We start from the raw sequence: 57,671 nt of genomic DNA, 5'->3' as shown, positions 1-57,671 counted from the left end.
GGTGCGCGGCTCGCTCAACACCAAGACGCAGTTGATGGCCGATTTCCCCGAAGACGTCGCCGACGTCGTCATGCACCAGATGATGGCGTGGCGTTCCATGCACAGCCAGGGTCGCGGGCTGTTCTCGGTGCAGATGCGTCACCTGGGCGACGACCGGCTGAACTCCTACACGCTGCGTGAGGCGGAGTTCGCGTGCAACTCGCTCGTCGCCTTCAACTTCGGTGACGGACACCTGCACGACACCCGGATGATCGAGGCGCTCCAGCGTCGCTGCCAGTTCGAGCCCGGCGAGTTCACCGTGGTCTGGGTCGAATCGCAGCCGATTCATCGCGGCACGCAGGACTACCTGATCATGGACGCCGCACTCGGCGTCGTGGAGCGCGGCCGCTGGAACGTCCGCGAGGCGGTCGACACCCAGCCGTGGCTGCCCGACGGGCCCATCTCGATCGACGTCACCTGGCGCCGCGACTTCGGCAACGGTCGGTCGGGCATTGACGCCTACACCGCGGTGGACCAGGCTGACAGCGTGAGAACGACAGCTCCCCGCACCGGTGATTTCACCGTCGGGGTGCCGGCCACCGCGGAAGCCGGCGAGTAAATGACGACGGCAGTCGTGGTCGGCGGCGGGCCCAACGGGCTCGCCGCCGCCCTGCACCTGGCACGCAGCGGCGTCGACGTGGAGATCCTCGAGGCCGCCGACGAGATCGGTGGCGGCGCTCGGTCGGCCGAGCTCCTGGAACCCGGTGTGGTGCATGATCTCTGCTCCGCGTTCCATCCGATGGGCGTCGGTTCGCCGTTCTGGGCCGACGTCGACCTGGCGAGCTACGGCCTCACCTGGAAGTGGCCGGAGATCGACTGCGCCCACCCGCTCGATTCGGGCGAGGTCGGGGTGCTCCACCAGTCGATCGACACCACGGTGGCCGGCCTCGGCGTCGACGGCGCCCGATGGCGCGGGCTGTTCGGCGACCTCGCTCGCAACTTCGACGACCTCGGGCACGACCTGCTGCGGCCGATCGTCAACGTCCCCGCGCACCCGATCAAGCTCGCCGCCTTCGGCCCGCGCGCGCTGCTTCCGGTCTCGGTACTGGCCAAAGTCTTTCGCACACCGGCGGCGCGCGCCCTCTACGCGGGCGTCGCAGCGCACGTCTACACCGACTTCGACCGTCCGCTGACGGCCTCGCTGGGACTGATGATCGCCGCGAGCGGACATCGGTACGGCTGGCCCGTCGCCGAGGGCGGTTCGGGCGCGATCACCGCGGCCGTCGGACGTGCAGTCGCGGCGCACGGCGGCACCATCACCACCGGCGTTCCGGTCACCTCGCGTCGGCAGATCCCCGACGCTGACATCGTACTCCTGGACCTGTCGCCCGCTCAGGCGGTCACGCTGTACGGGGATCTGATGCCGTCGCGCATCCGGCGGTCGTACGAGCGGTACCGCGTCGGGTCGGCGGCCTTCAAGGTCGACTTCGCGGTCCGCGGCGACATCCCGTGGCGCAATCCCGAATGCGCTCGCGCCGGGACCGTGCACCTCGGCGGGACGTTCGAGGAGATCCGTCGGTCGGAGAAGCTCCGCGCCCGGGGCGTCATGTCGACGAATCCGTTCGTGCTCGTCGGGCAGCAGTATCTGGCCGACCCGACCCGGAGCACAGGCGGGATCAATCCGATCTGGTCGTACGCGCACGCACCCGCCGGGTACCGGGGCGATGCGACCGACACCGTGATCCGACAGATCGAGCGGTTCGCGCCCGGCTTCCGCGACATCATCGTCGGCACGCGGACCACCACCGTTCCGCAGATGGCGAACTACAACCTGAATTACGCCGCGGGCGACATCATGGGCGGCGGCAACGACGGTCTGCAACTCCTCCTGCGCCCACGTACCGCTGTGGACCCGTATTTCACCGGCGTCGACGGGGTGTATCTGTGCTCGCAGTCGGCGCCGCCCGGCCCGGGCGTTCACGGCCTGTGCGGATACCACGCGGCCGAGTCCGCGCTCCGTCGCCTTCGGAAGTCAGGCGGTGCGGCACGGTGAGCGATGAGTTGCGTGCCCGCGCGGGCGTCGTCGGGCGTCGACTGCGCGAGGACGTCGTCGGTCTCTCCGACGATGTGACGACCACACTGGCGCGAGGCATCCACCAACTCGACGGCGATCCGGCGCTGCTCGACATGCTCTCCGCCAGTGTGCGCGGCAACGTCACGAACATCATCGATCTGCTGTCGAACGACATTCCGCTGAGCAACCTGCAGGCACCGACCGGCGCCATCGAGTACGCGCTCCGCCTGGCCCAGCGCGACATCCCGTCGAACTCCCTCGTTCGGGCGTACCACATGGGGCAGAACGTAGTGCTGCAGGTGATCTACAGCGAGGTCGCCGACATGGGTCTGGACGTCCCCGAGAGCACCGAGCTCACCAAGTACCTCGCAGCGACCGTGTACTCGTACATCGACTGGATCACCGGGGTGGTCTTCGAGGCGTACGAGAAGGAGCGGCAACGCTGGGCGGGCGTCCACGGCACCGCGCTGACCACCACCGTCCACAGCCTGCTCGCCGCGTCCGACGCGTCGGCCGGACAATTCGAAGGCGCCACCGGTTACTGGCTCGACCGAACGCACATCTCGGCGGTGCTCTGGCTCGACGACGACTCGCACAGCGAACTCGGCGAACTGGACCGGGTCGCGCGCCGGAGTGCGGTCGCGGCGGTGTCGGACGGTCCGCCGCTGGTGGTTCCGGTCGACAGGCTGACGGTCTGGGCCTGGGTGCCGTTTCGCGGCGAGGTCCCCGCGGCCGCACACGCCATGTTCGGCGATCTGCCTGCCGGCGTCCGCGCCGCCGTGGGCCAGGCGATCCCCGGAATTCACGGCTTCCGTCGCAGTCACGATCAAGCGCTGGCCGCGTTCACCATCGCCTCGACGCCCAGGAGTCCGACGGGAGCGCGGGTCCGGTACGACGACCGCGGTGTGGCCGTCGCCTCTCTGCTCGCCCACGATCTCGACGCGACGGCGACCTGGGTCCGCGAGGTCCTCGGCGATCTCGCCGCCGACTCCCCCGCCATGGCGCCGCTCCGCGAGACGCTCGCCGTCTACCTCGCGACCGGCGACAGCCATCTCCGCACCGCGGAGCACCTCAACCTGCACCGCAACACCGTCAAGTATCGAATCGACAAGGCGCTCACCACGATCGGCGCTCATCGCGACCGCCTCGACCTCAGTCTTGCGCTGACCGCGTGCGAGTTCCTCTGCGCACACCTTCGGCAGCGCTGACCTCAGAATGGACGGGATGTCGCTCCTGACCATGGGATTCGCCGCCGAGTGGGCCGACGACGGCATCGCCTGCAACTGCCTGTGGCCCGAGACGACGATTGCGACCGCCGCCGCGGTCCTGGCGGCGCGGCCCACCGACGTCACCGGGCAGTGCTTCATCGATGCCAACCTGGTGCGGTTGGCAGGCGTCGACGACCTGTCGCCGTACGGCGGGACGGATCCGCTGGAGTACGACTTCTTCCTCGACCCGCCGGATCACGTCGCGACTACCCCGCTTGGGTAGAGGGACCCGGGGCGATCTCGTCTTTCAGCGGCGCGAGGGTGGCGCCGATCTGACCGATGACGTGCTCGGGCACACCGAGCGAGGCGAGGGTGTCGACGAGATGTCCCACTACCAGGTCGAAGTGCGACGGGACGATGTTCAGTCGCGCATGCGCCTGCGCCATCGACTTGCCGACGTACTTCTCGGGACCACCGATCGCCGCGGCGATGAAGGTGCGCTGGTGGGACTTCAGCTTCCTCATGTCGGTGCCCTCGAAATAGCCGGCGAGTTCCGGATCTGAGGTGACGCGAACGTAGAAGTCGTCGACGGCTGCTGCGACGGCGGGGGCTCCGCCGATGGTGTCATAAATTGTCATGGGCCTAGACTGCACGGACCGTGTAACAGGCGACGGCGTCGGGCTTCAACAGTGGATGAAACCAACCTCACGGCCGTCGACGACACCGTGTGAGAAGTGGGGGTGGCGGGAAGGACGGCATGGACATCGACGAGGTGGCCGACGAACTGTACGGTCTGGATCCCGCAGATTTCGTGGCCGTCCGCTCCGAGCGGGTCGCGCAGGCACGGGCCGACGGCGATCGGGAGCTGGCGCGCGAGATCGGTCTCTTGCGCAAGCCGACGATGGTCGGGTGGGCGGTGAACGTGCTGGCCCGGGAATCGGCCGACGACCTGGCGGCGCTGCTGGAGGTCGGGGACGCGCTCCGGGAGGCCCAACGCGCACTGTCCGCCGACCAGCTGCGCAGCCTCGATAAACAACGTCAACAGGTGGTGCGCGGTCTGACCAGACGTGCCGCGGCGCTCGCCGCCGACCACGGGCGGACGCTGAGCGAGAACTCCTCGCGGGAAGTTGGCCAGACCCTGGGCGCGGCGATGGCCGATCCGCAGTTCGGTGAGCAAGTGCGGTTGGGGCGGGTCATCAGCGCCGTGCAGCATGCGGGCTTCGGCGGCAGCGAGGAGGCCGTCGGCCGGGCAGGCCTGCGGGTGATCGACGGCGGGGCCTCAACGGAGCGCGCACCCGGCACCGTCGAACAGCAACGCCTGCTCCGCGCGGCGCTCGACGACGCGCAGGCACTCCTCGACGAGGCCGAGAACCACGTCGCACAGACACAGGACTCGCTCCATCAGGCCAGGAGCGACCGACTGGCCGGGGAGGAACGCGTCGACCGATTGCAGGCTGAGCTCGCCGAAGCACAGGCGCACCTGCAGGACCTGCGTCACGCCGAAGACGACGCGAAGACGACGCGGGCGCACGCGGATCGGACACGACAGGCGGCCCAGTCCGCCGTCGACCGGGCGCGAGCTGCCCTGGACGAGTGATTCGGTGGCGGTGCTGGCTTTCTTCTCACACGTTGGTCGAGTGCCGCCTGCGAGCTGCGGCGCCACGCTGATCGAGTGCCGCCTGCGAGCTGCGATGCCCACCTTCTCACGCTGATCGAGTGCCACCCGCGAGCGCGCCCCTCCACGCTGGTCGAGTGCCGCCCGCGAGCGCAGCGAGCCGGCGGTGTATCGAGACCGCCGCGAGTTCCGCTGGGTCGCTCGCAGTCGGTCAGCACGATGCGCAATCGGTTGCGTTCCAGCGTCGGTCACGGCGATCTCGATACGACACTTGCTCGCTCCGCTCGCAGGTGCCACTCGATCAGCGTGAAGGGGCACGCCAGCAGGTGCCACTCGATCAGCGTGGAGGGGCACGCCCGCAGATGCCACTCGACCAACGTGAAGGGACGCGCTCGCAGATGCCACTCGATCAGCGTGAAGGGGCACGCCCGCAGGTGACGCGGCACTTCTTTCCCGACCGGCCGTCGCGCACCACCGCGCTGTGACACGGTAGGCACATGAGTGCCGACCTGCATCCGCCCAAGCGCGAGGTCTTCGACGTCCCGGCCATGACGAACACCGACCCGAAGGGATTCGTCCGGGCAGTGGACGAATACCGCGTCGCCGATTACGGGCTGTACATGTCGCGGACGGCGGATCACCCACGGTTCACCCATCTGGAGACGTGGCTGCTGCCTGCGCTCGGTCTGCGCGCAAACATCTTCCACTTCATTCCCGGCTACCGCGAGTCGCAGCGGCTGTACCTCGACGTCGGCGAGTTCACCGGCGCCGACGAGGAGGGCCGCTGGCATGCGGTGGACTGGTATCTCGACCTCGTCGACTCGGCCGGCGAGCCGCTCCAACTCATCGACATCGACGAACTCTTCGAAGCCCATGCGGCGCAGTTCATCTCGACGGCGGATTGCGAGGAAGCGGTCCGAATCGCGGTGTCGGCGATGGCCGGCGCCGCGCAGTCGCGCGGCGTACAGGCATGGCTCGACGCACAGGTCGGCGAGCCGCTGCGGTGGCTGAATTCGTGATGTCGATCAAGTAGACGACGCTGTGCGTTCAGGCTCCTCTCAGGTGTGGAAAACTATCGAACGATCTCGCTCCGACTCACCGGAAAGTTCTTTCGACTATGACGACGCCTCCCCCTCCCGGCCAGCCGGGGAATCCGTTCGGACAGCAGCCGACCGGCGGGCAACCCGACTACACCGGGCAGCCGACCGGCGGGCAACCCGACTACACCGGGCAGCCGACTGGCGGGCAGCCGCCCGCCTACGGTCAGCCTCCTGTCGGCGCGCAACCACCTGCCGGTGGCCAACCTCCCGCCGGCGGCCAAGCCCCTTTCGGCGGCCAACCTCCCTTCGGCGGCTATGCGCCGGTGGCCGGGACCCCGCCGTACACTCCGCCGACTCCCCCGTCGCAGAACCCGCTGAAGCGGATTCTGCGCATCGCCGTGCCGATCATCGCGGTCGCGGTCATCGCCGTGATCGTCTCGGTGGTCTTCCGCGACAAGGACAGCGGCAAGAACATCGATGCGACACCGGTGGGCTCGTGCATCGCCGTCGCCTCGGGCAGCGGCTTCAACGTCGAGACAAAGGCCGTCGACTGCGACGACGACACGACGCCCAGCTTCATCGTCGGTGCGAAACTGGAGAACTCCAGTGCCTGCGACAAAGCGGGCTACGACGGCTACGTCTACGAATCGGGCCGCGGCGCCGCCGACGAGACCCTCTGCCTGACCTCCAACTACCAAGTCGGCAAGTGCTACGAGGACACCCGCATGGCGGTCAGCCTGAAACTCGAGCCGGTCGCATGCTCGAAGAGCTCGACATCGATCAGCACCGCCTTCAAGATCACCGAGCGCACCGACTCCAAGAATGTCCCGAACTGCACCGGTCCCACCAAGAAGGTGCTCACCTCCGACATCAAGTCCGATCCGGCTCGCAGCGTCGGTTTCTGCGCTGAGATCCTCGGCGACGGCTACGTCTGGGAATAGTCCGACAGCGGCGGGTGACCTCGCCACCCCTCCACCGATGACTCATCGACGGCCGACGAGGCCGTCGATGAGTCGTTTCAGGCCGAATTCATATGCGTGGTCGGCATTTCCGGGACCGGCGAACAGTTCGCCGACCGTCGACCCGACACGGCTGGAGACCGGGTAGTCGGCTGCAGGCATGGCGTCGGCCAACAGCGGGCCGGCGATCTCCCACCACTGCGCGTCGTCGAGCCCCGACTGAGCGAACTCGGCGGCCTGATCCAGCCGAAGTCGAGCATTCCCCGTGGCGAACGCCTTCAGCACCGCGATGATCGCATCGAGTTCGACGTCGTCGACTGGCTGTCCGGCGGCACCCAGCACGACCTCGAGCGCTGCGAGCTGCTGCTCGTAGCGCCGGGACGACCCCGGGCCGGGGATCGGCCGCCAGGCGGGCACGTCCAGCAGCCAGGGATGTCGCAGCAGCTCATCACGATACTGATCGGCGATCTGCCGAAGACACGCCGCGAGATCGCCACCGGTCATCACGTCGTCGTCGACCGCGACGGCGTCGACCATCAGCGCGATCAACACCGTGCGACTCGGCACGTAGGTGTAGACGCCCATCGGCTTCAGCCCCACCCGCTCGGCCACCGACCGCATCGACACCTGTCCCAGCCCGCCGGTGTCGGCGAGCTCGATCGCAGCGCGCACCACCGAGGGAACGCTTGCGCGTTGCCGTGGACCGGGACGGCGGACATCGGCAGTCGAGTTCCACAGCAGTTCCACGATTCGAGGCACGTCGTGCCCCGGACTGTCGACCATCGCGCTCTCCTTGCCGCAGATCTCCGTGCCGTGTACGGTGTTACTCCGTACACCATACGGTATTATTCGATGATTGGGAGAACCCTGACCCCTCGATCGCGCTCCGCCTCCTCCGTCGCCTGCCAAGCGACCTATCTCACCGACCGCCACGCCTTCGCCCTCTGGTCGGATACGGGCACCTCTCCCGAGAACGCAGGACCCACCGTTCGACTTCCGCTGCCCGAGGGGTTCGGTCCCGCCAAGACCCTCCGCCCCGACGACATCGCCTGCCGCATCGTCGACGTGGCGGATCTTCCCTCCGACGGCGCTCCGTCGCTCGCTGCGTGGCGAGCACTCGTGGACGATCCGGAGGCCGACGTGCACCTTCCCGGGGCGGCCCATGCGGTGCTCAACGCCGCAGGCGACGCCGTCGTCAGTGCCGAGTACGCACGTCGCGTGTTCGCGGCCACGCAGGTCGCTGCCGTGACCTTGCGCGACGTCGTCGACGCCGACCTGCGCGCGTATCAGCTGCGCGGTGTCACCTGGCTCGACGAGGTCTGCGCCGACGGCGGCGGGATCCTCGCCGACGAGATGGGTCTCGGCAAGACGCTGCAGACCATCGCACATCTGGCCCACTCGACGACCGGCCCCGTCCTCGTCGTCTGCCCCACCGGTCTGGTGACCAACTGGCTGCGGGAGATCCGTCGCTGGGCGCCGACACTGCCCGCCGTCGACTACCGCGGCGGCACCGTCCCCGACTCCGAGCACGCGCCAGGGATCATCGTCACCGGGTACCCCACGCTCCGACGCCACGCCGCAGCCTTGAGTGAGAGGCCTTGGGCGACAGTCGTCTTCGACGAGGCTCAGGCGCTGAAGAACAATCGCACACAGGTCTCCCGCGCAGCGCGCGCCCTGACCGCCGACGTCCGGATCGCTCTGACGGGCACGCCGGTCGAGAACGATCTGGACGAACTGTGGGCGCTGTTGAACCTCGTCGCACCGACCGCCTTCGGCAATCGCGCGCTCTTCCGGCGCCGCTACTCCCGGCCCATCCGAGACGGTTCCGCCGACGCCAAACGGCGCATGCACGACGCGATCTCGGGGCATGTGCTGCGGCGGACCAAAGCCGACGTCGCCGCGAGCCTCGGGCCCAAACTGCACACCGACGTCGAGTGCGATCTGACCGCGGAGCAGGCGCGGCTCTACGATGCGATCCTCGCCGACGTCGAGGCCGAGGGATTCGGCGTGGGGATGGCACGACGCGGCGCGATCCTCACCGCACTCACCCGACTCAAACAACTGTGCAACCACCCGGCACTCGTCGGCGACGGCCCCGTGCGCGGTGAGATCGGCGGACGGTCGGGCAAGCTCGACGTCGCCACCGACATCGTCGTGACCAATCAGGAGAACAGCGCGCCGACCGTCGTCTTCACTCAGTACCGGCAGACCGGCGATCTGCTGGCCGCGCACCTGGGTGCGGCGACGGGCCGCCCGGTCCCGTTCCTTCACGGTGGGCTGTCCCGTGCCGAGCGTGACCGGATCGTCGACGACTACCAGTCGGGCATCGGATCCGGTGTGCTCGTCGCAAGCCTGAAGGCCGCCGGAACCGGGTTGACGCTCACACGCGCCGCCGACGTCCTCCACTTCGACCGCTGGTGGAATCCGGCCGTCGAAGCACAGGCCACCGACCGCGTCCACCGGATCGGGCAAGACCGAGTGGTCACGGTGACCACACTGACCACCGCCGGGACACTCGAGGAGCACATCGCGCGCATGCACGACCGCAAGGCCGCACTGGATCTCGACAGCGACACCAGCGCCCTGGCCGCCCTCACCGAGCTCTCCGACGAGCGGTTGATCGAAGTTCTGCGCCGTCGACGCGAGGAGGTCGGGTGAGCTCGCTGACGGCTGAGTTCGGATACACCCTCTGGGGCCGTGACTTCCTTCGCCTTGTGGAGCCGACCTCGGTGACCAGACCGGAGCCGCTGCTGCCGCGGGCCCGAAGCCTGGCGCGGAACGCGCTGACCGACGTCCAGATCGACGGGCGGCTGATCCGCGGAACGGTGGTCCGGGGCGGCGACGCGTCGGTCGCCTACGTGGAGTTCTCCGCCATCGATCGGGACACGGCGCAGACCGTCGCCGCGGCGGTGGGGCCGACGCCGGGCGTCGCCGCGCTGACCGACCGGGTCCACGCGCTCGTCGCCCGAACGCCGCCGGAACTCGCTGTCGTCGACTGCTCGTGTCGCGCCCGCACCGCACGATGCGTCCATGTCCTGGCGCTCCTGTACGAGTGCGTCCGCAGCGTCGACGAAGACCCGACACTGGCGCTGCGTCTGCGGGGATTCCGCGACGCCGTCGACGGTGCCGATGTTCCCGACGAGGGGGTCGAACGGTGGACCCCGCTGAGCGCGCTCGATCCGCAGACGTTCTTCGAGCGGTAGCGCTCACCACCCGCTGCCGGCCGCGGCCCGTCTGACACACTGGATTACGTGATCAGAGTGGGACTCACCGGAGGAATCGGCGCCGGCAAATCGACGGTGGCCAAGACGTTCATCGAGCGCGGCGCCTACCACGTCGACGCGGATCGGATCGCACGCGAGGTCGTGGAACCGGGGACCCCCGGGCTCGCGCAACTCGCGGAGGCGTTCGGTCCCGAGATCATCGGTGCCGACGGGGCACTGGATCGCCCGGCGCTCGCGGCACGCGCGTTCGTCGACGACGACAGTCGCACGATGCTGAACTCCATCACGCATCCGTTGATCGGCGCCCGCACCAAAGAGCTGACCGATGCCGCGCCGGCCGACGCGATCATCCTCCACGACGTCCCCCTGCTGGTGGAGGGCAACATGGCGCCGTTCTACCACCTGGTCGCGGTGGTCCACACCGATGCTGACGTCCGCCTCGACCGGCTGGTGAACCTGCGCGGCATGGACGCCGACGACGCTCGTTCTCGGATCGCTGCGCAGGCCACCGACGAACAGCGTCGCGCCGTCGCCGACCTCTGGCTCGACAACTCCGGCACCCCGGACCAGCTGGCGGCGCAGGCCGTCGCTGCGTGGGACGACCGGCTGATTCCCCTGCGTGACAACATCGCCGCCGGAACACCTGCACCACTCCCCACCGGGGTCCGCGAGTACGACCCGGAGTGGGCGGTGGTCGGGAGTCGCGTCGTCGGACGGATCTGGGCTCTGCTCGGAGCGAACGCCTCCGCCGTCACCCACGTGGGTCCGACCGCCGTCGTCGGCGAGTCCGCGGAACCGGTCATCGACATCGAGGCGACGGTCGCCGATCTCGCCGTCGCCGACTCGGTGGCCGACGCACTCACGGCGGGCGGCTTCCCGCGCGCGCTGCCCTCAGACGGCGAGCGGCTCCACATCAGTGCCGACGTCGGCCGCCCGGTTCGCGTGCATCTGCGCCCGACCGCTCGCTAGTGTCCTGCGTCGGAAATTGCTTTCGTGTTGCGGTGGATCCGGTGGGCGGCTGGCAAGGCGGAGGAGGGAGGCATAGCGGTAGCTATGTCGACCGACGACAACGCAGCCAGGCGTTCACCGGGCCGCCGCAACCGCAAGCGAATTTCCGACGCAGGACACTAGCTCGGTATCCGCGTAGTACGACGAGATCCGCGTAGTCCTGCGCTGAACTACGCGGATCTCGCTCAGTTCCGCGGATGCAGGCCGCCGGCCACTACGCGACCTCTTCGCCATCGCGTTCGGCGACGAGGGTGAGCGCGATGTCGACGATCATGTCCTCCTGACCACCGACGAGACGTCGCTCGCCACAGACCGTGAGGATGTCGCGGACGTCGAGGTCGTAGCGCTTGGCAGCGGCCTCGGCGTGACGCAGGAACGACGAGTAGACGCCGGCGTAGCCGAGGGTCAGGGTCTCGCGGTCCACCCGCACCGGACGGTCCTGCAGCGGCCGGACGATGTCGTCCGCGGCGTCCTCCAGCTTGTTGAGATCGCAGCGATGCTCGAAGCCCGACAGGTTCGCGACCGCGACGAAGGGCTCGATCGGGCAGTTGCCCGCGCCGGCGCCGTGGCCGGCGAGCGAGGCGTCGACACGGTACACGCCGTTCTCCACGGCGACCACCGAGTTGGCGACCGACAGCGACAGGTTCTCGTGGGCGTGGATGCCGATCTCGGTCTCGTCCTTCAATGCACCGCGGTATGCCTTCACGCGAGCGACGACATCGTTCATCGTCAGGCGTCCGCCCGAGTCGGTGATGTAGACGCAGTTGGCGCCGTACGACTCCATCAGCACGGCCTGTTCGGCCAGCTTCTCCGGTGTCGACATGTGCGAGAGCATCAGGAAACCGGAGACGTCCATGCCGATCTCGCGTGCGGCGGCGATGTGCTGTGCGGAGACGTCGGCCTCCGTGCAGTGGGTGGCGATGCGCACCGAGCGGACGCCCAGATCCCACGCGCGCTTGAGTTCCTCGACGGTGCCGACGCCGGGCAGCAGCAGGGTGGTCAGACGAGCGTTCTTGAGGACGCTCGCCGCGGCCTCGATCCACTCCCAGTCGGTGTTGGACCCCGGACCGTAGTTGACCGAGCCGCCGGCCAGCCCGTCGCCGTGCGCCACCTCGATGGCGTCGACGCCCGCCTCGTCAAGCGCCGAGACGATCCGCTTCACGTCGTCCGTGCTGATCCGGTGCCGGACGGCGTGCATGCCGTCACGCAGGGTGACGTCCTGAACGAAGATCGGGGTGGTCATGCGCCTGCTCCTTGCTCTGCAGTCTCCTGCGCTGTGATGGCTGCGATCCGCTCGGCGTACTGCAGGCCGGCGGAGGTCATGATGTCGAGGTTTCCCGCATACGCGGGCAGGTAGTGGGCGGCGCCCTCCACCTCGAGGAAGACCGACACCTGGTGCGTCGGCGCCGACTCCGGCTCCTCCTTCATCAGGGTGTCGACGGTGGCGTCCTCGGCGATCGGGTTGATCTGTACCTTCTGCTTGAGGCGGTAGCCCGGCACGTAGGCGGAGACGTCGGCGACCATCTTCTCGACGGAGTTGCGGATCTGCTCCTGGGTGTCGAGGTCCGGCGCGTCCACCAGTGCGAACACGGTGTCGCGCATGATGAGCGGCGGCTCGGCCGGGTTCAGGATGATGATGGCCTTGCCGTTCCGAGCGCCGCCGACCTGCTCGATGGCGGCCGAGGTGGTCTCGGTGAACTCGTCGATGTTCGCGCGGGTGCCCGGACCCGCCGACTTGGAGGCGATCGAGGCGACGATCTCGGCGTAGGCGACAGGTGCGACGCGGGAGACTGCGGCGACGATCGGAATGGTGGCCTGGCCACCGCAGGTGACCATGTTGACGTTGTCGGCGTCGAGGTGATCGCCGATGTTGACGGCGGGCACCACGTACGGACCGATGGCGGCGGGCGTCAGATCGATGAGGCGTTTGCCGAGCGGCTGGAGGATCGACGCGTTGTACTCGTGCGCCTTGGCCGACGTCGCGTCGAACACGATCTCGATCTCGTCGAAGTTCGGCAGCTTCACCAGGCCCTCGACGCCCTCGTGGGTGGTCGGGATGCCGAACCGCGCAGCGCGGGCCAGACCGTCCGACTCGGGGTCGATGCCGACCATCGCGCCCATCTCGAGGTGCTTGGAGGTCCGCATCACCTTGATCATCAAGTCGGTGCCGATGTTGCCGGAACCGATGATGGCTACTTTCGTCTTACTCATGGGTGTTCCCTTCACTGAAACGAGCGGTCACCGATCCGAGGCCGGAGATGTTGACGACGACTTCATCGCCCGACTCGATCGGACGCATGGGGCCCAGGGCGCCGGACAGGATCACCTGGCCGGCCCGCAGGGGTTCGCCGAAGTCGCGGGCGGCCTTGGCCAGCCAGGCGACGGCGTTGAGCGGGTCGCCCAGACACGCCGCACCGTTGCCGGTCGACACCTCCTCGCCGTTGATCAGCATCGACATGCCGACCTCGACGGGGTTGAACTCGTCGAGCGTCAGGCGATCGTCGCCGAGGACGTACACGCCGGACGACGCGTTGTCGGCGACCGTGTCGGCGAACGCGATGTCCCACCCGGCGATGCGACTGTCGCAGACCTCGAGCGCGGCGACGCCGTAATCGATGGCGTCGCGGATCTGCTCGACGTCGAGCGGTCCGTCCGCCAGGTCCTTCTTGAGCACGAACGCGACCTCGGCTTCGGCCTTGGGCTGCAGCAGATGTTCCGTGGGCACCAGATCACCGTCTCCGAAGCCCATGCCGTCGAACAGGACACCGAAGTCGGGCTGGTCGACGCCCATCTGCTCCTGCACCGCCTGCGAGGTGAGGCCGATCTTGCGCCCGACGACCGTGGCGCCCGCTGCGAGGCGTCCAGCGGTGAGTCGTTCTTGCACGCGGTACGCGGCAGGCAGATCGGTCGGGCCGATCAGGTCGCGCACCGGGGCACACGCCTGGCGGGTCTGCAAAGCGGTGAGGAGACGCTCCGCGGCCTGATCCTCGGCGGCGGGATTCTCAACACCGGTGTTCTCAGTGGTTTCGGTCATGGTGACCATGCTCACCGCTGCGGCCGCGCGAGAGAAGGAAGTCGTCTCACTCAACGAGACGCCGCCGGGTAGCCTCGACATATGCCCAGCACAGGCGACGTACCGAAGGCCAATCGCGACACCGTCATAGGGAAGGTCGTGACGATTCTGCACGCCTTCACCGTCGATGACAACGAGCTGACGTTGGCGGAGCTGGTCCGGCGCACGGGGATGCACAAGGCCACCGTTCACCGACTGGCTCGCGAGCTGGTCGACGTCCGGCTCCTGGACCGGACCGACGCGGGTTATCGGCTCTCTGGAGGACTGTTCGAGCTCGGGATGCTGGCCTCGGTGGAGCGCAGTCTGCTCGAGATCGCGATGCCCTTTCTGCAGGATCTGTCCGCGCGGACGCGGGAGACCGTGCACCTCGGGGTCCTCGACGGGCAGGAGGTGGTCTACGTCGCGAAGATCGGCGGGCACCGGCAGGCGTCGGCGCCGTCGCGCACCGGCGGTCGTATGCCGCTGCACTGCACGGGCATCGGCAAGGCGCTCCTGGCCCACACCGATCGCGCACGCCAACTGGCCGTCCTGTCCGGTCCGCTCGCGCGGCGCACGCCGCGGACGATCGTGGCGCCCGGAATCCTGGCACGCCAGCTCGACACGATCCGCGAGAACGGCGTCGCGTTCGAGTACGAGGAGTCCGCACCGGGCATCGCCTGCGTCGCGGCGCCCATCCTGGATGTCGGCGACAACTCGGTCGTCGCGGCGATCAGTGTCACCGGCCCCATCACCCGGTATCGGCCCGAGCAGTACGCCGACGCAGTGCGCGCCGCCGCGACCGGCATCGCATCGACGCTCGACCGTCGGCGCGCGTTGCGCTGACCTTCCGCCCGGTGGCCGAGATCCGAACCGCCCTCCCACTGTGTGGGTGGCGGAACGCATTGAGCGACAGTCTGTGTCACGATCCGTGACACGACGAATCAGTTCATCAACAGATGGGGGATTTCCCGTGAGAGTCGGGATCGACGTCTTCGGCGCCGAACGCTTCTTCGACGGCGCGATCCGCGGGGCGCTGGACCTCGCGGTCCTGGCCGACCGTGCAGGCGTCGACCTGCTGACCACTTCCGATCACCTCGGATTCACCCGGCAGGCCCACGCCGAACGGGTCCGCACCCATGCGTTTCCGTTCCCGTTGGAACAAGCGTGGCCTGAACCGTTGAGTCTGCTCTCAGCGGTGGCCGCAGTGACCGAGCGCATCCATCTGGGTGCGTACGTGCTGGTCGCACCCTTGCGGCCGGCCGTCCTGCTCGCCAAACAGATCGCCACGCTCGACGCCGTCTCGGGCGGCCGCGCTCGAATCGGCATGGGCGTCGGTTGGCAGGAAGACGAGTACGCCGCTGCCGGCATCCCGTTCCGCGGTCGCTTCGGTCGCTTGGAGGAGACGCTGGCAGCATGCCGCGAACTGTGGGAGGCCGAGTCCCCGTCCTTCGACGGATCCGACTTCGCATTCGATGACTTTCACAGTCTCCCCCGCCCGGTTCAGAAGCGGGTGCCGGTGATCCTCGGATTGGGATCCTCGCAACGCAACTTCGATCGGATCGCCCGTGTCGGTGACGGCTGGGCCGTCACTCCGGCCGACATGCCCGACCTCGAGGCAGGCGTCGCACGTCTGCGTCAGACGTTCGTCGACCACGGGCGCGACCCCGGTGCCGCAGAAGTGCAAGTGCTTCTGCCGGTCCAGGTGCGCGACGACGGTGCGGCAGACTTCGACGCGATGGCCGACGCCGCACGGTCCGCCGTCGCAGCCGGGGCCGACACCGTGCTGTTGCGACCGTCCGCACTGCCCGTCGAGGGAGCCGAGCTCGATGCGGTCGTCGCCTGGCTGGTCAGCCTGACCGATGGCTGATCTCAGAGATCAGGCTGCGGTTGTTAGGCTTTCGACTATGGCCGACTCCGCGATACCGCCCGCTGACGACGCGCCCGCCGTCGACACGGACCCGAGCTACCCGCCCCTCCCTGCCACGAGCTGGGCCGTGCTCGGCATGCTGACGCTCGGCGAGCGGCTGACCGGATACGACCTCAAGAAATGGGCGGACTGGAGTATCGGCTATTTCTATTGGAGCCCGTCGATCAGTCAGATCTATGCGGAATTGAAGAAGCTTGAAAAGGCGGGCTTCGTCACCTCCGAGGTCGTCTCCGAACCCGGAGAACGGGGTCGGCGTGTCTATGAGATCACCGAGAGCGGGACGCATGCGGTGCGGAGCTGGTCTCGTGACGCGCCCGTCGATCAACCGGTGCTCAAGCACAGTCTGATGCTGCGCATGTGGATGGGGCATCTCAACGACACCGACCATCTCAAGGAACTGGTCCGGTCGCACATCGCCAACCTCGAGGAGCGACGCGACGAGAGCCGCATGCACATGGAGAACGCGGACCGGGAGCCTGCGTGGGCGTACTCGGTGATGAGTCTGGCGTGGTCGATGAAGTACTTCCAGGCCGAGATCGACCTCGCCCGCGACCTACTCGACCTCATCGACGAGGCTGCCGCCAGCTTCTCGAAGGTCAGCGAACTGGACCCGCTGGGAAATCCTGTTCCCAACGAGTCCGGTTCGTGGCGGCGCGTCGAAGACTACGTCGAGCACCTGAAGCACGACAGCTGACGACGCGAGCGGGTCAGCTCCGAACACCCGTCGGCGCGTCGGCGGGCAGCGACGAAGCCCTCGAGTCTGTCGGCTCGATGCGCCGAAACAGCGCCATCGCGGAGCCGAGGCTGAGCAGACAGACCATCACGAGGTAGACGGTGACGCCCGCGACGCCACCTGACTCGCCCACGATGGCCGAGGAGATGATCGGCGCCAATCCGCCGCCGAGAATTGCGCCGACCTGCAGAATCAGCGATGTTCCCGAGTACCGCACCGCTGCCGGGAATGTGTCGGCGATGATCGCTCCCTGGACGCTGTGCGTGATGGGGACGATCACGCCCATCCCGAGGAAGGCGATCAGCGCGGCCACGACGCTGCCGGTGCCGAGCAGCGGAAGGAACACCAGGCACCAGACGAGCAGGGCGATCGATCCGCCGACGAACATGACGCGCCGACCGCTGCGGTCGGCGACACCCGTCCAGAACGGGATCGTCGTGAACCAGATGACCGCGGCCACCGAGACGCAGACGATCAGGAACGAACGATCGTAATCGAGTTGCTTGGTGCCGTAAGACAGTGTGAAGACCATGAACACGTAGGCGACCGCGGAGTTCGCGATCATGAGACCGAGGGTCAGCGCCATGCGTCCGACGCCGACGCGCATCGCCTCACGCAGCGGGAAGGTCTGGACTCCGTGCTGGCTCACCACGCGGCTGAACGACGGTGACTCCTCGACATGCAGTCGGATCGCCAGACCGACCGCGACCAGCACTGCGCTCAGCAGGAACGGAATGCGCCAGCCCCAGGCGTCGAAGGCACCGGGCGGCATGAAGGCATTGGTGGTGAGGAAGACCACGTTGGCGAGGACCAAACCGGCCGGCGTGCCCATCTGCGGGAATCCGGCGTACAGATTGCGCTTGTTCGCCGGGGCGTGCTCCATCGACATCAGCGTCGCGCCCGCGCCTTCGCCGCCCAGTCCGATGCCCTGGACGACGCGCAGCAGGACCAGGAGGACCGGTGCCCACACGCCGATACTGGCGTAGTTCGGCACCACGCCGATCAAGGTGGAGGCGATGCCCATCATCAGCAATGACACGATCAAGGTGTTCCGACGGCCGATGCGGTCACCGTAGTGGCCGAAGACGAGGCCACCGAGCGGTCGGGCGACGAATCCGACGGCGAACGTGCTGAACGCGGCCAGGGTCCCGGCGGCGGGGCTCAACGATGGGAAGAACTGCTTGTTGAAGATCAGTGCGGCGGCGGTGCCGTAGAGGAAGAAGTCGTACCACTCGAGGGTGGTGCCGATCAGCATCGCCGAGGCGACGCGGCGACTCGCCCGTGCCTCGCCCGTTGCCACGGCAGCGGATTTCGTGTTCATCAGTGAGCCTTCGGTTGACGTGATCGGCGCCCAGGGGCCACCGTTGATTTCGGGCACGTCGGCCCGCCCGACCGCGCCGAAGCGGCACGGTCAGGAGAATGCGTGATCGAGGGTCCGGACCGCCGTCGGGCCGAAACGCAGTCGTCGCTGCTCAGATCCCCAGGAACCGCTCGGCGTTGCCGTGCGTGATCAAGGCGCGAGTCTGCTCGTCGAGGAAGTCGCTCTTGCGGACCACCTCGCCCACGGGCCGTTCGCCGAGCGGATACGGATAGTCGCTGCCGACGAGGACCCGCTCCCGGCCGATCGTGTCGACCAGCAGCCGCAGGGCGCGCTCGTCGAAGACGACGGAGTCCACGTAGAAGCGGCCCAGGTAGTGCGACGGCGGGTACTCGGAGGTGCCGATGATGTCGTGGCGACGGTGCCAGGCGTTCTCCATGCGACCGAGCCAGAACGCGAACGATCCGCCGCCGTGGGCGAAGGCGATCTTGAGCCGCTCATCGACGCGGTCGAACGTGCCGCCGAGGATCATCGCGAGGATCGACAGGTGGGATTCGGCCGGCATTCCGACGAGCCACCGCGCCATCCACCGATCGAGTCGCTCGGAGCCCGCCATGTCCCACGGGTGGACGAACACCGGGACGTCGTTCTCCGCGCAGTGCTGCAGGAACGTGATGACGCCTTCGTCGTCCAGATCCCGGTCGCCGACGTGATTGCCGATCTCGACGCCGCGGTGACCGTTCGCGAGGCATCGATCGAGTTCAGCGCATGCGAGGTCGGTGTCCTGCAGCGGCACCTGGCAGAACGGAATCATCCGGTCGCCCGCAGACTCGACGATCTCGAGCGCGAGGTCGTTGAAGACCGCCGCGATCTTCGCGGCCTGGTCGCCGCGGCGGGCGTAGTTGAAGAAGACCGGTGTCGGCGACACCACCTGGGCGGCGACGCCGTCGGCGTCCATGTCGGCCAGTCGCACCTCGGGGTCCCACGCGTCGGACTGGATGCGGCGGAACTCGGAGCTGCCGGTCATCATGACGGCCTCGCGCTCGGACTCCACGCGCAACCACGGCGCGTCGGTCCCGGCGACGTCGGACAGGTCGGGCCAACCCTTCGGGACGTAGTGCGTGTGCACGTCGATGATGTCGCCCATGTCAGCCCTTTCCCGGGTGCAGGGCGCCGCACTGCTTGCACGTCCGCGCGTCGAGGTCCTCGTGGAAGTTCCGGAACACCGGAGGCATGTCCTCGACCAGATCGCGCACCTGCAGTTCCACCTCGTGGACCTTGGCATCGCACTCGAGGCAGTACCACTGGAACTTCTCCAAGGTGCCTTCACGACGAACCCGTTCGATCACCAGACCGACCGAATCCGGGTCGGGCCGCTGCGGCGAATGCGGAATGTTCGCGGGCATCAGCCACGTCTCGCCTTCGCGGATGTCGATGCGGCGCGGCCCGTCGTCGGTCATCACATTGACGTGGATGTCGCCGGTGAGCTGGTAGAACCACTCCTCGTAAGGTTCGTAGTGGAAGTCGTAGCGCTCGTTGGGGCCGCCGACGATCTGCACGATGAAGTCGTCGCCGAGCGCCAGCATCTGGTTGTTCACCGGTGGTTTCAACAGGTGGCGGTTGGCATCGATCCAGCCTTGGAAGTCGATGACCGGGGGAAGGGTCGTCATGGTTCTCTCCTTGGAGTGTGGAAGTTTCGCTCGACGGCTCAATCGCGGCGACGATGCGCGATCGCCTGGATCTCGATGAGCAGATGTGGGTGCGGCAGTTGGTGGACGGCGACGGTGGTCCGTGTCGGCCCGTCTTCGTCGAAGTACTCGCCGTACACCTGGTTGTAGCGTCCGAAGTCGTTCATCGACACCAGGTACGACGTCACCTGGCAGACGTCAGACAGATCGGCGCCGACCTCGGCGAGGATGTCGCGGATGTTCTCGATGACGGCGCGGGTCTGGGCCTCGATGTCCAGGTTCGTGGTGCCCAGCTCGTCGACCTCGACGCCGACGAACGTGTTGTCGGGGCGGCGCGAGCTGGTTCCGGAGACGAAGATCAGGTCGCCGACGACCTTGACGTGCGGGAATCGTCCACGCGGCTTCGCCTTGCCCGCGACGACCGCCGCGCTCGCAGTGTGCGTTTGGTGTGCAGTCATGCCTTCTCCTGTGCTCGCGCGTCGCGCGCCGGTCGTTTCTCCGTCGGGGTACGTGGTCCCGGCGAAGGTGACGGTCCCCAGGCCGTCGACGTCGCAGACGATCTGGTTCTCGGTCAGCGGCAGCGCGGCGGTCGCCGCGCCCGCGAGGATCACGTACCCGGCCCGGAGCGGGATCCGGGTGCGTCGGCACATGTCCAGCAACGCGTGCAGGGCCTCGATCGGGTTGCCGAGAATCGCGGCGGTCGTGCCGGTCACGTCGTCGTCGCCGACGCGGAGGGTCACCGCTTGATCGGCGGCTTCGCGCATCGGGATCCACTCCCCGATCGCATAGCCGGACGCCGAGGTGTTGTCGGCGACGACGTCGGCGTAGGTGAACTTGAAGTCCAGGTAGCGGGAGTCGATGATCTCGATCGCGGGTGCGATCGACGAGATCGCCGCGACGATGTCCTCGTCGGGATCGTCGAGATCGACGTCCCGGCCGAGCAGGTACGCCACCTCGGGCTCCACCTTCGGATGAATGAAGCGCGAGAGATCCACGGTGCCGCCGTTCGCGACGGTCATCGCATCGGTGAGGCGGCCGACGATCACGTCGGAGACGCCCATCTGCGCCATCTTCGCCCGACTGGTGAAACCGAGCTTCACACCGACGACGGTCTCGCCGCGCGCGAGCCGCCGCTCGATCAGCGCGTCCTGCACCCGGTAGGCGAGCTCGACGTCGAATCCGACGGTGCCGCCCTCGTTCTCGATGCTGGGTGTCTCGACGCGGCGGAGCTGTGCGTCGTCGAGTCGTGCGGCCAGCGCGGCGACGTCCGGGTCGGTGGTCGGGGTCATGATCGGACCTTTCGGTTCAGTGACGGTCGAGGTCACAGTTGGATGCAGACATTGGTCGGCTCGGTGTAGAAGTGCAGTGACGACTCGCCGCCCTCGCGTCCGATGCCAGACAAGCCGACACCGCCGAACGGCGCCCGCAAATCGCGCAGATACCAGGTGTTGACCCACGAGAGGCCCACGTTCATCTGTGCTGCGACCCGGTGACCGCGACGCAAGTCGCTGGTCCACACGACGGATGCGAGACCGTACTCGGTGTCGTTGGCGAGGGCGATCGCCTCGTCTTCGGTGTCGAACGGGACCAGGCCCGCGACCGGACCGAAGATCTCCTCGCGCATCACCCGATGCGAGTTGTCCAGACCCGTCCACAGCGTCGGCTCGATCCACGACCCGCCGTCGAGTTCGTCGGACATCTCGGGGACGCCTCCCCCACAGACCACGGTCGCGCCTTCGGCGACGGCGAGGTCCAAGTAGCCGAGCACCTTATCTCGATGCTTCTGAGAGATGAGCGGGCCCGTCGTCGTCGCGCCGTCCATCGGCACGCCGAGCCGCAGCGATGCCGCCTTCGCGGCGAGACCCGCGACGACGGCGTCGAAGATCGAGCGCTGAACGTACACGCGTTCGGTACAGAGACAGACCTGACCGGTGTTGGTGAAGATCGAGCGGCTGAGCCCGTCGACCGCCTCGTCGACGTCCACGTCGTCGAACACGATCGCGGCGTTCTTGCCGCCGAGCTCCAACGACACCGGTCGGACCCGTGGCGCGACCGTCTTCATGACGTGAGTCCCGGTCGCCGACGACCCGGTGAAGGTCACACCGTCGATCTGGGGATGCTCAGTGAGATAGGCGCCCGCCGAGTCCGCGCCGAATCCGTGGACCACGTTGTACACCCCGCGCGGCAGCCCGGCCTCGGCCAGCACCTCGGCGAGCAACGACGCGGTGCCCGGGGTGTCCTCACTCGGCTTGACGACCACCGCATTGCCGCAGGCCAGCGCCGGCGCGACCTTCCAGGTGAGCAACAACAGCGGCAGGTTCCACGGCACGATGATCGCCACCACGCCGAGGGGCTTGCGGACCGCGTAGTTGAGCGCGCGGCGACCGTCCGCGAGTTCGGTCACGTACGACTCCTGCCCCGTCGCCGAGACCATGTCCGCATAGGCGCGGAAGTTCATGGGGGCACGTGCCACATCGAGGGAGCGGGCCTGTGTCACCGGCTTGCCGGTGTCCGCGAGCTCGGCGGCGACGAAGTCGTCGAAGCGCTCTTCGATGAGGTCAGCGGCGCGCCGCAGGATCGCGGCACGGTCGCCGACCGAGCGGTTCGCCCAGCCGTCCGCGAGCGACCGTCGCGCCGCGCGGACGGCTCGGTCGACGATCTGCTCATCGGCCTCGTGCACCCGGGCGTATGCGACTCCGGTGGCGGGATCCACCGCATCGAAGGCGTGCGCCGGATCCGGCTCGACGAAGGCGCCGTCGACGAAATTGCGAATCCACTGTGATGGCTGTGCGGTCATGCTTCAACTGTGATCCGTCTTGCAATACCCTGCAAATACCTTCTCGGGCATCACTCATGCTCAAATAGGCATAGTCATTTTCGCACTGCAACCCTGTCGGTGGCACCGCGTCCGTGGCAGAGTCCAATCCCGTCCTGCTCTACGAAAATCCTGCTGTACCAAGTTTCTGGTCTACGAAAGGAGCTCGAGGTGAGACCTGAGATCGCCGAGGCGTACGACACCCGCGCCACCGTGTCCGGCACCACTTTCGATGACGTCATGGCCGAGTATCGGCGGCGTTCGGACACGGCGGTAGCGCATCTGGCCGGCGTCGAAGGCATCGTCTACGACCGTCCCAGCGCCCAACGCCTGGACATCTGGGGCCTCGGCGACGACGCACGCCCGGTGTTCTTCGTGGTGCACGGCGGGTACTGGCGAATGCTGTCGCGCCAGGACACCGCGTTCATGGCCGACGTCCTCGCGGCCAGGGGCGTCGCGACCGTCGCGATCGATTACGGGCTGGCGCCCGCCACTGCCCTGCCCGAGATCGTTCGGCAGGTCCGCAGTGCACTGACCTGGATCTATCGGAACGGTGGAGAACACCGCCTCGATACCGATCGCATCATCGTCGGCGGAAGTTCCGCGGGCGCCCATCTCGCAGCGACGACGATGGTCCCGGGTTGGCAGGAGAGCGCGGGAATCCCCCAGTCCGCGGTGCGGGGCGGCCTGCTGCTGAGCGGCCTGTACGACCTCCGCCCGCTCGTCCACGCTCCCGCGAACGAATGGCTCTACCTCACCAACGAGTCCGCGCGTGCCGTGAGCCCCGCCTTGGGTACCGCGCCGTCAACACCGACGGTGATCGCGTTGGCCGAGCGAGAGGCGTCGGGGTTCGTCCAGCAGAGCACCGACCTGCACCAGCGCTGGTCCGACGCCGCCGACAGCCGTCTGCTCACCGTTCCCGGACGCAATCACTTCGATGTCTTCCTCGACCTGGCCGAGCCCACCAGCGAGCTCTCGCGCGCACTGTTCAGCTTGATCGACAGCACCGCACGGACCGACGACGCCGTGCCGACGCAGACTGTCCCGGTGACGGGAGCGCACTCGTGACCATCCCCGAGCCGGCGCCGGAACCGCACCTGCCCAAACTGCTCGACGGTCGCCTGAAGATACGTCATCTGGTGCTGATCGATGCGTTGTCCCGGCAGGGAAGCGTCATCGGAGCAGCGGCGGAACTCCATGTGACGCAGCCGGTCGCCACCCGCAGCCTCCGCGACATCGAGAACGTCCTCGGGGTGGAGCTCTACACGCGCGGACCGCGCGGGATCGTCCCCACCATCTTCGGCGAGGCATTCACCGAACACGCGCGCGCGGTGCTGGCGCAGCTCAATCAAGCCGGCCGACACGTCGTGGAGCTGACCAACGCCGACCGCGGCACCGTGGTCGTGGGCACGCACCTGGCCGGATCGAATGTGCTCCTGCCGCAGGCGATCGCTCGAATCAAGTCCGACCATCCGCTGCTGACCGTGATCGTTCGCGAGGGTGCACCGTCGACGCTGCTCACTGAGTTGGAAGCCGGGCGAGTGGACATGATCGTCGGCCGACTCACCGCTCCGAGCACCCCAGCCATCACCCGTATCCCCCTGTACGAGGAGTCCGTCGAGGTGTTCGCGGGGGCGGGGCATCCGCTCGCGACCACCCCGCACCTCGAGCTCGCAGATGTCGGCGACCACCAGTGGATCCTCCCCGGTGTCGAGACGTCGCTGCGCGGTGAGTTGGAGAAGATCTTCACCCGCTGCGGCATCCCGCTCCCCGCCCAACGCGTCGAGGCGACGAGCTACCTGACCGTGCGGGAGCTCTTGCGCGAGACTCAGATGCTCGCCGTCCTGCCGAGCCTGATCGGTCGCAGCGACGCGCATCTGACGCCCCTGGCGGTCGACCTGTCGGCGATCAACCACAGCGTGGGCCTGACCGTCGCCGCCGACCGGCCGTTCAGCCCCTCCGCGAGGGCACTGACAGCATCCCTCCGGCGGGTTGCCGACGAGGAGCTGAGGTGAGATCTCATAGACTCGGCCCCGGCACCACCCCGCACACTGCACAATCTCATTCGGGGAACTGACCACAACCCATCGGTCAGAACCCCAGCCGTACAACCCACGAAATCGAGGTCGCTCCGCATGTTCCGCAAGATCCTGGTCGCCAACCGCGGCGAGATCGCCATCCGAGCTCTCCGCGCTGCCGTCGAACTGGATATCGCCACCGTTGCCGTGTACCCGCACGAGGACCGCAACTCTCCGCACCGGTTCAAGGCCGACGAGGCGTACCAGATCGGCGAACCCGGTCACCCGGTGCGGGCATACCTGGACGTCGACGAGATCATCCGCGTCGCGAAGGAGTCCGGCGCTGACGCCGTCTACCCCGGGTACGGCTTCCTCTCGGAGAACCCGGAGCTCGCGCGCGCCTGCGAGAGCAACGGAATCACCTTCGTCGGCCCCGCCGCCGAGGTCCTCCAGCTGACGGGCAACAAGTCCCGAGCCATCGCCGAAGCGAAGGCCGCAGGCCTCCCGGTGCTGGCGTCCACCGAGCCGTCCACCGACCCGCCAGCGCTGGTCGAGGCCGGTCAGGCGATGAAGTTCCCGGTCTTCGTCAAGGCCGTCTCCGGCGGCGGCGGACGCGGCATGCGACGCGTCGACGACCCAGCGTTGCTGCCCGCCGCCCTCGAAGAGGCTTCCCGGGAAGCCGAGTCGGCGTTCGGCGACGGCTCGGTCTACATCGAACAGGCGGTGATCGCTCCGCGCCACATCGAGGTGCAGGTCTTCGGCGACACCGCCGGCGACGTGGTCCACCTCTACGAGCGCGACTGTTCGGTGCAGCGTCGTCACCAGAAGGTCATCGAGCAGGCCCCGGCTCCGGACCTGCCTGACGAGATCCGCGAGCGCATGTGCGCCGATGCGGTCGCGTACGCCAAGCACATCGGCTACTCGTGTGCGGGCACGGTCGAGTACCTGCTCGACGGCGACGGCGATTACGTTTTCATCGAGATGAACCCACGCATTCAGGTGGAGCACACGGTCACCGAGGAGGTCACCGACGTCGACCTGGTGCAGACCCAACTCCTGGTGGCGGCCGGCTCACGACTGACGGATCTCGGCCTGACCCAGGACCGGATCACACTGCACGGCGCGGCCGTCCAGTGCCGGATCACCACCGAGGATCCGGCCAACGAATTCCGACCCGACACCGGACGCATCACCGCGTACCGCTCGCCGGGCGGTGCAGGCATCCGCCTCGACGGCGGCACCACCGTGGGCGCCGAGGTCGGCGCGTACTTCGATTCGATGCTCGTCAAGCTCACCTGCCGCGGCTCCACTCGCGAGATGGCGCTGGCGCGCGCCGGCCGCGCCCTCGTCGAGTTCCGCATTCGCGGCGTCACCACCAACATCCCGTTCCTGCGCGCCGTGCTCGACGAGCCGTCGTTCCGCGCGGGCGCCGTCGACACCGGCTTCATCGGCGAGCATCCCGAGCTGATGCACGGGCACGCGCCCGCCGACCGCGGCACACGCATGCTCAACTACCTCGCCGACGTCACGGTGAATCGTCCGCACGGCAAGGCTCCTGGCGGCGTGGACCCGTCTCAGAAGCTGCCGTTCATGGATCCCGAGCGCGGCATCACGGACGGCTCTCGTCAGCGACTGCTCCACCTCGGCCCGGAGAAGTTCGCCTCCGACCTGCGTGCTCAGACCGCCCTCGCGGTCACCGACACCACGTTCCGCGACGCCCACCAGTCACTGTTGGCGACGCGTGTGCGCACCAAGGACCTGACTGCGGTCGCCGGCCATGTCGCGACCACCCTCCCCGAACTGTTCTCGATCGAGGCGTGGGGCGGCGCCACCTACGACGTCGCGCTCCGCTTCCTGCACGAGGATCCGTGGGAACGCCTGGCGCGGCTGCGCAGGGCGGTGCCGAACATCTGTCTCCAGATGCTGCTGCGCGGGCGGAACACGGTCGGCTACACGCCGTACCCGACCGAGGTGACCGACGCGTTCGTCGCCGAGGCCGCTGAGACCGGCATCGACATCTTCCGCATCTTCGACGCCCTCAACGACGTCGATCAGATGAAGCCCGCGATCGACGCCGTGCGCGCCACCGGCACCGCCGTCGCCGAGGTCTCGCTGTGTTACACCGGCGACCTCACGAACCCCGCCGAGGACCTCTACACCCTCGACTACTACCTGCAGCTGGCGGAGAAGATCGTCGACGCCGGTGCGCACATCCTCGCTATCAAGGACATGGCGGGCCTGATGCGTGCACCGGCCGCCGCCACGCTCGTCTCCGCGCTGCGGTCCCGCTTCGATCTGCCTGTCCACGTCCACACGCACGACACCGCGGGCGGCCAGCTCGCGACGTACCTCGCCGCATGGGGTGCGGGCGCGGACGCCGTCGACGTGGCGGCCGGTCCGATGTCGGGCGGCACCAGCCAACCCTCCATGGCCGCGGTGGTCGCCGCGACCGCCAATACCGACCGGGACACCGGCATCGATCTGGACGCCGTCTGCGACCTGGAGCCGTACTGGGAGTCGATGCGGGCGATGTACCGTCCCTTCGAGGCGGGCATCCCCGCGCCGACCGGCCGCGTGTACACGCACGAGATTCCGGGCGGGCAGCTCTCGAACCTGCGCGCCCAGGCGACAGCGCTCGGATTGGCCGATCGGTTCGAGGACATCGAGAACGCATACGCCGGCGTCGACGCAGCGTTCGGCCGCCTGATCAAGGTGACGCCGTCGTCGAAGGTCGTCGGCGATCTCGCACTCGCACTGGTCGGCGCCGGCATCTCGGCCGAGCAGTTCGCCGCGGATCCGAGTGTGGTGGATCTGCCCGATTCGGTGACCGGCTTCTTCCGCGGCGAGCTCGGCACGCCTGTCGGCGGCTGGCCCGAGCCGCTCCGCACGCGGGCGCTGAACGGCACGCCCGCCGTCGTTCCGCCACTCGCCGAACTCACCGACGACGATCGGACCGAACTGGCCGCGGACTCGGCGACGCGACGAAAGGCACTGTCGCGGTTGCTGTTCCCCGGCCCAGCCAAGTCGTTCACCGAGCACGCGGAGAACTACGGCGACACGTCGGTCCTCGGCACTCGCGAGTTCCTCTACGGTCTGACGTCCGGCACCGAGCACCACGTGCGGCTGGCGCCCGGCGTCACCCTGTTGCTCGGCTTGGAGTCGATCTCCGACGCGGATGAGCGCGGCATGCGCACCGTGATGTTCTGGATCAACGGTCAGTTGCGCCCGGTCCGGGTCCGCGATCGGTCCATCGAAGACGCCCGCCCGCGCGCCGAGAAGGCCGACCCGAACAACGCAGGCCACGTGCCTGCGCCGTTCGCGGGAGTCGTGACCCTCGAGGTCGCCGTCGGCGATACCGTCGAGGCCGGCGCGACGATCGCCCACATCGAGGCGATGAAGATGGAGGCCGCGATCACCACTCAGGTCGGCGGCACCGTCTCCCGCATCGCGATCCCCGAGGTCGCCCAGGTGGAGAACGGCGATCTGCTGATCACGATCGACGTGCAGTAGACGAACTGCGCAGACCCGAACACGCTTGTGCCGTGTCCCGTGACCCGATTCGGGTCTCGGGACACGGCACAAGTCATTCGCGGGTGTCGCCGATCGCCTCGTATGCCCACATCGTCGTGTACGCGAGCGCGAGGAATGCGGCGACCGCCAACGCGACGCCGGTCGACTGCACCTGGGAGAACGGGGAACTGACCCAGTCGAAGGTCCGAGCGACGACGGCGTCGGGCCTCGTCACCAGGTCCCACGAGTTCCATCGCTGGAATCGGCCGATGACGACGCCGATCGCGCAGAGGCCGATCGACGCCGCCATCGTCGTCCAGCCGGCCAGCGCGCCCCACTCGGCCTGGACGCGGCGATGCACCAGACGCATGGAGATGACGCCGAGCATGATGCCGGTCCACGCCGCGAAGCCGTACTGCAGTACATGCCGCCACAGGTCGTAGCCCTCCCGAAGGTGAATGAGGTCCGTCACCAGATACGGCGAGTTGGGCAGGAACGCCAGCCATCCGAAGCCGAGCGGAATCAACCACAGCCGGTTTCCGACGACGACGAACCCGACAGCGAACACCAGCGGGATCCAGGCGAGGAAGAGGTTCCAGATGAGGAACCGACTCGGATACGACAGCGGCGCCGCCGGATCGGTCACCCCCATCACCACCGTGAGAATCGTCGTCGCGGCGAGTGCCGCCACGAGTATCGACTGACGAACGATGATCGGCACCCCCGCCGAAGTCTGACGCATGGCTCGACCGTACCGGCCGTCGTCGGATGAGGACGGCAACCGGCCATCAGCCTGCGACGGCCACCGTCTCCACCGGCTGCACGCCGATGTCGGCCTTCGCGATCTCTCGACCGGATGCGATGTCGACGGCGTGGACGGTGCGCGTCGCCGGAGCGGAGACGTAGGCGATGTCGCCGAGCACGGTGACGGACGGCATCGGCTGCTGCCACTCGACCGGCTCCGACCACGCGTCGATCACCTGGTGCGCAGCGATCTGCTTTCCGGACTCGACGTCGAAAACGTAGAGGGAGCCGTCGGTCCCGAGGATCACGGCCTCGTTGTGCGGTCCCCGCGCGAGCGACCGGAAACTGTAGCTGGTGGGCAGATCGACGATGCGCAGACTGGCGGTGCGCGTGTCAGTGAGTGAGAACCGCCGAGGACGTTCGATCGTCCCCTCGGGCAGATTCTCCTGGGTCTTGTAGTCGCCCAACACGATCGGCGACGTCTCTGAACCCCGCACGTTGCCGATGCGCCCGTACTCGTCCGGGGCAGACACCTTCTGGATGTCGTTGCCGTGGACGATCACGATGCCGTCCTCACACCCGAAGGTCAGCACGCCGTCGGCCGCTGCCGCTTCGCCGTGGACACCGGGGCAGGTGTCGACGGAGGCGATGGGCCGCCGGTCTCGGGTCAGCACTGCCACGCCGGTGCGACGGTCCTCGTCCCCCTGCGTGATCACCAGGCTGCCGTCAGGTCGAGAGACCGCGACGCCGTGGTGCGCATGCGGTGCGCGGTAGTCGTTCGACGGAACGGCCGACTTGGTCAGGTCCGCCGGGTCGACGACCTTGACCTCGCCGGAGCCGTCGAAGAACAGGGTGATCCGGCTCTGGTGCGGAACCACGTGGCCCGGTTCGCTGCCGGCGAAGGTCATGCCGGTGAAGCTCGGGGCTGCGGTCTTGTAGTGGCTGTGGTCACCGTGCCGTTCCGTCCAGGTGCCAGCGTCGAGTACCTGGAATCCACTGTCGGTGGTGACGAAGACGTGGCGGGAGTCGCCCGCGCCGTTCAGTCGCAGGAAGCCGTCGAGTGGAAGATCGGCGACCTGCTCGAGGGTGGCGGCGTCGAGCACGCGCACGCCGCCGTCGTAGCTGATAGCCAGTCGCGGTGTGCGAGAAGCATTCTCAGCGGTCGTGCTGACTGCTGTCGGGTCTTCAGAGTCCGACGCGGTGCTCGCGCAGCCGACGAGGAGGACGCTTGACGTCGTCAGAGCGAACGCCAGGGACATGAATCGTGTTCTCTTCATACGGAACAGTAAACATGGTAATGATAATCATTGCCAACAGTGCATGAGTCGACGTTCGCTCACCCTGACGACGCTCGCTCACTTCCGGAAGTGAGCGAGCGTCGTTCCAGTCAGCGGATGTCGGCGAGGCAAGCGGACGCGACGAACGCCGTCGGCAGCCCTGGCCGCCGAGCACACAGATGAAGAAGCCGAGCGGGACCAACTGCCTCGTTTCCCACGGTCAGCAACCTATCGGACCGGCAAAGACGACGGCGCCCCGGAACCGAAGTTCCGGGGCGCCGTTGGCTTAGTCGGCTACGAGCAGATCAGGCGTTGCCCGACAGCTTCTCGCGCAGAGCAGCAAGCTGCTCGTCGCTGGCCAGCGAGCCGCCCGACTGGGCCGGACCGCTGGTCGAGCTCGACTGCGACGACGAAGCGCTGGACGACGAGGAGTAGTCGCTCGGAGCGTTCTCCGCCTCGGCGGCAGCCGCAGCGAACTTCTCGATCTGAGCGGTGTGCAGCTTGTGGCGACGCTCAGCCTCGGCGTAGCGGGCCTCCCACTCCTCACGCTGCTTGTCGAAGCCCTCGAGCCACTCGTTGGTCTCGGCGTCGAAGCCCTCGGGGAAGATGTAGTTCCCCTGCTCGTCGTAGCTGTCGGCCATGCCGTACTTCGAGGGGTCGAACTCCTCGGTGTAGTCCTCGTTGGCCTGCTTCAGCGACAGCGAGATGCGACGACGATCCAGGTCGATGTCGATGACCTTGACCATCGCGTCGTCGCCGACGGAGACGACCTGGTCCGGGACCTCGACGTGGCGCTCGGCCAGCTCGGAGATGTGGACCAGACCCTCGATGCCCTCTTCGACGCGGACGAACGCACCGAACGGCACCAGCTTGGTGACCTTGCCCGGCACGATCTGGCCGATCGCGTGGGTGCGGGCGAACTGACGCCACGGGTCTTCCTGGGTGGCCTTGAGCGACAGCGACACGCGCTCGCGGTCCATGTCGACGTCGAGGACCTCGACGGTGACCTCGTCGCCCACGGTGACAACCTCGGACGGGTGATCGATGTGCTTCCAGGACAGCTCGGAGACGTGCACCAGGCCGTCGACGCCGCCGAGATCGACGAAAGCGCCGAAGTTGACGATCGAGGACACGACGCCCTTGCGGACCTGGCCCTTCTGCAGCTGGTTGAGGAACTCGCTGCGGACCTCGGACTGGGTCTGCTCGAGCCATGCGCGACGCGACAGAACGACGTTGTTGCGGTTCTTGTCGAGCTCGATGATCTTGGCCTCGACCTCCTTGCCGATGTACGGCTGCAGGTCGCGAACGCGGCGCATCTCCACCAGCGAGGCGGGAAGGAAGCCGCGGAGGCCGATGTCGAGGATCAGACCACCCTTGACGACCTCGATGACGGTGCCCTTGACGGCCTCGTCCTTCTCCTTGAGCTCCTCGATCGTGCCCCAGGCGCGCTCGTACTGAGCCCGCTTCTTCGACAGGATCAGGCGGCCTTCCTTGTCCTCCTTGGTGAGGACAAGCGCTTCGACCTCGTCGCCGACGGTGACGACTTCATTGGGGTCGACGTCATGCTTGATCGACAGCTCACGCGAGGGGATGACGCCCTCGGTCTTGTAGCCGATGTCCAGCAGGACCTCGTCGCGATCGACCTTGACGATGGTGCCCTCGACGATGTCACCATCGTTGAAGTACTTGATCGTGGCGTCGATGGCTGCGAGAAAGTCCTCGGCCGAACCGATGTCGTTAACGGCTACTTGCGGCGAGGAAATCGTGGGGGACGACATATGTTGAGTTGCTCCGGACAGGTGTCTAGTAGGTACGGTGAGCGGGACAGTCTTCGCAGGCTGAGCCCGTTTTCCTTGTGGTGGTTGCACGGCCGAGACGCGATGGTCCCGACCGATGCGGAGTGCGAGCTCGCGCACACACGTGTTCAAGGGTACTACCCGTGATCGACCTGCACAAACGGGAGTTGAGTCGACCGAACAGCGAAGGAGCCGACCGTGGCGCATTCGATCGAGATCCTGCTCGATTCGGACACCGAATCAGCCGTCCGGGAGCAGTGGGCTCGGCTCGAGTCCGCCGGACTGCCGAGCGCGGGTCGGGTGCGCGCCGGCACCAATCGCCCCCACTGCACGATAGTGGCGGGCTCAGCCATCGCGAGCGCCGCCGACGCGGCGCTCGCGGCGACCGCCGGACGGCTCCCCTTCTCACTCCGCATCTCCGGCGCCGTGGTGTTCCCCGCCGGACGCCGGTTCACCCTCGCTCGCGCCGTCGTCCCGTCGTCCGAGCTGCTCTCGACCCACGCCGCACTGATTCGCCTCGTCGGCGATCAGGTGACTGATCGCGCCGCCCACTGCCTCCCTGGACAATGGACACCGCACGTCACTCTGGGTCGACGCCTCACGGCCACCGAACTCGCCGCCGCCCTGGACCTGCTGACGTGGGAGACCCTCGTCGGCCGAGCCACAGACCTGCGCCGATGGGATGGCGACACCAAGACCGACGTCGTAGTCGCAGGCCGCGACCGCTGACCTGAGAAAGGAACCCCTCGTGAGTTCGAACACCCGTCCGCCGCGGATCCTCGGAGCCATCGACTCCGCGGCGAGCGAGCGAGCCAACCGGCACTGGTGGGACGACGAAGCCGACGACTACCACGCCGAGCACGGCGTGTTCATCGGCGGTTCCACGCCGGGCGGTGAGTTCGTCTGGGGGCCGGAGCGATTCCGCGAGGCGGACGCCCGGCTGCTCGGCGACGTCGCCGGACGCGATGTCCTCGAAGTCGGGTGCGGCTCCGCGCCGTGCGCGCGGTGGTTGAAGGCGCAGGGCGCCGCCGTGATCGGCCTCGACGTCTCGAACGGGATGCTGCGCCACGGCATCGCCGCGATGGCTCAGGACGCCGAGCCGGTCCCCCTCGTGCAAGCGGGAGCCGAGCACCTGCCGTTCGCGGACGCGTCGTTCGACATCGCGTGCTCCTCGTTCGGCGCCGTCCCGTTCGTGTCCGACTCCGCACGGGTGATGCGCGAGGTGCACCGCGTGCTGCGCCCCGGCGGTCGGTGGGTGTTCGCGACCAACCATCCGATGCGCTGGATGTTCCTCGACGACCCGGGCCCCGACGGGCTCGTCGTGCAGATGTCGTACTTCTCGCGGACCCCGTACTCGGAGACCGACGCCGACGGGAACGTCACCTACGTGGAGCATCACCGCACCATCGGCGATCGAGTTCGCGAGATCGTCGGCGCAGGCCTGATCCTCGACGACATCGTGGAACCCGAGTGGCCCGACGACCTCGAGGACGAATGGGGTCAGTGGTCTCCCCTGCGCGGCTCCTACTTCCCCGGCACCGCGATCTTCGTCTGCCACAAGCCTGCGCCTGCGGCGTAATCTGTCGGTATGTGCCGCAACATCACAGAACTGCGCGGCCTCGAGCCGGCAGCCACAGACGAAGAGATCGAAGCCGCTGCGCTTCAGTACATCCGCAAGGTGTCCGGGATCCGGAAACCCAGCGCCGCGAACCAGGAGGCGATCGACCGAGCCGTCGCCGCCGTGGCCGCCGCGACGCACGAACTCCTCGGCGAACTCCCCGCCCGCAGGCAGCCGCCGCAGACGGTGCCGCCACTGCGGCGACCCGAAGTTCAGGCACGGATCGCGGCGCGGGAGGCGGCTGCGGCCACCGGGTGAGCGGCCACAACGCAGCTACAGCAGCTTTGAAAGGAACTCCTGCGTGCGCGACTCCTGCGGATTGCTGAGCACCTCGCGCGGATCGCCCTTCTCGACCACGACGCCGCCGTCCATGAAGACCAGTTGATCGGCGACCTCTCGAGCGAAGCCCATCTCGTGGGTCACCACGACCATCGTCATGCCCTCCGAGGCGAGAGTGCGCATCACGGCGAGGACGTCGCCGACGAGTTCCGGGTCGAGGGCCGACGTCGGCTCGTCGAAAAGCATCAGCTTCGGGTCCATCGAGAGAGCGCGGGCGATCGCGACCCGCTGCTGCTGACCGCCTGACAACTGCGCCGGATAGGCGTCGGCCTTGGCACGCAGCCCCACCTGACTCAGCAGGTCGAGCGCGCGTTCGGTGGCCTGCTCCTTCGATTTCCCGCCGACGAGGACCGGCGCCTCGATGATGTTCTCCAGCGCGGTCCGGTGCGGGAACAGGTTAAAGTGCTGGAACACCATGCCGATGTCACGGCGCTGCCGTGCGGCGTCGCGCGGGCTCATCTCGTGCAGCTTGCCGTCGCGCTCGCGGTAGCCGATGAGGTCGCCGTCCACCAGGAGGCGACCCGCGTTGACCTTCTCCAGATGGTTCACGCAGCGCAGGAAGGTCGACTTGCCGGAGCCCGACGGGCCGATCAAGCAGGCGACTTCACCGCGCTGCACGTCGAGCGTCACGCCGGTCAGCACCTGCAGGGCGCCGAAGTTCTTGCACACGCGGTCCGCCGAGACCATCGGTCGACTGTCGGCGGAAGACGAGTTCACGTCGGTCACTTGCCCTCCTCAACGATCGTCTTGTTCGCTGCGGCGAGCGCCTTCAGCTGGCCTTCGGACAGCTCGCGGGACGACCCCCGCTCATAATGTTTCTCGATGTAGAACTGCCCGACCATCAGGATCGACGTCACGACCAGATACCAGGTCGACGCGACCAGCAGCATCGGGATCGGCTGGAAGTTGACGCCGGAGATGTCTGCCTGACGCCCGAACAGTTCCAAGCTGAAGGGCACGGCCGTCACCAGTGACGTGGTCTTCAGCATGCTGATGACCTCGTTGCCGGTCGGCGGGATGATCACCCGCATCGCCTGCGGCAGCACGGTGCGTCGCATGGTCTGCCACCACGACATGCCGAGCGCGATGGACGCCTCCATCTGTCCTTCGCCCACCGACGAGATTCCCGCGCGCACGATCTCCGCCATGTACGCCGCCTCGTTCAGCGCGAGGCCGATCACGGCCAGGAAGAAGACGTACTTCAGGCTCAATTCCTGAATGTCGATCTGCACCGCGGTCGGACCGAACGGGACACCGATGTTGACGGTCTTGTAGATGGACCCGACCAGACCCCACAGCGTCAACTGCACGAAGACCGGGGTGCCGCGGAAGATCCACAGGTACACCCATGCGGTCCAACTCAGCACCTTGTTCGACGACATCCGCATCACTGCCAGCAGCACGCCCAGCACCACGCCGATCGCCATCGACAGGACGGTCAGTGCGAGCGTGTAGGCGACGCCCGACAGGATCCGCTGCTCGAACAGGTACTTGCCGAAGGTGTCCCAGTGATACGCCGAGTTGGTCGCCGCCCCGTAGACGAACAGTCCGGCGAGCACCAGCACGACCACCGCGGCGACCCACTGTCCCGGATGCTTGAGCGGTACGGCCTTGATGGGCGCAGGACTGGCTGCCTGGGTGTCGCGTGTGTCTTCTGCCGTCATCGGATCAGTCCTTCGCCCCGTTGATCACCGATCGCTGAATCATTCCTGCTTCCACTCCCCAATGGGTGGCGATCGTCTTGTACTGGCCGTTGTCGATGAGGTACTGCAACGCATCCCGCAGCGCGGGGCCGAGGGGCGAACCCTTGACCACCGGCCATCCGTACGGCGCGGCGTCGTACAGCGGTCCCACCTCCTCGATCTGGCCCTCGGTCTTCTTCACCGCGTAGGCCGTGACCGGCGAATCGGCAGAGAATGCGTCGACCTGCCCCAGCAGCACGGCGTTGACCGCCTGGTCCTGCGAGTCGAACTTCACGATCCGGATCGGCTCTCTGCCCGCCTTCACGCACGCCACGCTCTTCGCCGGTACCTCGTCGGTGTCTTCGACGGTGGTCCGCTGCACCCCGACGCGTAGCCCGCAGGCGTTGTCCGGGTCCACGTCGCGCCCGACCCGCTGCGCCCACTGGATGCCCGCACTGAAGTAGTCCACGAAATCCACCTGCTGCTGCCGTTCCACCGAGTCGGTGAATGAGGACATCCCGAGGTCGTAGCTGCCGCCCTGCATCGCCGGAATGATCTTGGCGAAATCGGACTCCTGGTACGTGGCCTTGAGCCCCAGCACCTGCACGACGGCGTTCATCAAGTCCACGTCGAAGCCGATGATCTCGCCGTTGCGATCCTTGAACTCATTCGGCTGATACGGCGGGTTGGTGCCCACTCGCAGCACCCCGGCGGCGCGGATCGATGCGGGCACCAGCGCCGCGATCTGCGGCTGCTCGGCAACGGAGACGGTCAACGGTTTCGTATCGAGCCCCGACTCGTCGACGACGCATCCCGCCAACAGCGGACTCGCCATCACCGCCGCCGCGGCAACTGCCAGCACCCGGCCACGCAAAGACCGCATCCGCATCGACACCTCCCCGTGGGACTCAGCACAGACTGCACTCGATCAGACCTATGAGTATGGCGGATTTCGCTGCCGGATCGGACGACGGGGCGAAATCTGCGACGATCAGGACGCGGCGTCAGCCCACATGCGCCGCGACCGCCGCGCCGAACTCGCCGGTCGACACCGTCCCACCGAGATCTGCGGTCGCGAGGCCGTCGGCCAAGACGTGCGCCAGCGCGCCGTCGATCGCGTCGGCGGCCGCCTCGACGGCCGCGTCGGACGTCCGGAGCCCGTGCCAGCGCAGGAGCATCGCGACCGAGCCGATCATCGCCACCGGATTCGCGGTGCCGGTGCCTGCGATGTCGGGCGCCGCCCCGTGCACCGCCTGTGCCATGCCCTGGGTCGCCGAGGTGTTGATCGACGGCGCCAGCCCCAGCGACCCCGACAGCTCGCCCGCGAGGTCGGACAGGATGTCGCCGAACAGGTTCTCGGTGACGATGACGTCGAAGTCCCCGGGCCGACGCACCAGCAGCGCAGCCATGGCGTCCACGTGCTGCTCGTCGACCCGCACGTCCGGATACCGCTGCGCGACGTCGAAGCAGACATCGCGAAACAGGCCGGTCGTCAACCGCAGCACATTGGCTTTGTGCACGATCGTGACGTGCCCGCGCCGGCGGCGGGCGGCGTCGAACGCCTCGACCGCGATCCGTTCGCAGGCCCCGCGCGTGATGACGCCGACGGCCATGGCGACGTCGGGCGTCGGCATGAACTCGCCGCTGCCGATCGTCATGTTGCGGTCCGCATACAGCCCTTCGCTGTTCTCGCGGACGACGAGCACGTCGACGTCGGCGGCGACCGCGGGCACCCCGCCGTGCGCGCGGGCCGGCCGCAGGTTCGCGTACAACCCGAACTGCTTGCGCAACACGGCGCCCGGCGCGGGACTGCGAAGCTCCGGCGGATACGAGGCGCTGTCGTGCGGGCCGACCGCCCAGAGATCGATCTCCTCCAGCGCCTCGAGCGTCTCGGCGGGCACCGCTTGACCGTGTGACGCGATCGCGGTGGCGCCGTACGGCAGTCGGATCGGGATCAGCGTCCGCCCCTGCGCCGCGAGCGCACGCGTCGCGACCTCCACCGCGACCGGCACCACCTCGGGACCGATGCCGTCACCGTCGAGCACAGCAATCGTCACCGCGTCGTTCATCACCGACTCCTCACGTAGCACGTTCCTTCAGCGAAATGCGAACACACTTCGCGTGCTTCCGTCTCCGATTCCGCCGGACGCACCACCACGTACCGCGACGACAGGCCGAACGTCGCTCCGGGCAGAACGATCGCATCGAAGTGTCGTGCGGCCTCCGCCTCCGCATTGGCGTACTCGTTGAACGCGCCGAACTGCGCGTACCAGGCCCCGGTCGACGCGGTCGGCGACTGCCCGCTCGGTTCCATCCCGCGCGGTTCCGATGCGGCCGATGCGGACACCGACGTTTCCGCGGTCGGCTGCGGAGCCGACGGCTGCGTGGTCGGTGTCACCGGTGCGGGAGTCTGTGCCGCAGGCTCGGAACTCGACGCCGCGACGGGCGCTGTGCCGGTCCCGTCGTCGCGCAACACCATCCACGCGAGGAGCCCGCCGAGACCGATCACCAGCACGACCGCAGCGGCGACCGCGATCACCAACCAACCGTTGTCCCGGTGCTGCGGTCGGCGACCGGCGGCGGTGTACTGCGGCAACGGGAGCGGCTCGCCGTGCAGAGTGGGCCGACGATCGTCGTCGCCGTTGCCGATGGTCATCAGTGCGCCGCGTCGTCCCAACTGCGGCCGTACCCGACCGAGACCTCCAGCGGAACCGACAGTTCGATGGCGCCGCCCATCTCCTCACGGACCAGGCGCTCGACCGCGTCGCGTTCATCGGCCGCGACTTCCAGGACCAGTTCGTCGTGCACCTGCAGCAGCATCCGCGAACTCAACTGTTCGGCGGCGAGACGCTTCTGCACGTTGATCATCGCGACCTTGATGATGTCCGCGGCAGTGCCCTGAATGGGTGCATTGAGCGCCATGCGCTCAGCGGACTGTCGACGCTGGAAGTTGTCGGAGTTCAAGTCCGGCAGGTACCGACGGCGACCGAACAGAGTGGCGGTGTACTCGTTGCGCCGCGCCTCCTGCACCACGTGGTGCAGATAGTCGCGGACGCCGCCGAAGCGATCGAAGTACTGTTCCATCTGCTGTTTGGCCTCTTCGCGGCCGATACCGAGTTGTGCGGCCAGACCGTAGGCCGACAACCCGTACGCGAGACCGTACGACATCGCCTTCACCCGGGAACGCATCTGCGCGTCCACCTGATCGATCGGCACGCCGAAGGCGCGGGATCCGACGAAGCTGTGAAGGTCCTCGCCCGCATTGAAGGCCTCGATGAGTCCCGCGTCCTCCGAGAGGTGCGCCATGATCCGCATCTCGATCTGCGAGTAGTCGACGGTCATCAGACTCTCGAACGTGATGGCGCGCGGCCCGTCGGCGACCGGCTGCGGCGCTACCACGAAGGCGTGGCGGATCTGGCGGCCGGCATCGGTGCGGACCGGGATGTTCTGCAGATTCGGCTCCGTGGACGACAGTCGTCCGGTCGCCGCAACGGTCTGATTGAAGGTGGTGTGGATGCGCTGGTCGTCGGCGACCGTCTTCTGCAGTCCCTCGACCGTCACGCGCAGGCGCGTGGCGTCGCGATGTTCCAGCAGATGCTTGAGGAAGGGGTGCTCGGTCTTCTCATACAGCGACGTGAGTGCGTCGGCGTCGGTGGTGTAGCCGGTCTTGGTCTTCTTGGTCTTCGGCATGTCGAGCTTGTCGAACAGGATGGCCTGCAGCTGCTTGGGCGATCCCAGGTTCACCTGCTCGCCGATGACCTCGTAGGCGGCCTCCGCCGCATCCCGCACCCGCTGGGCGAACTGGTTCTCCAGGTCGTCGAGGTGTTCCACGTCGACGGCGATGCCGGACGCCTCCAGGTCGGCGAGCACGAACGCGAGCGGCAGCTCCATCTCTCGCAGCAGCGGAGCCGAGTCGATGCGCTCGAGTTCGGTGTCGAGGGTGTCGGCGAGTTCGGCGACGGCTGCGGCCGAGAGCATCAGCTGCTCGGCGGCCTTCTGCGCGTCGGCGTCGTCGTCGAGCAGCGACAGTTGGCCGTCGCCGCCCGCCGGGTCCTCCGCTTTCAGCTCTCGACTGAGGTAACGCAGGGCGAGGTCGTCGAGATTGAACGATCGCTGCGCCGGGCGAAGCAGGTAGGCCGCCAGCGCGGTGTCGGACGTGACGCCCGACAGGGTCCAGCCGCGACCCCGGAGCGCATGCAGCGCCCATTTCACGTCGTGCACGGCCTTCGCTGTGCTCTCATCGGCCAGCCAGTCGGCCAGCGCCGCGTCGTCGTCGGGTGTCATCGTCACCGGATCGATGAAAGCCGCCTCACCGTCGGTCCCGGCGATGGCGAGGGCGTCGACGTCGCTGCCGACCACCCGGTGCGGCCCGCTGACGGCCAAGCCGCTGCGACCGTTCGAGGTGTGCGCGCCGAGCCACGCCGCGACCTCCCCCGCACCCAGTCGGGTGGCGGCGATGTCGAACCCGGCGTCCGCTTCGGGCTCCACCGACGTCAGCGTGGAGAACAGCCGGTCGCGGAGCACCTTGAATTCGAGGTCATCGAACAGTTTGTGGATCCGTTCCCGATCCCAGGCGTGCAGCGCGAGGTCGTCTGGGCCTGCCGGCAGGTCCATGGTGCGGATCATCTCGGTGAGCTCACGGTTCATCAGCACCGACGCGAGGTTGGCGCGCAGCGAATCGCCCACCTTGCCCTTGACCTCGTCGACGTGATCGACGAGCGCCTGGAGCGACCCGTACTGGACGATCCATTTGGTCGCCGTCTTGTCGCCGACCCCGGGAATCCCCGGCAGGTTGTCACTCTTGTCGCCGCGGAGCGCCGCGAAGTCGGGGTACTGCGTCGGCGTGAGCCCGTACTTCTCCTCGACGGCGTCGGGCGTGAACCGGGTGAGGACCGAGACACCCGTCTTGGGGTAGAGGACGGTGATGTTCTCGTTGACCAACTGCAGCGAGTCCCGATCGCCGGTGACGACGAGCACCCGGTAGCCCGCTGCATCGGCCTGGGTGGCGAGCGTCGCGATGATGTCGTCGGCTTCGAACCCCTCCACCGCCATCACCTGGATGCCCATCGCCTCCAGGACGTCCTTGGTGAGGTCCACCTGGCCGCGGAACTCGTCCGGAGACGAATCGCGCTGCGCCTTGTACTCGGGGAACATCTCCGAGCGGAACGTCTTCCGCGAGACGTCGAACGCGGCCGCGATGTGAGTCGGTTCCTCGTCGCGCAACAGATTGATCAGCATCGACGTGAAGCCGTACACCGCGTTGGTGCTCTGCCCGGTGTTGGTCTTGAAGTTCTCCGCGGGCAGGGCGAAGAACGCTCGGTAGGCCAGCGAATGACCGTCGAGCAGCATCAATGTGGGCCGTCCGCCCGACTTCCCTCCGGTCTTGCTGCCGGCCCCGGACTGAGTAGTTGTCTGCGCTGCACTCACGCTGACCACTCTAGGGCGTGGGTCGGACACCGTGGCCCAGAGCGTCGTCGACCGGGTGTGACGAGAGCTGGGTGGACCGGACCGCACCAGGTTGCGGTGAGTCGAGGCGGCCGGCGAAATCGGTCGGGCACCAGAGGCGGTCGCGGCGATCTCGATACACCACTTGCTCGCTGCGCTCGCAGGTGGCACTCGATCAGCGTGGGGGGCGCGGGCGCCGCGCTCGCAGGTGGCACTCGATCAGCGTGAGAAGGTCGCGCTCGCAGGTGGCACTCGATCAACGTGAGAAAGGCCGCGCTCGCAGGTGGCACTCGATCAACGTAGGGGGCGCGGGCGCCGCGCTCGCAGGTGGCACTCGATCAACGTGGGACGAAATGTCAGAGGTGCCCCCTATGGTTTCGGTCGATCCGGTGAATACCGGTGTTCAAGCCATAAAGGACTAACGCATCATGTCGACCGAGTACCCCTCAGCACAGCCCGAGCCGAACCTGCCGCCGACTGCGCCGGACGCGTCGCAAGCACCGCATCATCCGGCCCAGCAGTATCAAACCCAGCCGTATCAAGCCCAGCCTTATCCGCCCCAGTCCTACCCGCCGCCCCACCAGGGACAGCCGTACCCGCCGAACCAGTTCGGCCAGACACCGCCGTCTGGCCCACAGCCCAAGTCGCGCAACACCGTCGGCCTCGTCGCCCTGGTGCTCGCCGTCATCGGATTCATCTTCGGCTGCATTCCCGGCGCGCTGATCGTCGGGTGGATCCTGCTTCCGGCGGCATTCATCCTGGGCGTCGTCGGACTCTTCCAGTCCAACAAACCCAAGGGGACGTCCATCGGCGCGGTGATCATCGCAGTGATCGGAACCATCGTCGCGGCCGTCGTGTTCCTCACGGTGATCGTTGACGCGGTCGACGACGCGGTGACCGACCTCGGCGGAGGCGATGTCACAGTGTCCCAGGACGGACAGCCCGCGTCCGACGACGCCGGATCGCGCGACAACCCGGTCGCCATCGGATCGACGCTGACCACGTCGACATGGAAGGTGGTGGTGAACACGTTCGATCGCGACGCCACCGCCGAAGTGCTGGCCGCGAACTCGTTCAACGATGAGCCCGGCGCCGACCAGGAGTGGGCCGTGGTGAACCTCACGGTCACCTACACGGGCACGGAGTCGTCGTCCGCGGACTCCATCGGAGTCGCGTTCGTGACCGACGACGGCAAGACCTTCACGTCGTACGAACCGTCCGCCGTGGATCCTGAACCGACGCTGGACGGCGAGCTCTACAACGGTGGAACGACGACCGGTAACGTCGCCATCCTGCTCCCGAAGGATGTCACCGGGTTGCTGCGGATCTCGATGGGCACCTTCGGCAAGGACGTCTTCGTCACGGCGCCCTGAGTCGACCAGCCGTCACGACTGCCGTGACTACGAGGCGTCGTCGCCCAGCGTCTCGACGACGATCTCGGCGACGGCCTTCATCGTGACGCGCTTGTCCATCGCGTTGTGCTGAATCCAGCGGAACGCCTCGGGCTCGGTCATCGCGCGCTTGTCCATCAGGAGCCCCTTGGCACGATCGATCAACTTGCGCGCTTCGAAGCGATCGGTCAGATCGGCGATCTCGGCTTCGAGGACCTTGAGTTCGCGGTAGCGGCTCAGCGCGAGTTCGATCGCGGGCACCAGGTCGGCCTGCGTGAACGGCTTCACGATGTAGGCCATCGCGCCGGCGTCCCGGGCTCGTTCGACGAACTCGCGCTGGCTGAACGCCGTGAGCATGACGACGGGGGCAATCCGCTTGCGAGCGATCTCGCTCGCGGCGTCGATGCCGTCGCGAACGGGCATCTTCACGTCCATGATGATCAGGTCCGGGCGCAGCGACTCGGCGAGGTCGACGGCGACCTGACCGTTCGGCGCCTCCCCGACCACGTCGTAACCCTCGTCGCGCAGCATCTCGATCAGATCCAGGCGGATGAGCGAATCGTCTTCAGCCACCACGACCCGGCTCGCCTGCTTCTCAGGTCCGCCCGTCTCACTCATGAATTCGGCTCCGCTCCTGACATTGCGACGTCTCCACCTGCGGTCATGGGTCTGGCCTACTCGGATCCGCACTGAGCCGAATCGTCAGTGTCGAATCGTCATGGGGTGCCCCGGGCCGGACTCGAACCGGCACCTCGTTAGAGACCGCATTTTGAGTGCGGCGCGTCTGCCAATTTCGCCACCGGGGCCGGTGGTGGTGCGAAAAACGAGTGTACGCAATGCGCCCGCGAAAGCGTCAATCGACCCCCTGTTGCGGGCCCCGACAAGGACAGCCCTTCCATTCCCGACAACTCACACTTAAGGTTACCTGAGAGTAAGGTCACAGAAGGACGACCGACCGCATCCGATCTGGTGTGTTCGGCGGGGAGGGGACGACCACAGTGAGAGTATCCATCGGACGCCGATTGGCGACCGTTCTGATCGCCGTGCTCACCGCAGTGCCGCTGGTGGCACTGCCGGTCTCGATGGGAACGGCCGACGCCGCCGTGTACGGCGCTCTCGGCGCGCAGTGGACCCGCACGCACGACGGCAAGCAGAAATACGGCGGCTATTCCGTGAAACCGGATGTCCCGATCCGGATGTCCGACGGAACCATCCTGCGCGGCAATCTGATTCGCCCCGTTGGACGTGACGGCAAGCCGGTGACGACCAAGCTGCCGACCATCGTCAACATGACGCCGTACACCAAGATGGTGAGCGCTCTGGCGTCCGAGGTGATGAACTACCCGGTCCTGGTGCCCCAGCTCATCGACCTGCTGAACGGCATCAATCTGCAGGGCACCGTGCTGTCGGGCTACAACGAACTGGTCGGCGCGCTGCGCGGCGGACTGATTCAGACGTTCGCCTACGATCCGAAACTCGTCAAAAGCGGCTACAACATGCTGGTGGTCGACGTCCGCGGCACCGGCTTCTCGCAGGGCACCTGGCAGGTGTTCGGACAACGCGAGCGACGTGACACCACCGAAGTGGTCGACTGGGCGTCCAAGCAGAGTTGGTCCAACGGAAAGATCGGCATGGCGGGCGTCTCGTACTCCGCCATCAACCAATTGCAGGCCGCGTCCGACGATCCCGGCAAACTCGATGCGATCTTCCCGGTGGTGCCCGGCGCCGATCTGGTGCGCGACATCATCGCGCCCGGCGGTGGCCTCGGATTCGGCTTCCTCGTCCCCTGGCTGACCCTCGTCAACACCACCAAGATGATCCCGAACGTCGCCTCGATGCTCAACGGAACGTTCGACTGGACGTGGCTGGCCGATCGAGTGAAAGACCCGCTCACCTACTTCGACGTCCTCCTCGACGCACTCGTCACGCGCGATGTGCGGACGCTGTCGCCCAAGACCCGCTCGATCGTCGAAGCCGGATCGGCCCGTCGCGCATCATTCGACACGGACCTGAGCAGGGTCCAGACCCCGACATTCACGATCGGCGGCTGGAACGACCTGTTCACCAACTCCGAGTCCCGCATGCTCAGCAGCCTGTCGCAGCTTCCGAACGCGCAGAAGAAGCTGATCATGGACGACGGCTACCACATCACGTCCAGCTCCAACTTCGGCCGACCCGGTCATCCGCCACGCATCGACGTGCTGGCGCGGGCCTGGTACGACAAGTGGCTCAAGGGCATCGACAACGGGATCGACCGCTATGCGCAGGCGACGCTCGCGTCGGAGCCGAGCGGCAACTTCCTGCAGGGACCGTCGTACCCGCTGCCCGGGTACACGTACCAGCGGCAGTACCTGCGCGGGACACCGTCGCGCTCGGTCAACACTCCGGTCGCCGGTGACGGCTCGTTGAGTTCCGCCACGCCGACGCGGCGGGCGACCCGCGAAGTGAAGCCGGGGCTGTCGACCCTGTGCGATCGGGACGCCGCCCAGGCTGCGGCGGGCGTGACGATTCTGTTCGACTTCTGCGGCAAGGACACCCGACTGTCTGAGGTCGCGGCGCAGACCTTCACCGGCAAGAAGGTCCGGTCGTTGACACGCATCAGCGGTACGCCGGTGGTGCATCTGCGACAGCGACTGAAGGCGACCGACGGCTACTGGCATGCGACGGTGAACATCGTCTCGCCCGACGGCCGTTCACAGATCGTCTCCATGGGCCAGTTGATGGTGTCGTTGCGCGCTGTGGATCGAGCGAAGAGCAAGTACGCGCCGAACGGCGATCTGACCGATCCGGTGCTGTACCTGTCGCTGGACCACTACAACAAGGTCCGGCCCGGTCAGATCCTCGACATCGACATTCCGATGTCGGCGACGCAGGCCGCGTTGAAGCCCGGCGATCGGCTGCGGGTCGACATCTATTCCTTCAACTTCCCGAAGGCGGTCCCGCTGGGGCCCGGCCTGTGGTCGTCGCAGCTGCGGCCGCAGTACATCGAGATCGACCCGGCGAATCCGAGCTGGGTGAACGTGCCGCTGTCGAAGCCGATGCGGTGACCGTCGCCCTGGAGGTCGCCGTCCAGGACGTGGCCGGCGCCGTCATCGCCCGAGAAGGCGGCGCCGACCGCATCGAGCTGTGTGCCGCGCTGGGTGCGACCGGAGGGCTGACACCGTCCGCCGCGTCCATCTCCGAGACCTGCGCGGTCGGGATCGACGTCCACGTCCTGATCCGCACGAGACCGGGCGGATTCGTCTACTCGGACGACGAGCTCGACGTGCTGGCCGCCGACATCGCCGCCGCGGTCCAGCTCGGCGCACGCGGCGTCGTGATCGGCGCACTGCGGCCGGATGCCACTCTCGACCTCGCAGGCACCCGCCGACTCGTCGATGCCGCGCGAACCGTCGAGCAGACGGCCGGGCGCGCTGTCGACGTGACCTTTCACCGTGCGATGGACGCCGTCGCCGATCCGGTCGCAGCGATCACTGCGCTCGGCGGTCTCGGGGTGAATCGTGTCCTCACCTCGGGCGGTGCAGCGAGAGCCGGCGACGGATCAGCCGTGCTGGCAGCGCTGGTCGCCGCGGACAGCGGGGTTCAGGTGATGGCCGGCGGCGGCGTGGACGTCGGATCGATCGCGTCGATCGTCGCAACCGGAGTCCACGCCGTGCACCTGTCGGCGAAGACGACCGTTCCCGATCCCGGTGCCACCGGTCCGGGCGGCGGCACGGCTGCGGCGCTGGAGCGCACCGATCCGACGACGGTCGCCGCTGCGGTGGCCGCGCTTCGGGCTGCGGGCGGGCGGACGTGATCGGCGTCAGCTGATCACGGCGCCGCCGCGCAGGGCGTCGGCGGAGGCAAGTTCCTCGAAGGTGCTGCCGATGCGGACGGTGTAGAGGCTCGCGACCGGAACGTCGTGGACCTCGAACCGCAGGAGGCAGATGCCGCTCTTGAGGGCGGTGAAATCGGTGAGCGTCGTCGTCCCGTACACGTCGCCGGTCGACGCATCGAGAATCGTCACCGAGGCGCCCTGCCGGATGTCGGGGGCCGACGGCGCGGCGCGGGTGGAGCAGTTCACGTCGACCGCCCCGGACGCGGTGAAGGTCGACGCCGAGATCGCACCGAAGACCACGGCGCCGACGGCGAGGATCGCGAACACCGCCGCAACGGCGATGCTCCCGATCCTGATGCCGACCTTCCACCTGCGCTGCCACCGTTTGGGCGGCAGCGGCGGGCCGGACGGGAGAAAGAACCGCAGTTCGGCTGCGGATTCGTACGACGTCGACTCGGTCATGTCAACGCCGCGGCGGGAAGTACTTGATGAGAGCCTCCTGCGACACCGACGTCGCGAGGGTGCCGTCGCGCATGAAGAATCGACCGGATCCGATGCCTCGCGACCCGGCCGCGACCGGCGATTCGGTGGCGTAGAGCATCCACTCGTCGAAGCGGAATTCGCGATGGAACCACATGGAGTGGTTGACGGTGGCCGCGAACAGTCGGTCGATGCCCCACGACAGTCCGTGCGTGGTGATGATGGAGTCGAGCACCGTGGTATCGGACGAGTAGGCCATCGCGCCCACGTGCATCAGCGGATCGTCGGGCAGGACGCCGTCCGCCTTCATCCACGCGCGATTGTGATTGAGCTTCTCACCGGTCCCCTTCATCACCCACGTGGGATCGTTCGCGAAGCGGATGTCGATCGGGTGCAGCGCGTTGATGAAGGCCTCGATCTGCTCTTCATAACCCTTGAAGTGCTCGTCGATCTTCGGCAGTTCCTCCGGGTACGGCACCTCGGGGATCTCGACGGCGTGCTCGAGTCCCTTCGAATTGTCCTGGAACGCGACGAGCATGGTGAAGATGACTTCGCCGTCCTGCTTCGCGGTGACCTGGCGATTCGCGAAGGCACGACCGTCGCGATAGCGGTCGATGTGATATCCGAGCGGCTTCGTGACGTCGCCGCCGCGGATGAAGTGGGCGTGCAGAGCATGGACGGGCGGGTTGCCTTTGACGATCGTCCGGCCCGCGGCGACGACGCCCTGCCCGAGGAGTTGCCCGCCGAAGGTCCGAGCCATGACCTGATCGGGATGCTGTCCGATGAACAGATCGTCGTCGACCCGTTCCACGTCGAGCAATCGGATCAACTCGGAGAGGTCAGCGGATGCGGTCACGCTTGGATCTGTGCTGCCGTCGCTCATGCCCCAAGACTATGTCAGCGGTGCGGCGGGGCACCGTCTCCCCCGCCGCACCGCTGTGGTCGTTCAGCGCGATCGCGCGATTCGGAGCGTCAGTGGTCCTGTTCGCCGATCCGGTGAACGTGGACGAAGTTGGTAGAGCCGACGACGGACGCGGGTGCGCCCGCGATGATCACCACGGTGTCGCCTTTCGCGAGGCGGCCGGTGCTGAGCAGGATGTCGTCGACCTGATCGATCATGGAGTCGGTGTCCTTCATCCGCGGCACCAGGTGCGAATCGACGCCCCAGCTGAGGGCCAGCTGATTGTGCGTGGCCTCGGAGGCGGTGAAACCGATCAACGGCACACGCGAATGCAGCCGCGCGATGCGGCGCACGGTGTCGCCGGACTCGGTGAAACCGATCATGGCGACGGCATCGAGTCGTTCGGCGATGTCGCGAGCGGCATACGTGACGATGCCGCGGCGGGTGCGCGGGACGTGCGTGAGCGGCGGGACGTCGCGAGTGCCGCCTTCGACGGCCATGACGATCCGGCTCATGGTTCGGACGGTCTCATGCGGGTACTTGCCGACCGAGGTCTCACCGGACAGCATCACGGCGTCGGCGCCGTCGAGGACGGCATTGGCGACGTCGGAGGCCTCGGCGCGGGTGGGCCGCGAATTCTCGATCATGGAATCGAGCATCTGGGTGGCGACGATGACAGGTTTGGCGTTCTCGCGGGCCATCTGGATCGCCCGTTTCTGCACCAGCGGCACTTCCTCGAGCGGCATCTCGACACCGAGGTCGCCGCGCGCGACCATGATGGCGTCGAAGGCCAGCACGATCGCTTCCAGGTTCTCGATCGCCTCGGGCTTCTCGAGCTTGGCGACCACGGGCACGCGACGGCCGACGCGGTCCATCACCTCGTGGACCAGTTCGATGTCCGCCGGACTGCGGACGAACGAGAGAGCCACCAGGTCCACACCCAGCCGCATCGCGAACTCGAGGTCGGCGATGTCCTTCTCCGACAGCGCGGGCACCGAGATGTTCATGCCGGGCATCGACAGGCCCTTGTTGTTGCTGACCGTACCGCCCTCGGTGACGCGGCAGACCACGTCGTTGCCCTCGATGTGATCGACGACCAATCCGACCTTGCCGTCGTCGACCAGCAGGCGATCGCCCGGCTGCGCGTCTTGCGCGAGGTGCTTGTAGGTGGTCGAGACGCGGTCGTGATTGCCGATCACATCGTCGACCGTGATGCGGACCTGCTCGCCGTCGTTCCAGTCGACGGCGCCGTTCGGGCGACCGTTCTCCTCGAACTTGCCGAGCCGGATCTTCGGGCCCTGCAGGTCGGCCAGGATGCCGACGGCGTTGCCCGTGCTCTCACTGGCCTGGCGAACAATCTGGTACACCGACTCGTGATCCGAGTGCGCACCGTGGCTGAAGTTCATTCGCGCGACGTTCATACCGCATTCGACGAGTTCAGTGATGCTCTGGAGGGAGTTGGTAGCAGGGCCGAGGGTACAGACGATTTTCGTTCGACGAGTCACGCTCTAAGGCTAGCGGTCTTCCTCCGGTGTGTCGCCTTCCTCTGCCTCCTCGTCCCCGCTGGATTCGTCACTGCGTCCAGCGTTTCCGGAATCGGCGGGTGCGGAGCGCCGGATCTCGATCGATCCCGCCGAACCGCCGGGGTTCTCCTCGACGATGGAGATGCCGGACAGCTCCTCGTCGTCAGCGCGGACGATCGTGTATCCCTGCGATGAGACCGAGTCCACGATCGACGGGTCCCGCCCCGGGATCACCCGGCCCCGAGGCTCCTCTGGCGCGGCCTCGGCAGGCTCATCCGCCTGCTCCGCGGCGGGCTCGTCTGCATCGGTCTGCTCGTCGGTCTCGGTCTCCGCGTCGGCGACATCTGGCGCCTCACTCGGCTCGGCGTCCTCGACCGTGTAGTCTTCCTCGTCTGCGCGGTCCGTGGCGTCGTCGACATCGTCGTCGTCGACATCATCGGCACCGGGATCTGCTGAGCCATCGGCGTCGGCTGCGTCGGAATCGGCGCGATCGGCGCCCGCGGCGTCGCCTTCCGCCTCGTCGCCTTCTGCGTCGTCTGCGGCAACAGCTGCTGCGGCGACCGCGGCTCCACCGACACCGCCGGCGTCCGTGGCGGCAGCGGCATCCTTGTCGAGACCGACTCCGTCGGCCGGTTCCGCATCGACCTCGAGCTCCTCGAACTCCGCGACGTCCGACGACTCCTCCACCGAATCGAAGTCGTCGTCGAACTCCTCGTCCGCCGGCTCGATCTCCTGATCGTCATCGTCGGCGACGTCGTCGTCGAACTCCTCGACGTCCTCGTCTGCCCCCTGGTCGTCGACGGGTTCGTCCTCACCGTCCTCATCGTCCTCGACGAGCTCCGGCGGCACGTAGCCCACGGCCCCCTCCTCGGCGAGTTCCTCGGCTCGGTCGGGCCAGTACATGGTGAGCCCCTGCTCGCGGCCCTTCGGCGCCATCACCACATACAGCGCGGCGCACAGGAAGACGATCGCGGAGGTGAAGACATTGATCCGAACACCGAAGATGTGCGTCGCGAAATCGTCGCGCATCAGCTCGATTCCGAAGCGCCCCACGCAGTAGCCCGCGACGTACATCGCGAACAGTCGTCCGTGCCCGACGGAGAACTTCCGGTCGATCAGCACCAGCGCGATGACGATCAGGACGTTCCAGATCATCTCGTACAGGAACGTCGGGTGGACGATGGCGACCACATGGCCGTTCGAGACGCCGTCGATCAACTTGAACGACACCTGTCCCTGATCGCTGACGCGGTCGTAGATCTCCAGGCCCCACGGCACCTCGGTCGGTCGCCCGAACAACTCCTGATTGAAGTAGTTGCCGAGTCGGCCGATCGCTTGCGCCAACAGGATCGCCGGAGCGATCGCGTCGCCGAACGGCGGCAACTTGATGCCCATGTTCCGCGCGCCGATCCACGCACCGAGCGCACCGAACGCGACGGCACCCCAGATGCCGAGTCCGCCCTCCCATACCTGGAAGGCGGCCCCGAGACCCTTGCCGCCGGGACCGAAGTAGGTCTCCCAGTCGGTGAGCACGTGGTACAGCCGGCCACCGACGAGCCCGAACGGAACGGCCCACAGGGCGACGTCGATGACTTCACCGGGCTGCCCGCCACGGGCCTGCCACCGTCGGCTGCCCCACCAGACTGCGACGACGATGCCGACGATGATGCACAGGGCGTAGGCGCGGATCGGCACGGGGCCGAGGTGCCAGACGCCCTGGGATGGGCTCGGGATGTACGCGAGGACGGTTCCGTCAGTCACAGGTGCCACAGTATCGTGCACCCGCGGCGGCACGGGCCACCGCACCGTCCGACGCGCACGAAAATGGTTGTGCCGTTCTGTGTGACCCGATTCGGATCACACAGAACGGCACACGCGCGATGTCACTTGCGGGCGCGGCGCACTCCATCGGCGAGGTCCGCGACCACGGCGCCGACGGCGTCGAGGCCCTTGTCCACGGCCGAGACGATCGCCGATCCGACGATCACGCCGTCAGCGTACGCGCCGATCTCCGCGGCCTGGTCGCCGTCCCGGACGCCGAGACCGACGCCGATCGGGATCTCGGAGTATTCACGAACGCGAGCACACAGTTCCGGCGCGGCGTTCGAGACTCGATCACGAGCACCCGTGACTCCCATGGTCGACGCCGCGTAGACGAAGCCCCGGCAGTTGTCCAAGGTCATCGCGAGGCGCTCCGGAGTCGACGACGGCGCGACCAGATAGATGCGGTCCAGGTCGTGCGCCTCCGAGGCGGCGAGCCAGTCGTCGGCCTCTTCGGGAATGAGGTCCGGCGTGATCAGGCCGACGCCGCCGGCGGCGGCGAAGTCGCGGGCGAATGCGTCGACGCCGTACTGGAGGATCAGGTTCCAGTACGTCATGACGACCGGTCGCGCACCGGCGGCGGCGACGGTCTCGGCGGCGGCGAAGACGTCGCGGACCCGGGAACCGTTCTCCAGCGCCTGCTGTGCGGCCCGGGCGACCGTCGGCCCGTCCATGACGGGGTCGGAGTACGGGATGCCGATCTCGACGATGTCGCAGCCGGCGTCGACCATCGTCCGCATCACGGCGAACGAATCGTCGACGGTCGGGTATCCGACCGGTGTGTATCCGATCAGCGCCGCCCGGTTCTCGCCCGCGCAGGCTGCGAACGTAGCTCCCAGTCGCGACTCGGGTGCGGACTTCGGGCTCATCGAGCGTTCTCCTTCTCCGCAGCGGCGAGGGCTGCGGCGTACTCGGTCTCGGACTGCGGCTTGTCGAACAGACCGAACCACTCGGCGGCGGTGTCGACGTCCTTGTCGCCGCGTCCGGAGATGTTGACGATGATCACCGCGCCGTCGCCCATCTCCCGGCCCAGTCGCAGCGCACCGGCGAGCGCGTGCGCCGACTCGATGGCCGGGATGATGCCCTCCTTGCGAGACAGCAGCGCCAGGGCGTCCATCGCCTCGGCGTCCGTGACCGGCTGGTACTCGGCGCGCCCGATCGACCGCAGATAAGCGTGCTCGGGCCCGACGCCGGGATAGTCGAGTCCTGCGGAGATGGAGTGCGACTCGATGGTCTGACCGTCCTCGTCCTGCAGCAGATACGAGTAGGCGCCCTGGAAGGCGCCCGGGGTACCTCCGGTGAACGTGGCAGCATGACGCCCCGTCTCGACACCGTCGCCTGCGGCTTCGAAGCCCACCATGCGAACACCCGCGTCGTCGATGAAGGGGTGGAACATGCCGATCGCATTGGAGCCGCCACCGATGCACGCGGTCACCGCGTCGGGCAGGCGACCGATCTTCTCCAGAATCTGGACGCGCGACTCCAGCCCGATGATGCGCTGGAGATCGCGGACGATCATGGGGAACGGATGCGGTCCGGCCGCGGTGCCGAAGCAGTAGTAGGTGGTGTCGGCGTTCGTCACCCAGTCGCGCAGGGCTTCGTTGATCGCGTCTTTGAGGGTCGCCGATCCGGTCTCGACGGCGACCACGGTCGCGCCGAGCAGACGCATCCGCGCCACGTTGAGGGCTTGCCGTTCGGTGTCGACCCGGCCCATGTAGACCAGGCACTCCATGCCGAGCAGCGCACAGGCGGTGGCGGTGGCCACGCCGTGCTGCCCGGCGCCCGTCTCGGCGATGACACGCTTCTTGCCCATCTTCTGGGCGAGCAGCGCCTGGCCGAGCACGTTGTTGATCTTGTGGGAACCGGTGTGGTTGAGGTCCTCGCGTTTGAGGAACAGCCGCGCGCCGCCCGCATCCTCCCGGAGTCGCTCGGCCTCGTACATCGGTGACGGCCGACCGGTGTAGTCACGCTGGAGCCGATCGAGCTCGTTCAGGAAGTCCGAATCGGTCCGCAGCTTCTCGTAGGTGACGGTCACCTCGTCGATCACCGCCATCAGCGCTTCGGGAACACGACGGCCGCCGAACTCGTTCCAGTGACCACGCTCGTCCGGGCCGATCGGGTGGACGTCGGCGACGCCGTCGCTGGCCTTCGGGAATGCCGCCTGCGCCTCGGCGCTCGGCTCAGAGTTCTCGGTCACGTTTCTCAGTATCCTTGTCAATCGCATCGGGCGGCAACTCAATAACCACCGCCTGAGATCCCGCTGCGGCGCAACGGGATCTCGGTGTTTGCACAGTTCAGTGAGCGGTCAGCGCGACGGCCTCGGGCACGACGGGTGCGAGCCCGCCGCCACCAGATCCGCGACCGCCAGGCGCGGATCGCCGCTCGTCACGACGCCCTCGCCGACGAGGATCGCATCGGCGCCCGCACCCGCGTACGCCAGCAGGTCCGCGGGACCGCGGACTCCCGACTCCGCGACCTTGATGACGCTCGACGGCAGTCCGGGCGCGATCCGCGCGAAGCAGTCGCGATCCACCTCGAGGGTCTTGAGATTGCGCGCGTTGACGCCGACCACCTTGGCTCCGGCCTCCAGTGCACGGTCGGCCTCGGCTTCGGTGTGCACCTCGACGAGCGCAGTCATCCCGAGCGACTCGGTGCGATCCAGGAGCGACGCCAGCACGGGTTGCTCGAGGGCCGCCACGATCAACAGGATCACGTCGGCGCCGTGCGCCCGAGCCTCGTGGATCTGGTACGGGCCGACGATGAAGTCTTTACGAAGAATGGGGATGTCGATCGCGGCGCGAACCTCATCGAGGTCGGCGAGCGAGCCGCCGAAGCGTCGCTGCTCGGTCAAGACGCTGACGATTCGTGCGCCGCCGTCCTCGTACGCCTTGGCCAGGTCGGCGGGATCGGGGATGTTGGCGAGCTGCCCCTTCGACGGGCTCGCCCGCTTCACCTCGGCGATGACCGCGACATCGGACTGGCTGAGGGCAGCCATCGCATCACGCGGTCCGGGTGCGGCGGCGGCCGCCTTCTTGACGGCTTCGAACGGGACTGCGGCTTCGCGCGTAGCGACGTCAGCCCTGACTCCCTCGATGATCGAATCGAGCACTGACTGACTGGTCACGGCGACGGCCCCTTTCAACGCTTGGTGTCCAGAGTAGGCATGTCGGTCCGCTGCCGGTTGTCCGGGGTCACTTCCCCCCATCGAAGGTGATCCGGACAGATCGACTGATCGACGGGCGGGGTCGTCGTGGGCCGAAATCGTCCGACCGCTCGGCTACTCTCCGGAGCCATGCGATGGACTCAAGAGCGTGTGCTCGCGGTCGCCCCCGACGCCGCATCGGTCGCCGCGGGACGCAAGCTCGCCGTGCCCGGGCCGTGGTCGGCGACCGGCTGCACGGAGTCGCTTCTGTGGGGGTCGTGTCAGGGCAGTGGGAAGAAGCCGTATCAGGTGAGCATCGATCTGGTGGGGCCGGCGTACAAGTGCAGTTGTCCGAGTCGAAAGTTTCCGTGCAAGCACGCGATCGCGCTGCTGCTGCTCTGGTCCGACGGCGCCGTCGGCGAGGGTGAGACGGCCGACCATACGGCCGAGTGGGCCGACACGCGCGCTCGCCGCAGCGAGCGCGTGGCGGCCACCGCGCCGCCGGATCCGGAGGCCCAGGCGGCTCGTCGCGCCGAGCGACTGGCCAAGATGGATGCCGGCGGCGAGGAGTTCTCCCAGTGGCTCATCGACATGATGCGCGGCGGGCTGGCCGACGCGATGCGTCGACCGGCGGACTGGTGGGACGGCGGAGCGGCGCGGCTGGTCGATGCGCAGATGCCGGGCTTGGCGGAACGTGTCCGCGACACCGCCGCCGACGTCGCACACGGACTCACCCCCGCGGACCTGTTCGACCGCGTCGGGGTGTGGTGGACCATGGTGCGCGCGTGGGCGCACCGCGACGCGCTCTCGCCCGCCCTGCGTGCCGACCTCCAGACCTCGCTCGGATGGCCGGTACCGACCGCTGACGTCCGCGCCGGCGAGATCAGGGAGGGATGGTGGACCGTGGTGGGCTCGCACCGCGACGAGTCCGGCCGACTGGCACAGCAGCGCACCTGGCTGCGCGCGCTCGACTCGGGCGAGTACTTCATGGTGCTCGAGACGGCAGGCCCCGGACAGTCCCTTCAGGTGCCGCATCTGGCCGGGGCCGGTCTGCGTGCCCGACTCGGCGTGTACCCGGGATCGGCGCCTGCACGCGTGTTGTTCGTCGATCCGCCCGAGCCGGACGGTGCGGTGCTCAGGCTCGGCGCCGGAACCACGGTGGCCGCGGCGTTCGCCGATGCCGCCGAGGCCGTGGCGCGGACCCCGTGGCGCGATCGCCATCCGGCGGTGCTCGACGACATCGTCCTGGGCGGTTCCGACGCCCACCTGCTCGTGGATCCGAGCGGCGCCGCCGTCCCACTGGTCCCCGACACCCCGCGACGGGCCCTGCTGGCACTGACCGGAGGGCGCGCCGACCAGGTCTTCGGCGAACTCGACCACGGCCGTTTCCGCGTCCTGACCGTGGTGGCCGATGGTCAGGTGAGCGCACTGTGACCGGGCCCGATCAGACACACGCGGTGCCGATCTGGCTCGACGACCTGCTCTCCGCCGCGGTCCTCGGCACCGATCGGCGGCTGCCGCCGGATCCGCCTCCGACGCTGCTCGCGGCACCGGGGTCGATCCTCGATCAAGCGGCGATCGCCGCGGCTCTGCGGCACGCCGGCCGCAGACCGACGACGGCGGTCCCGACCGAGTGCGCGCCGGACGACGAGCTGCCGGTCGCACCGCCGCGAGCCGTCGAACTGCTCGGCGTCCTGCTCGACGCACCGCCGGTCGCCCGAGACGTGCGCACCACGCTGATCTGTCGGTGGCTGGGCCTGGCCGCCGAGCACGGCACACGGGTGCCGCCGCATCACCTGTCCGCGCTGATGACGCTGGCCGATGCACAGCCGCGCGTGCTGCCCGCGCTGCACCAGGCGTGGGGACGGCGCGGCGACTGGCTGGCGGCGATGCTCACCGGCACCGGGGCGCCGCCACCATCCCGACTCGACGCCGAGGAGCTGGCGAGGAACTGGGAGAACCTACGCACCGCCGACGCGGTCGCGGCCCTGCGGGCCCTGCGCGCCACTGATCCCGACGGGGCTCGGTCGATCGCGGCCGCCCGCTGGGCGAGCCTGCCCGCCGATCTCAAAGAGGACGTTCTGACGTCGTGGATCGTCGGGCTGTCCGACGCTGACGAGGCGGTGCTGGAGGCCGCACTCGGTGAGCGGTCGCTCCGCGTCCGCGGAGCAGCACAGCGGGTGCTGCGACGACTGCCGCACAGCGCCTACGCACACCGGATGGCCGACCGTCTCCGGCCGCTGATCACCGTCGATCGCCCGCGCGGCAGGTGGACCAAGGCCCGGGTGACGGCGCTCGCACCGACAGCGATCGACGACGCGGCGGTCCGCGACGGGCTCCGCGGCGTCGACGACGCAGTCGACCGCACCGCGTCGTTGCACGCCATCGTGGTCAGCGCACCGCTGTCGGTGTGGGGTGAGGTGACCGGGCTGTCGGTCGACGAGATCGTGGCCGCCGTCCGCGACGACGAGGCGCTGCTGACGCTGCTCATCTCCGCCGCCTGCGACCAGCACGATGTGGCGTGGGCACGCGCGCTCCTCGACGTCCAGCGCACCAGCGCACTGCTGGCCGCGCTCCCCCGTTCTGAACGCGACGCCTACGTGCTCCGCCGCATTCCGGTGGAGAACGATGTCGGATTCCGCGAGCTGCTGCTCACCGACCATCCGTGGAGTCCCGCGGTCGCCCGCGCGATCCTCGATCGCGTGACTCGTCCGCAGCCGGCGGGCGCCCGCAAGCGAGCGACCCACAACCCCGTGACCGATCCGTCGGCCTTCCCGGCCGAGATCGTCCCGTACCTGCGCGAGTTGCTCGCTCGCGCAGAACTCCCCGGCGCCGACGTCGAGATCTCCGACCAGCTCCGGCGTGTCCTCACCGCGACCGTCACCTACGCGTCCTTCGACCGTTCCATCCAGGAGGCCTTCTCATGACCGAATCGCCGACGAGCGCACCCGCCGACGTCCTGCGCGCCCACGCCGAACACGAGTACGCCGCGGAACTGGCCGCGCTCGCCGCCGTCGACGACCGCCCACGACCTCCGCGCTGGGAGCTCTCGCCGTGGGCGGTGAGCACCTACCTGCTGGGCGGCGAGTTGGCCGACGGCACCGTGATCACCCCGAAGTACATCGGCAGTCGTCGACTCATCGAGATCGCGGTGGCGTCGCTGGCGACCGATCGCGCACTGCTGCTGCTCGGCGTGCCGGGCACCGCGAAGTCCTGGGTCAGCGAACATCTGGCCGCCGCGGTGAGCGGCGACTCCACCCGCGTCGTCCAGGGAACGGCGGGCACCACGGAGGAGGCGATCCGCTACGGCTGGAACTACGCGAGCCTGCTGGCGTCGGGGCCGACCCCCGACGCACTGGTTCCCGGACCGGTGATGCGGGCGATGCGCACCGGCACCATCGCCCGCGTCGAGGAACTGACCCGCATTCCGGCCGACGTCCAGGACTCGCTGATCACGGTGCTGTCCGAGAAGACACTGCCGATTCCGGAACTCGACAGCGAGGTCCAGGCCACGCGGGGGTTCAACG

Annotated in this window: 52 protein-coding genes and 1 tRNA gene (2 of these 53 only partly in view); 25 read left to right on the top strand and 28 right to left on the bottom strand. The window is 67.8% G+C overall.

Annotated elements, in window-relative coordinates; genetic code table 11:
• The 4 genes in view from GH2_RS03465 to GH2_RS03450 are tightly spaced (at most 16 nt apart) and all read left to right on the top strand, a layout consistent with a single transcriptional unit that may run on beyond the window.
• Positions 1 to 598, top strand: partial view of a DUF3556 domain-containing protein gene (locus GH2_RS03465; protein WP_084247261.1) — the end only. Its footprint begins 1,286 nt before the window's first position; 598 of the gene's 1,884 nt are visible here — the last part of the coding sequence; the start codon falls outside the window, past its left edge; it ends in the stop codon at positions 596 to 598.
• Entirely contained in the window at positions 599 to 2,032 is a 1,434-nt protein-coding gene (locus GH2_RS03460) for a phytoene desaturase family protein (protein ID WP_066163093.1), read from the top strand. It begins immediately after the preceding gene.
• Positions 2,029 to 3,261 carry a PucR family transcriptional regulator gene (locus GH2_RS03455; RefSeq protein ID WP_066163092.1) on the top strand — a complete coding sequence of 411 codons (1,233 nt, stop codon included), beginning with the start codon at positions 2,029 to 2,031 and terminating at the stop codon, positions 3,259 to 3,261. The genes GH2_RS03460 and GH2_RS03455 overlap by 4 nt, the downstream gene beginning before the upstream one ends.
• Positions 3,262 to 3,277: 16 nt before the next feature.
• Positions 3,278 to 3,544, top strand: coding sequence for a Rossmann-fold NAD(P)-binding domain-containing protein (locus tag GH2_RS03450; RefSeq protein ID WP_174545318.1), 267 nt, complete (start codon positions 3,278 to 3,280; stop codon positions 3,542 to 3,544).
• On the opposite strand, the gene GH2_RS03445 is transcribed toward GH2_RS03450, so the two are convergent.
• Positions 3,528 to 3,899: a group I truncated hemoglobin gene (locus tag GH2_RS03445; RefSeq protein WP_066163089.1), complete on the bottom strand. Its 372-nt coding sequence runs from the start codon at positions 3,897 to 3,899 to the stop codon at positions 3,528 to 3,530. The genes GH2_RS03450 and GH2_RS03445 overlap by 17 nt on opposite strands.
• 119 nt (positions 3,900 to 4,018) lie before the next feature.
• Between GH2_RS03445 and GH2_RS03440 the strand changes: the two genes are divergently transcribed.
• The 3 genes from GH2_RS03440 (at position 4,019) to GH2_RS03430 (ending at position 6,857) form a co-directional block, all read left to right on the top strand.
• Positions 4,019 to 4,858, top strand: coding sequence for a hypothetical protein (locus GH2_RS03440; protein ID WP_066163088.1), 840 nt, complete (start codon positions 4,019 to 4,021; stop codon positions 4,856 to 4,858).
• 515 nt (positions 4,859 to 5,373) lie between these two features.
• On the top strand, positions 5,374 to 5,895 hold the full coding sequence (locus GH2_RS03435) for a ribonuclease FAU-1 family protein (protein WP_066163086.1): 522 nt from the start codon (positions 5,374 to 5,376) through the stop codon (positions 5,893 to 5,895).
• A gap of 98 nt (positions 5,896 to 5,993) precedes the next feature.
• The gene (locus GH2_RS03430; protein WP_239588670.1) at positions 5,994 to 6,857 is read left to right on the top strand and encodes an LppU/SCO3897 family protein; all 864 of its coding nucleotides are present in this window, start codon (positions 5,994 to 5,996) and stop codon (positions 6,855 to 6,857) included.
• Between the two features lie 42 nt (positions 6,858 to 6,899).
• Here the strand turns inward: GH2_RS03430 and GH2_RS03425 are convergent, their stop codons facing one another.
• The gene (locus tag GH2_RS03425) at positions 6,900 to 7,658 is read right to left on the bottom strand and encodes a TetR/AcrR family transcriptional regulator C-terminal domain-containing protein (RefSeq protein ID WP_066163083.1); all 759 of its coding nucleotides are present in this window, start codon (positions 7,656 to 7,658) and stop codon (positions 6,900 to 6,902) included.
• A gap of 69 nt (positions 7,659 to 7,727) precedes the next feature.
• Here GH2_RS03425 and GH2_RS03420 point away from each other — a divergent pair, with 69 nt between their 5' ends.
• The 3 genes from GH2_RS03420 to coaE are packed head-to-tail and all read left to right on the top strand — an operon-like array spanning position 7,728 to position 11,068.
• Positions 7,728 to 9,533, top strand: coding sequence for a DEAD/DEAH box helicase (locus GH2_RS03420; protein ID WP_084247259.1), 1,806 nt, complete (start codon positions 7,728 to 7,730; stop codon positions 9,531 to 9,533).
• Entirely contained in the window at positions 9,530 to 10,078 is a 549-nt protein-coding gene (locus tag GH2_RS03415) for a hypothetical protein (RefSeq protein ID WP_066163081.1), read from the top strand. Before GH2_RS03420 ends, GH2_RS03415 begins: the two co-directional genes overlap by 4 nt.
• Before the next feature lie 48 nt (positions 10,079 to 10,126).
• Positions 10,127 to 11,068, top strand: a complete 942-nt coding sequence (gene coaE, locus GH2_RS03410) for a dephospho-CoA kinase (protein ID WP_204700978.1) — start codon at positions 10,127 to 10,129, stop codon at positions 11,066 to 11,068.
• Between the two features lie 253 nt (positions 11,069 to 11,321).
• Here coaE and dmpG read toward each other — a convergent pair whose 3' ends face one another.
• From dmpG to GH2_RS03395, 3 genes are read right to left on the bottom strand one after another with little or no spacing between them, the layout of a single operon-like run.
• Entirely contained in the window at positions 11,322 to 12,350 is a 1,029-nt protein-coding gene (gene dmpG / locus GH2_RS03405; protein ID WP_066163078.1) for a 4-hydroxy-2-oxovalerate aldolase, read from the bottom strand.
• Positions 12,347 to 13,318, bottom strand: a complete 972-nt coding sequence (locus tag GH2_RS03400; protein ID WP_066163076.1) for an acetaldehyde dehydrogenase (acetylating) — start codon at positions 13,316 to 13,318, stop codon at positions 12,347 to 12,349. The genes dmpG and GH2_RS03400 overlap by 4 nt, the downstream gene beginning before the upstream one ends.
• Positions 13,311 to 14,141, bottom strand: coding sequence for a 2-keto-4-pentenoate hydratase (locus GH2_RS03395; RefSeq protein ID WP_066163331.1), 831 nt, complete (start codon positions 14,139 to 14,141; stop codon positions 13,311 to 13,313). The genes GH2_RS03400 and GH2_RS03395 overlap by 8 nt, the downstream gene beginning before the upstream one ends.
• Positions 14,142 to 14,222: 81 nt before the next feature.
• Here GH2_RS03395 and GH2_RS03390 point away from each other — a divergent pair, with 81 nt between their 5' ends.
• From GH2_RS03390 to GH2_RS03380, 3 genes are all read left to right on the top strand, one after another.
• Positions 14,223 to 15,002, top strand: coding sequence for an IclR family transcriptional regulator (locus tag GH2_RS03390; RefSeq protein ID WP_066163075.1), 780 nt, complete (start codon positions 14,223 to 14,225; stop codon positions 15,000 to 15,002).
• 127 nt (positions 15,003 to 15,129) lie between these two features.
• Complete coding sequence (locus tag GH2_RS03385) at positions 15,130 to 16,026, top strand: TIGR03619 family F420-dependent LLM class oxidoreductase (RefSeq protein ID WP_066163073.1); 897 nt, start codon at positions 15,130 to 15,132, stop codon at positions 16,024 to 16,026.
• Positions 16,027 to 16,063: 37 nt separating this feature from the next.
• A complete protein-coding gene (locus GH2_RS03380) occupies positions 16,064 to 16,780 on the top strand; it encodes a PadR family transcriptional regulator (protein ID WP_066163072.1) in 717 nt (238 codons plus the stop codon).
• Between the two features lie 13 nt (positions 16,781 to 16,793).
• Here GH2_RS03380 and GH2_RS03375 read toward each other — a convergent pair whose 3' ends face one another.
• From GH2_RS03375 to GH2_RS03355, 5 genes are all read right to left on the bottom strand, one after another.
• Positions 16,794 to 18,140 carry an MFS transporter gene (locus GH2_RS03375; protein WP_066163071.1) on the bottom strand — a complete coding sequence of 449 codons (1,347 nt, stop codon included), beginning with the start codon at positions 18,138 to 18,140 and terminating at the stop codon, positions 16,794 to 16,796.
• Between the two features lie 151 nt (positions 18,141 to 18,291).
• Positions 18,292 to 19,284, bottom strand: coding sequence for an amidohydrolase family protein (locus tag GH2_RS03370; protein WP_066163070.1), 993 nt, complete (start codon positions 19,282 to 19,284; stop codon positions 18,292 to 18,294).
• 1 nt (position 19,285) lies between these two features.
• Positions 19,286 to 19,807 carry a 3-hydroxyanthranilate 3,4-dioxygenase gene (locus GH2_RS03365; protein WP_066163068.1) on the bottom strand — a complete coding sequence of 174 codons (522 nt, stop codon included), beginning with the start codon at positions 19,805 to 19,807 and terminating at the stop codon, positions 19,286 to 19,288.
• A 38-nt stretch (positions 19,808 to 19,845) separates the two neighbouring features.
• Positions 19,846 to 20,283, bottom strand: a complete 438-nt coding sequence (locus tag GH2_RS21190; protein ID WP_084247278.1) for a RidA family protein — start codon at positions 20,281 to 20,283, stop codon at positions 19,846 to 19,848.
• An 863-nt stretch (positions 20,284 to 21,146) separates the two neighbouring features.
• Positions 21,147 to 22,622: a 2-hydroxymuconic semialdehyde dehydrogenase gene (locus GH2_RS03355; protein ID WP_066163067.1), complete on the bottom strand. Its 1,476-nt coding sequence runs from the start codon at positions 22,620 to 22,622 to the stop codon at positions 21,147 to 21,149.
• 189 nt (positions 22,623 to 22,811) lie between these two features.
• Here GH2_RS03355 and GH2_RS03350 point away from each other — a divergent pair, with 189 nt between their 5' ends.
• The 3 genes from GH2_RS03350 to GH2_RS03340 all read left to right on the top strand — a co-directional run bounded on the left by GH2_RS03350 (position 22,812) and on the right by GH2_RS03340 (position 28,168).
• Positions 22,812 to 23,708, top strand: a complete 897-nt coding sequence (locus GH2_RS03350; protein WP_066163065.1) for an alpha/beta hydrolase — start codon at positions 22,812 to 22,814, stop codon at positions 23,706 to 23,708.
• Positions 23,705 to 24,655, top strand: coding sequence for a LysR substrate-binding domain-containing protein (locus tag GH2_RS03345; protein WP_244885294.1), 951 nt, complete (start codon positions 23,705 to 23,707; stop codon positions 24,653 to 24,655). Before GH2_RS03350 ends, GH2_RS03345 begins: the two co-directional genes overlap by 4 nt.
• Before the next feature lie 120 nt (positions 24,656 to 24,775).
• A complete protein-coding gene (locus GH2_RS03340) occupies positions 24,776 to 28,168 on the top strand; it encodes a pyruvate carboxylase (RefSeq protein ID WP_066163063.1) in 3,393 nt (1,130 codons plus the stop codon).
• A gap of 73 nt (positions 28,169 to 28,241) precedes the next feature.
• On the opposite strand, the gene GH2_RS03335 is transcribed toward GH2_RS03340, so the two are convergent.
• From GH2_RS03335 to rpsA, 3 genes are all read right to left on the bottom strand, one after another.
• Positions 28,242 to 28,910 carry a DUF1361 domain-containing protein gene (locus GH2_RS03335; RefSeq protein ID WP_066163062.1) on the bottom strand — a complete coding sequence of 223 codons (669 nt, stop codon included), beginning with the start codon at positions 28,908 to 28,910 and terminating at the stop codon, positions 28,242 to 28,244.
• A gap of 46 nt (positions 28,911 to 28,956) precedes the next feature.
• Positions 28,957 to 30,189 (bottom strand): zinc metallochaperone AztD, encoded by a 1,233-nt coding sequence (gene aztD / locus GH2_RS03330; protein WP_066163060.1) that lies wholly within the window; start codon positions 30,187 to 30,189, stop codon positions 28,957 to 28,959.
• Positions 30,190 to 30,494: 305 nt separating this feature from the next.
• Positions 30,495 to 31,967 (bottom strand): 30S ribosomal protein S1, encoded by a 1,473-nt coding sequence (gene rpsA / locus GH2_RS03325; protein ID WP_066163058.1) that lies wholly within the window; start codon positions 31,965 to 31,967, stop codon positions 30,495 to 30,497.
• A gap of 216 nt (positions 31,968 to 32,183) precedes the next feature.
• Here rpsA and GH2_RS03320 point away from each other — a divergent pair, with 216 nt between their 5' ends.
• Genes GH2_RS03320 through GH2_RS03310 form a run of 3 tightly spaced genes read left to right on the top strand, consistent with a single transcriptional unit; the run spans position 32,184 to position 33,861 of the window.
• Entirely contained in the window at positions 32,184 to 32,714 is a 531-nt protein-coding gene (locus GH2_RS03320; RefSeq protein ID WP_066163056.1) for a 2'-5' RNA ligase family protein, read from the top strand.
• Positions 32,715 to 32,733: 19 nt separating this feature from the next.
• Positions 32,734 to 33,564, top strand: a complete 831-nt coding sequence (locus GH2_RS03315) for a class I SAM-dependent methyltransferase (protein WP_084247258.1) — start codon at positions 32,734 to 32,736, stop codon at positions 33,562 to 33,564.
• Between the two features lie 9 nt (positions 33,565 to 33,573).
• On the top strand, positions 33,574 to 33,861 hold the full coding sequence (locus GH2_RS03310; RefSeq protein ID WP_066163052.1) for a DUF2277 domain-containing protein: 288 nt from the start codon (positions 33,574 to 33,576) through the stop codon (positions 33,859 to 33,861).
• Positions 33,862 to 33,876: 15 nt separating this feature from the next.
• Here the strand turns inward: GH2_RS03310 and GH2_RS03305 are convergent, their stop codons facing one another.
• From GH2_RS03305 to polA, 6 genes are all read right to left on the bottom strand, one after another.
• Positions 33,877 to 34,629: an amino acid ABC transporter ATP-binding protein gene (locus GH2_RS03305; protein WP_066163326.1), complete on the bottom strand. Its 753-nt coding sequence runs from the start codon at positions 34,627 to 34,629 to the stop codon at positions 33,877 to 33,879.
• A gap of 35 nt (positions 34,630 to 34,664) precedes the next feature.
• Positions 34,665 to 35,606: an amino acid ABC transporter permease gene (locus GH2_RS03300; RefSeq protein ID WP_066163050.1), complete on the bottom strand. Its 942-nt coding sequence runs from the start codon at positions 35,604 to 35,606 to the stop codon at positions 34,665 to 34,667.
• Positions 35,607 to 35,610: 4 nt separating this feature from the next.
• Entirely contained in the window at positions 35,611 to 36,513 is a 903-nt protein-coding gene (locus GH2_RS03295; protein ID WP_066163328.1) for an ABC transporter substrate-binding protein, read from the bottom strand.
• 115 nt (positions 36,514 to 36,628) lie between these two features.
• Positions 36,629 to 37,693: an isocitrate/isopropylmalate dehydrogenase family protein gene (locus GH2_RS03290; RefSeq protein ID WP_066163048.1), complete on the bottom strand. Its 1,065-nt coding sequence runs from the start codon at positions 37,691 to 37,693 to the stop codon at positions 36,629 to 36,631.
• A complete protein-coding gene (locus GH2_RS03285) occupies positions 37,693 to 38,280 on the bottom strand; it encodes an SPOR domain-containing protein (protein ID WP_066163046.1) in 588 nt (195 codons plus the stop codon). Before GH2_RS03285 ends, GH2_RS03290 begins: the two co-directional genes overlap by 1 nt.
• On the bottom strand, positions 38,280 to 40,973 hold the full coding sequence (polA, locus tag GH2_RS03280) for a DNA polymerase I (protein ID WP_239588734.1): 2,694 nt from the start codon (positions 40,971 to 40,973) through the stop codon (positions 38,280 to 38,282). The genes GH2_RS03285 and polA overlap by 1 nt, the downstream gene beginning before the upstream one ends.
• A gap of 524 nt (positions 40,974 to 41,497) precedes the next feature.
• Here polA and GH2_RS03275 point away from each other — a divergent pair.
• Positions 41,498 to 42,442 (top strand): DUF4352 domain-containing protein, encoded by a 945-nt coding sequence (locus GH2_RS03275; protein ID WP_157085974.1) that lies wholly within the window; start codon positions 41,498 to 41,500, stop codon positions 42,440 to 42,442.
• Between the two features lie 27 nt (positions 42,443 to 42,469).
• On the opposite strand, the gene GH2_RS03270 is transcribed toward GH2_RS03275, so the two are convergent.
• Together GH2_RS03270 and GH2_RS03265 are read right to left on the bottom strand one after the other, a co-directional pair.
• A complete protein-coding gene (locus GH2_RS03270) occupies positions 42,470 to 43,078 on the bottom strand; it encodes an ANTAR domain-containing response regulator (RefSeq protein WP_066163045.1) in 609 nt (202 codons plus the stop codon).
• Between the two features lie 106 nt (positions 43,079 to 43,184).
• Positions 43,185 to 43,266, bottom strand: a tRNA-Leu gene (locus GH2_RS03265).
• A 276-nt stretch (positions 43,267 to 43,542) separates the two neighbouring features.
• Here GH2_RS03265 and GH2_RS03260 point away from each other — a divergent pair.
• Both GH2_RS03260 and GH2_RS03255 read left to right on the top strand, forming a co-directional pair.
• Positions 43,543 to 45,507 (top strand): CocE/NonD family hydrolase, encoded by a 1,965-nt coding sequence (locus tag GH2_RS03260; RefSeq protein WP_239588733.1) that lies wholly within the window; start codon positions 43,543 to 43,545, stop codon positions 45,505 to 45,507.
• The gene (locus GH2_RS03255) at positions 45,504 to 46,256 is read left to right on the top strand and encodes a copper homeostasis protein CutC (RefSeq protein ID WP_066163042.1); all 753 of its coding nucleotides are present in this window, start codon (positions 45,504 to 45,506) and stop codon (positions 46,254 to 46,256) included. The genes GH2_RS03260 and GH2_RS03255 overlap by 4 nt, the downstream gene beginning before the upstream one ends.
• A gap of 6 nt (positions 46,257 to 46,262) precedes the next feature.
• Here GH2_RS03255 and GH2_RS03250 read toward each other — a convergent pair whose 3' ends face one another.
• From GH2_RS03250 to trpC, 7 genes are all read right to left on the bottom strand, one after another.
• Positions 46,263 to 46,739 (bottom strand): hypothetical protein, encoded by a 477-nt coding sequence (locus GH2_RS03250; RefSeq protein ID WP_066163039.1) that lies wholly within the window; start codon positions 46,737 to 46,739, stop codon positions 46,263 to 46,265.
• A 1-nt stretch (position 46,740) separates the two neighbouring features.
• Positions 46,741 to 47,640, bottom strand: coding sequence for an acyl-CoA thioesterase (locus GH2_RS03245; RefSeq protein ID WP_066163032.1), 900 nt, complete (start codon positions 47,638 to 47,640; stop codon positions 46,741 to 46,743).
• A gap of 89 nt (positions 47,641 to 47,729) precedes the next feature.
• Positions 47,730 to 49,163, bottom strand: coding sequence for a pyruvate kinase (gene pyk / locus GH2_RS03240; protein ID WP_066163030.1), 1,434 nt, complete (start codon positions 49,161 to 49,163; stop codon positions 47,730 to 47,732).
• Between the two features lie 9 nt (positions 49,164 to 49,172).
• Positions 49,173 to 50,942: a prolipoprotein diacylglyceryl transferase gene (gene lgt, locus GH2_RS03235; protein WP_066163028.1), complete on the bottom strand. Its 1,770-nt coding sequence runs from the start codon at positions 50,940 to 50,942 to the stop codon at positions 49,173 to 49,175.
• Positions 50,943 to 51,064: 122 nt separating this feature from the next.
• Complete coding sequence (gene trpA / locus GH2_RS03230; protein WP_066163025.1) at positions 51,065 to 51,871, bottom strand: tryptophan synthase subunit alpha; 807 nt, start codon at positions 51,869 to 51,871, stop codon at positions 51,065 to 51,067.
• Entirely contained in the window at positions 51,868 to 53,199 is a 1,332-nt protein-coding gene (trpB, locus tag GH2_RS03225; RefSeq protein WP_066163022.1) for a tryptophan synthase subunit beta, read from the bottom strand. Before trpB ends, trpA begins: the two co-directional genes overlap by 4 nt.
• A 108-nt stretch (positions 53,200 to 53,307) precedes the next feature.
• Positions 53,308 to 54,126 (bottom strand): indole-3-glycerol phosphate synthase TrpC, encoded by an 819-nt coding sequence (gene trpC, locus GH2_RS03220; RefSeq protein WP_066163019.1) that lies wholly within the window; start codon positions 54,124 to 54,126, stop codon positions 53,308 to 53,310.
• A gap of 168 nt (positions 54,127 to 54,294) precedes the next feature.
• Here trpC and GH2_RS03215 point away from each other — a divergent pair, with 168 nt between their 5' ends.
• The 3 genes in view from GH2_RS03215 to GH2_RS03205 are tightly spaced (each overlapping or abutting the next) and all read left to right on the top strand, a layout consistent with a single transcriptional unit that may run on beyond the window.
• The gene (locus GH2_RS03215) at positions 54,295 to 55,578 is read left to right on the top strand and encodes an SWIM zinc finger family protein (protein WP_066163017.1); all 1,284 of its coding nucleotides are present in this window, start codon (positions 54,295 to 54,297) and stop codon (positions 55,576 to 55,578) included.
• Positions 55,575 to 57,071 (top strand): DUF5691 domain-containing protein, encoded by a 1,497-nt coding sequence (locus GH2_RS03210; protein ID WP_066163013.1) that lies wholly within the window; start codon positions 55,575 to 55,577, stop codon positions 57,069 to 57,071. Before GH2_RS03215 ends, GH2_RS03210 begins: the two co-directional genes overlap by 4 nt.
• A protein-coding gene (locus tag GH2_RS03205) for an ATP-binding protein (protein WP_066163010.1) crosses the window boundary here: on the top strand, positions 57,068 to 57,671 show its 5' portion. The gene runs 515 nt beyond the window's last position; 604 of the gene's 1,119 nt are visible here — the first part of the coding sequence; the start codon lies at positions 57,068 to 57,070; its stop codon lies beyond the right edge, outside the window. The genes GH2_RS03210 and GH2_RS03205 overlap by 4 nt, the downstream gene beginning before the upstream one ends.

The organism is Gordonia hydrophobica NBRC 16057 (assembly GCF_001592365.1).
In the GTDB taxonomy this organism is placed as follows: domain Bacteria; phylum Actinomycetota; class Actinomycetes; order Mycobacteriales; family Mycobacteriaceae; genus Gordonia; species Gordonia hydrophobica.
The sequence above is the reverse complement of the archived record's forward strand: the minus strand, read 5'-3'. Positions and strand labels throughout refer to the sequence as shown.

Bases quoted from the DNA above. Each gene is read 5' to 3' on its own strand.
- dmpG (WP_066163078.1), bottom strand. From the start codon at position 12,350: ATGACCACCCCGATCTTCGTTCAGGACGTCACCCTGCGTGACGGCATG.
- GH2_RS03245 (WP_066163032.1), bottom strand. From the start codon at position 47,640: ATGAGCGACGGCAGCACAGATCCAAGCGTGACCGCATCCGCTGACCTC.
- GH2_RS21190 (WP_084247278.1), bottom strand. From the start codon at position 20,283: ATGACTGCACACCAAACGCACACTGCGAGCGCGGCGGTCGTCGCGGGC.
- GH2_RS03430 (WP_239588670.1), top strand. From the start codon at position 5,994: ATGACGACGCCTCCCCCTCCCGGCCAGCCGGGGAATCCGTTCGGACAG.
- GH2_RS03395 (WP_066163331.1), bottom strand. From the start codon at position 14,141: ATGACCGAAACCACTGAGAACACCGGTGTTGAGAATCCCGCCGCCGAG.
- GH2_RS03380 (WP_066163072.1), top strand. From the start codon at position 16,064: ATGGCCGACTCCGCGATACCGCCCGCTGACGACGCGCCCGCCGTCGAC.
- GH2_RS03420 (WP_084247259.1), top strand. From the start codon at position 7,728: ATGATTGGGAGAACCCTGACCCCTCGATCGCGCTCCGCCTCCTCCGTC.
- GH2_RS03365 (WP_066163068.1), bottom strand. From the start codon at position 19,807: ATGACGACCCTTCCCCCGGTCATCGACTTCCAAGGCTGGATCGATGCC.
- GH2_RS03450 (WP_174545318.1), top strand. From the start codon at position 3,278: ATGTCGCTCCTGACCATGGGATTCGCCGCCGAGTGGGCCGACGACGGC.
- polA (WP_239588734.1), bottom strand. From the start codon at position 40,973: ATGCTGCTCGACGGTCATTCGCTGGCCTACCGAGCGTTCTTCGCCCTG.
- GH2_RS03285 (WP_066163046.1), bottom strand. From the start codon at position 38,280: ATGACCATCGGCAACGGCGACGACGATCGTCGGCCCACTCTGCACGGC.
- GH2_RS03295 (WP_066163328.1), bottom strand. From the start codon at position 36,513: ATGCGGATGCGGTCTTTGCGTGGCCGGGTGCTGGCAGTTGCCGCGGCG.
- GH2_RS03460 (WP_066163093.1), top strand. From the start codon at position 599: ATGACGACGGCAGTCGTGGTCGGCGGCGGGCCCAACGGGCTCGCCGCC.
- GH2_RS03435 (WP_066163086.1), top strand. From the start codon at position 5,374: ATGAGTGCCGACCTGCATCCGCCCAAGCGCGAGGTCTTCGACGTCCCG.
- GH2_RS03355 (WP_066163067.1), bottom strand. From the start codon at position 22,622: ATGACCGCACAGCCATCACAGTGGATTCGCAATTTCGTCGACGGCGCC.
- GH2_RS03215 (WP_066163017.1), top strand. From the start codon at position 54,295: ATGCGATGGACTCAAGAGCGTGTGCTCGCGGTCGCCCCCGACGCCGCA.
- GH2_RS03390 (WP_066163075.1), top strand. From the start codon at position 14,223: ATGCCCAGCACAGGCGACGTACCGAAGGCCAATCGCGACACCGTCATA.
- GH2_RS03340 (WP_066163063.1), top strand. From the start codon at position 24,776: ATGTTCCGCAAGATCCTGGTCGCCAACCGCGGCGAGATCGCCATCCGA.
- aztD (WP_066163060.1), bottom strand. From the start codon at position 30,189: ATGAAGAGAACACGATTCATGTCCCTGGCGTTCGCTCTGACGACGTCA.
- GH2_RS03440 (WP_066163088.1), top strand. From the start codon at position 4,019: ATGGACATCGACGAGGTGGCCGACGAACTGTACGGTCTGGATCCCGCA.
- GH2_RS03275 (WP_157085974.1), top strand. From the start codon at position 41,498: ATGTCGACCGAGTACCCCTCAGCACAGCCCGAGCCGAACCTGCCGCCG.
- GH2_RS03400 (WP_066163076.1), bottom strand. From the start codon at position 13,318: ATGAGTAAGACGAAAGTAGCCATCATCGGTTCCGGCAACATCGGCACC.
- GH2_RS03260 (WP_239588733.1), top strand. From the start codon at position 43,543: ATGGGAACGGCCGACGCCGCCGTGTACGGCGCTCTCGGCGCGCAGTGG.
- trpA (WP_066163025.1), bottom strand. From the start codon at position 51,871: ATGAGCCCGAAGTCCGCACCCGAGTCGCGACTGGGAGCTACGTTCGCA.
- GH2_RS03250 (WP_066163039.1), bottom strand. From the start codon at position 46,739: ATGACCGAGTCGACGTCGTACGAATCCGCAGCCGAACTGCGGTTCTTT.
- GH2_RS03290 (WP_066163048.1), bottom strand. From the start codon at position 37,693: ATGAACGACGCGGTGACGATTGCTGTGCTCGACGGTGACGGCATCGGT.
- GH2_RS03335 (WP_066163062.1), bottom strand. From the start codon at position 28,910: ATGCGTCAGACTTCGGCGGGGGTGCCGATCATCGTTCGTCAGTCGATA.
- GH2_RS03375 (WP_066163071.1), bottom strand. From the start codon at position 18,140: ATGAACACGAAATCCGCTGCCGTGGCAACGGGCGAGGCACGGGCGAGT.
- GH2_RS03370 (WP_066163070.1), bottom strand. From the start codon at position 19,284: ATGGGCGACATCATCGACGTGCACACGCACTACGTCCCGAAGGGTTGG.
- GH2_RS03425 (WP_066163083.1), bottom strand. From the start codon at position 7,658: ATGGTCGACAGTCCGGGGCACGACGTGCCTCGAATCGTGGAACTGCTG.
- GH2_RS03445 (WP_066163089.1), bottom strand. From the start codon at position 3,899: ATGACAATTTATGACACCATCGGCGGAGCCCCCGCCGTCGCAGCAGCC.
- GH2_RS03305 (WP_066163326.1), bottom strand. From the start codon at position 34,629: ATGGTCTCGGCGGACCGCGTGTGCAAGAACTTCGGCGCCCTGCAGGTG.
- GH2_RS03270 (WP_066163045.1), bottom strand. From the start codon at position 43,078: ATGAGTGAGACGGGCGGACCTGAGAAGCAGGCGAGCCGGGTCGTGGTG.
- rpsA (WP_066163058.1), bottom strand. From the start codon at position 31,967: ATGTCGTCCCCCACGATTTCCTCGCCGCAAGTAGCCGTTAACGACATC.
- GH2_RS03310 (WP_066163052.1), top strand. From the start codon at position 33,574: ATGTGCCGCAACATCACAGAACTGCGCGGCCTCGAGCCGGCAGCCACA.
- GH2_RS03300 (WP_066163050.1), bottom strand. From the start codon at position 35,606: ATGACGGCAGAAGACACACGCGACACCCAGGCAGCCAGTCCTGCGCCC.